The sequence below is a fragment of the Desulfonatronum sp. SC1 genome, from assembly GCF_003046795.1.
Taxonomy (GTDB): Bacteria; Desulfobacterota; Desulfovibrionia; order Desulfovibrionales; family Desulfonatronaceae; genus Desulfonatronum.
In genome coordinates, this window is record NZ_PZKN01000009.1 from 1 (window position 1) to 57,671 (window position 57,671).

The following is a 57,671-nucleotide window of genomic DNA, read 5'->3' on the forward strand; positions in this document are numbered from 1 at the left end:
TATAAAATTAAACGTTTTTTTGACAAAAAAGCAGAGATATCAGTAGGGTCTTACGCAAAGGGCCAGGTTAACATGCAGAAATTATTGCGGAAAAGGCTGGATTTGGCGCGATGCGGTTAAAGTCCTGCCTGAAGCTCGCGGCCGGGTGCGAAGGGACCGGGTCGGACTCATCCGCCACCATTGCCGCGTAAACGGACCCGGGCACCGTCATGAAGCCCGCGGTCCGGATGGACGACCACGGTTTCGCCTTCCTCGATTCCGGAGATGATCCGCGTCCAATAGCCTCCGCGTTGGCCCGGCTCCACGATCCGCATCCGGGCCCGGTCGTCCCGGACCGTAAACACGGCCCAACCGTCGCCATGGCGAAACAAGGCGCTGGTCGGCACCCGGAGCACATCTTCGGCCTCCCAGAGCAGGAACCGGGCGTTGACCCGGTACCCGTGGCCCAGTCTGATCCACTGCTCCGGTGGCGAAGTCAGGTCCACGACGACCAGCACCCGCTGCTCCTCCACGCCCAGAGCCGAAACCTTGGTGAAGCCCACCGGTTCCACCCGGCGCACCCGGCCTTCCAACGGTTCGGGACTGCCCCACCGCTCCAGCAGGACCCGCATCTCCGGCTCCAAGCGCACGGCATCCGAGGACAGCACGTCCACCTCCACTTCCAGCGCGGCCGGATCCCCGATCTCCAGGATCGATTCTCCCGGCTGAACCACCCGGGCGCTTTGAAAGAACCGGTGCAGCACCCGACCGGAAACCGGAGCCCGCAGCTCCACCAGCCCTTCCGCGTCTTCCCGGTCGCGACCGGAATACCGCAGTGCCGTTTCCGCCGCCTCCAGGTCGAACTCTGCCGTGCGCACCCTGAACAGGGCCGAGCGTTTCATGGCCTCGGCCCGGTCGGCCTCGGTCTCAGCCTGTTCCAGCTCGCTGTGGGAAATCACTTCCTGCCCGGCCAACCGTCGCAACCGCGCCAATTCGCTCGCGGTGCGATCAGCCAAGGAGGCGGCCGCGTCCAATTCCGCCTCGGCCATGGTCATCACGGCTTCGGCGGCCCGGATTCTGGCCCGGGCTTCGGCCTCGGCCCGAACGTCCAGGGTCGTCGCGGGCAGGGCCCCGAGCACGGCGACCACCTCGCCGGCTTGCGCCTCGTCCCCCACTTCCCAGGTGATCCGGCGAACCTGGGCCGCCAAAGGCGCGGAAATCACGTACCGGTCCCTGACCCTGGTCCGCCCTTCTTCTTCCACCACGATTTCCACCCGCCCCCGGGAAACCTGTTCCGTGTCCACCAGGATGGGTGAGGGACGAAAGCCCAGGGCCAGAAGCACGGCCCCGGCGACCACCGCCAGAAGAATCAGGATGCGCTTGCGCCAGTTCATGAGGGCGATTCCTTTTTTGGGTTGATGAAAAGACGTCAATCCCTGGTCTTGAGTACGCCGATCAGGTCCAGGTTATTCAATCGCCTGGCCACCACCAGCCAGGACAGGGCGCTGGCCGCCAGGATGGTCGTGGCCGCGAAGGCGAAAATACGCGGCTCAAGGATCATCGGGATGCGGTACAGTTCCGAGTCGATGCCGTGGACGATGTAGGCGATCAGCCCGATGCCGATCAGAAAACCCAGGGGGATGGCCATGACGGTCATCAAGGCCAGCTCGCCCAGCAGGATGGCGCCGACCTCGCCGCGGGTGAATCCCAGGACCCGCAGGCTGGCCATTTCCCGGGAACGTTCGGTCAACGCGATCCGCGCGCTGTTGTAGACCACCCCGAAGGCGATGCTACCGGCCAGCAGCGTGCTGAAAAAAGCGAAGGTAAGTACGATGTCGGCCATGGAATCGTAGAAGTTGCGGATGGCGGTTTGCCGGTCCGTGACGCTGGCCGCCCGGGGCGCGTCCTTGAGGGCGCGGACCGCCTCGCCGCGCAGCTCGGGATCCACCGCCAGATAGGCGCCGGATACGGCCGGGCCCTCCCGAAGCATGCGGTTCAGGGCGTCCAGGTCCATATAGGCCGCCGAACCGGTGAACTCGCGCACGATTCCGGCCACCGGGACCTCCAGGCGCTCCCGGCGGCCTTCCAGGAATTCCACCTCCACCATGTCTCCGGGTCCCACGACCAGAACATCGGCCAGATAATCGCTGAGCACCAGCCCGTGGTCCGGCAGGGCGACCACGTTCAGCCGGTCGTCCAGGATGCGGCGCAGGTCGCTGTCCGGCTCCAGTCCCTGAATGCTGGTGCGGTGGGTTACATGGCCGCGATGCAGCCGCACCCCGGCGATGCGCATGGGCTCCACCAGCGTCACCCCCGGCAGGGCCGCCAGCTCGAACAGGACCCGCCGGGACGTGGGTTCGACAAAGGTGACCATCAGGTCGTCGCGTTGGGCCAGGCCGTACTGCACCTTGATCAGGTAGTCCACGGACCCTTCCTGAAACCGACCGACCATCAGGATGGCGCACGCCAGGCCGATGCCGGCCACGGACAGCAGGGTCTTGACCGGTCGACGTTCCATGTTCCGCAGGACCATGCGCGAGGTCTGGCCCAGCAGACGCCGCGCGCCCAGGCGTTCCACCAGGGCGGTGCGAAAAATCGGCGGCGGTTCCGGACGCATGGCCTCGGCCGGCGGCAGGCGCACGGCTCCGCGCAGGGCGAACAGCGCTCCGAACAGACCGGCGGCCAGGGTGACCAGGGCCCCCAGGGCGGCTACTCTCGGGGAAAGGTGGTAGTCCAGGTAAGGAAAGCGGAAAAAGGTGCGGTAAATCTCGGCCAACTGCTGTCCCAGCCAGCCACCGGCGGCCATGCCCAGCACCAGTCCCAGCAGAGAGATCAGCAGGACCATCTGGGCGTAGTGCGTTCCGATCCGCGCATTGGAGTAGCCAAAGGCCTTGAGAATGGCGATCTGCTCGCGCTGGGTGCTGATCAGCCGGGTGAAGACCACGTTCAGCAAAAAGGCGGCCACTCCCAGAAAGATGGTCGGAAACAAAGTGGCCATGGTGGCCAGCTGGTCCAACTCCACGGAAAGATAGCGATGGGAAAGCTGGTCCTCGCGGCCCACGGCCCCCTGCCCGCCGTAGGGCGCCAGCAGGAGGTCCAGATGTTCCAGCACGTCGCCGGTCCGGGCGTCGCGGGTCAGGGACAGGACCACGTCGTTGAAGGCCCCGTCCATGTCGTAGGCTGCTGCCAGGGCGGCGCGGTTCATCCAGAAGATGCCGTGCCGCTCGAAGTCCGGGAACAGGTCTCCAGGCTTGAGGTGGTAGATGAATTCCGGGGACAGGGCGATGCCCACGATGGTCAGTTCCTGACGTCGGCCGTTGATGATCGCGGCCAGGGAGTCGCCGGGCCGAAAGCCGTGGGCTTCGGCAAAGGCCTCGCCGATCACGGCTTCCCGGTCCCGGCCGGGCCGGGGCAGCCGCCCCTCGCGCAGATGCAGCCGGTTCAGCTCGGCGTTGCGCCCGTCGGGCAGGGAGAGAAACAGCCCGGTGGCCGGGTCATGGTAGTCGGGAATGTCCAGGTTGGCCCCGGCCAGAATGCGCGTCTCCACGGTCTGCACGCCGGGTATGGCCCGGATCTGCTCCTCCAGGGAGATCGGAGCGCGTTTCAGGGACGCGAAAACATGGCTGAACCGGTAGTCCCGGTAAAAGGCGTCCCTGGTCATGGTCAGGGATTCCAGGCTGGTCAGGGACATGATCAGCGTGGCCACCCCGCCGGCAATGACCACGGCGATGGCCAGGGCTTGGCCGCGCATCCCCCAGAGTTCACGGAGCAGCTTGCGGGTCAGGGAGCTCATTTTGGGGCTCACTTGGGGGCTCATGAGCGACTCACCAGGACAGCTCCCGAGGTGCTTTCTTGTCCCGGTTCACCACCACCGAGGCGATTTGCCCGTTGCTCAGGGAAATCACCCGGTCGGCCATCCGGGCGATGTCCGCGTTATGGGTGATCACCGCGGTGGTCGTGCCCAGGTCCTGGTTGGCCCGGTTCAGTGCCTCCAGCACGGCGATGCCGGTGGAAGAATCCAGGGCCCCGGTGGGTTCGTCGCAGAGCAGCACCTCGGGGCGCTTGGCAATGGCCCGGGCGATGGCCACCCGCTGCTGCTCGCCGCCGGAAAGCTGGGCCGGAAAATGATCCAGCCGCTCGGACAGCCCCACCAGGCTCAGGGCGTCCTCCGGAGTCATGGGGTCCGTGCTGATTTCCGTGACAATGGCCACGTTTTCCCGGGCCGTCAGGCTGGGGATCAAATTGTAGAACTGGAAAACGAAGCCTACGACCCGACGGCGAAACAGGGTCAGCTCCCGCTCCGTGGCCTGAACCAGATCCAGCCCCTGGCAACGGACCGTGCCACTGGAGGGCCGGTCCAATCCGCCCAGGATGTTCAGCAGCGTGGACTTGCCGCTCCCCGAAGGCCCCAGCAGAACCACGAATTCACCGCGGTACAAGTCCAGATCCACCCCACGCAAGGCAAAGACCTCCACCTCGCCCATGCGGTAAATCTTGGTCAGTGCTTCGGCGTGGAACACGACCCCGGCAGCTTCGGCAGCTTCCGAGGCTCTCGACTTTTCCGGCGTGTCAGTATGTTTCAAGGAGGACATGATCGCTCTCATGGTTCGTGGATGCCAAGGGAGGGCAAACCGGCGATTTTTTCACAACGCCGGACAAACTTGTTCTTGAGCCCAACATGTCGAAATCGAAATCGGAAAATATTGCGTCCCGTCTTCGTTTTTCGGCCATCTTGTTTGAAATAACGTTCAACTTCAATCCCGACTTCGATTACGATTACGGTATAGCCCACGCATCAACCAAGACAAATCAGACGTAAGCACATATCTCCCCTGGGCCAGTGGCTGGGCTGGTTTATCTTTGGCCTTGGATGGTGTAGCAGCGGGCTTTTTCCTGAATCCCGCCCAGAAACTGCGCTAAGTCATTTAGCCTCACGGACAAGGCATGAAAAGCCATCCGTGTTTCAGCTTCGAAGCGCTTGCGGGCGAATCTTTGAGGCCTCTTCCCCATGACGACCAAACCCGCCATATCCACGACCCCGGTCACCCTCCTGGACTACCGCAAGCGCATTTGCGAAGCCATGAACTACATCAACCAACATTTGGACAGGGATCTTCCCCTGGAAGAGATCGCCCGTTCAGCAGCGTTCTCCTCTTTTCATTTCCACCGCATCTTCACCATCCTCACAGGCGAAAGCGTGGCCGCCTTCACTCGACGACTACGCCTGGAGCGGGCCGCGAACAAACTTGAACAAGCGCCTCACCGCGGCATCACGGACATTGCCCTGGAATGCGGTTTTTCCAGTTCCCAGAACTTTGCCAAAGCCTTTCGCCAGCGCTTTGGCCTCAGTCCCTCCTCCTACAGAAAAAGCAAGCAGGGAAACACTTTCGGCAAGCAGGGAAACGCCTCTTCGCCCGACTCCCCTTATGCTGCGGGCATGTTGTTCACCGGAAGCCTTTTATTTCATAACCCCGCAAACGAGAAGGAGTTGATCATGGAAGGAAGCATTCAGGAAATGCCCGCGTACCGCGTGGCCTACGTCCGCAAGCTGGGCGCGTACGGACACGAAACCTGCGAAAAAGCATTCGGGGAACTGATGGCCTGGGCAGGGCCTCGCGGCTATTTGGAATCCGGAACCGTGCTCGGAGTTTACTGGGACAACCCGGAAGTCACGCCGCCGGACAAATGCCGCACGGACGCCTGCATCAGCCTGCCCGAAGGAACGGTACCCGACGGCGGCCCCGGTCTCCAAACCCTGCGCGGCGGCCCCTATGCGGTGTGCCGTTTTGAAATCGCGGACACCGACTTTCAAATGGCCTGGCAGGAAGCCTTCAACTGGTTCATGGAAAAAGGATACGCCTGCGACGACGGCCCTTGCTACGAACGATACCACAACAATCCGGGAGATCACCCCGAAGGCAAATGGATCGTGGACATCTGCATTCCACTGAAACCCGCCTGATTTCTCGAGTACCGGGCACAGAATCCCTACATTCCAACATAATCAAAGCCGGGGATGTCGCGTGGCGGCCCCCGGCTTTCATTTTGCCGCAAACCCCGCGCCGGATGCCCGGCGGCCATGCCGCATACCGTTTTTTCCGCGGTTCTTGACATGCGTCCGAAAAGCGCTAGTTTTCCCCCATCCCATGTTTTTCGGGGAATTGCCGCCATGCGAATCACACGTTTTCTCCACGCCTTCCACCTACCGCGACGGAACGCCCCCACGCCGCGAAGTATCCTCATGGATGCATCATTATGGTGCATGGCCAGGGCCTGAGAGCACCCGTAGCGTTCAGGCCCCTCCTCCCGGTATGTGATCCTCCTTCGCTCGGACATTTTTCACGATCCGAGCGCTTTTGTACGCAAAATTGACGACACGGGCCGCGAGCCGAGGTTTCGAAGCGCTCATATCGCTCAACCATGGAGTCGAGTCTTGCCGGTGCGCCCCAAACCGGGAATCCGGCCGTGACCCCGGCCACGCGCCAAATTTTGGAGTCATCATGACGCAGATTGTCAAACGTCCGGAAACCCTTCCGGAAATTCGACCACCCGAGGTCCGGCGGCTGGAACCGGTTCGGACCCAAACGGTCACCTTCGAAGGCCCCGGAGAAACCCTGCACCTGGAGTCCGGCCAGACTTTGCACCCCGTTACCGTGGCGTATGAAACCTATGGCCAACTGAACGACGCACGGGACAACGCCGTGCTGGTCTGCCACGCCTTGTCCGGGGACGCCCACGCGGCTGGGTATTACGGTCTGGAAAAGGATGAGAAGCCGGGCTGGTGGGACGTCCTGATCGGGCCGGGCAAGCCGCTGGACACGGACAAGTACTTCGTGATCTCCAGCAATTTCCTGGGCGGGTGCAAAGGCACCACCGGGCCGTCCAGCATCAATCCGGCCACGGGCAAGCCGTACGGGCTGGACTTCCCCTTTTATACGGTCAAGGACATGGTCCAGGTTCAACGTCGACTGCTCAAGTACCTGGGCGTGCCCCGGCTGCTGGCCGTGATCGGCGGATCCCTGGGCGGGATGCAGGTCTTGCAGTGGGCCATCAGCTTCCCGGAAATGGTTCGCGGAGCCATTCCCATCGCTACCACGGCCCGCCTCTCGCCCCAGGCCATCGCCTTCAACGAGGTGGCCCGACAAGCGATCATGAGCGACCCGGACTGGAACGGAGGTGACTACTCCCTGGACGCCCAGCCGGAACGAGGGCTGGGACTGGCCCGGATGATCGGACACATCACCTATCTTTCGGAGCAGGCCATGCTCCGCAAATTCTCCCGCCGCTACATCAACGGCCAGGGGCGTACCTTCTGCCTGACCAAGGACTTTCAGGTGGAAAGCTACCTGCACCATCAGGGGTCGAGCTTCGTGCGCCGCTTCGACGCCAATACCTATCTCTACATCACCCGGGCCATGGACTACTTCGACCTGGAGGCTGCCTACGGTCGTCTGTCCACGGCTTTTTCCGGCTGCCGCTGCCCGTTTTTGGTCGCCTCCTTCACCAGCGACTGGCTCTTTCCCCCGGAGCAGTCCCGGGAGCTGGTCCAGGCCCTGCGCCGGGTCGGCCTGGACGTGTCCTACTGCAATATCGAAAGCGACCAGGGCCATGACGCCTTCCTGCTGCCCGGCCATCGCATGGGCGACGTGGTGGCCGGTTTTCTGGAGCGCCTGACCAGGATGGCCGCGTCATGAACGCCCATCGCGTCACCCCCCAACAGGTGGATTGGAGCCGCAGCCGTCCCCGGGACCGGGCCCTGGACCGGTCCATCATCAGCCTGACGCCCCAGGGGGCCAGGGTTCTGGATCTGGGCTGCGGCAACGGGGATCTGCTGCTGCGTCTGAAAGCGGATCGGGAAGTGGAAGAACGCGGAGTGGAGCTGGAGCCGGGGGCCGTGGCCGAGTGTCTGAGCCGCGGCCTGTCCGTGATCCAGGCCGATCTGGAGGAAAGCTTGACTGACTTGCGGGAAGGGGCCTTCGACGTGGTGGTGCTCAACCAGGTGCTTCTTGCCACGGCCCGGCCGCTGCACCTGTTGACCGAAGCCCTGCGGGTGGGGCGGCGGGTCCTGGTCAGCTTCCCGAACTTCACCTACTGGCGGATACGCTCCCAGATCGTGTTCAAAGGCCGCCTGCCCGTGAACCCGACCCTGCCCTACCAATGGTACGACACCCCGAACATCCGCCTGGCCACGGTCAAGGACTTCCGGGCCCTATGCCAGGATAAGCGCTGGAAGGTGCACAAGGAACTGTTCGTCAACCTGGACCGCCAAGACCACCCCCGAACGGTCCGCTTCTGGCCGAACATGCGCGCCGCGCTGGCGCTCTTCGCGCTGGAGCGCGGCTGATCATCTAAGGACGTCCCGACTCGCCCAGCAACCGCCCGTCCGCGAGGCGCAAAATGCGCCCCGCATGCCGGGCGTTTTCCTCGCTGTGGGTGACCATGACGATGGTCCGGCCCTTGGCGTTGAGGCGGACGAGCAGGTCCATGACTTCGCCCCCGGTCTTGCTGTCCAGATTGCCGGTGGGTTCGTCGGCCAGGAGGATCGGCGGGTCGTTGACCACGGCCCGGGCAATGGCCACCCGCTCCTGTTCGCCGCCGGAAATCTCGCTGGGCAGCCGTCGGGCTTTCTTGTCCAACCCCATTTCGGCCAGGGCCGACAGGGCCCGCTCCTCCTTGCGCTTGCGGGGCTCGGAGATCACGGCCAGGGGGATCATCACGTTTTCCAGGACATTCAGATAGGGCAGCAGGTGGAAGCTCTGGAACACGAAGCCCAGGTACTCCCTGCGGAAGTCCGCCCGCTGATCCTGGTTCAGATCGTAGATGTTCAGGTCGTCCACGGTGAGGGTTCCGGACGTGGGGGTGTTCAGCGCGCCCAGGATGGACAGCAACGTGGACTTGCCCGAGCCGGACTGGCCCATGACCGCCACGAATTCGCCGGTGGCGATGCGCAGACCGACCTTGTCCAGGGCGGTCACGGCGGCCTCGCCCTGGCCGTATTGTTTGCTTAAATTAGTGGCGATAATGTCGCTCACGAAGTTTTCCTCATGCATTTTATGTAAAATCGCTTGAAATCGTTCATTTTCAACAGAGCATATTCACAAGCAGTTCAAAAACCACGATGGCAAGGCGCAAAAAGCAATCAGGACCGAAGCGTATTGCTTCATACGTGAGGGGTTGATCGCTTTGGGCAACGCAGCCAGCGGGAATTTTTCAGCAGCTTGCTACATCGCCCTCAAGGCCTCGTTGGGATCCATGCGCGAGGCCATCAGGGCCGGGTAGACGCTGGCCGCCAGGCCCACCAGCACGGCCAGTCCGATGGCCAGAACGGGCAGCAGCGGATCGCCGTGGGTGGCGTGGTGCGCCAGGGATGCGTCCACCTCGCCGATGATGAACAGGGGCAACGTCAACCGCGTCACCACCAAACCCAAAAGGTAGCCAAGAGCCCCCCCCACCAGGGAGAGAATCCCGGCCTCCAAAAAAATGATCCGCATCACGTGCCCGCGACGGTAGCCGATGGCCCGGAACACGCCGATTTCTGACGCCCGCTCGCGGACGTTGCCCATCATGGAGACCAGGACCATCAAGCCGGAAACCACGATGACCACGCCGCAGACGCCGTAGGCGAACTTCTCAAAGTGATCCATGGCCTGCATCCGGCTTTCCACCACCTGCTGGATGGCCATGACCTGGGTGTTCGGCAGGGCCATGGAGATGTGCTCCACCATTTCCTCGATGGGACAGCCGTGACACAGGGCCGCCACTTCGGCCATGGACACCAGCCCCTCCTTGTCCAGAATGCGCTGGGCCGTGCGCAGCGGGGTGAACAGCAGGTGATCGTCCTGGGATCCGGACGGTTCAAGGACCCCGGAGACCGTCAGTTCGTCCGCCTCCACTCGCAGGACATCGCCGGGACCGAGGGACAGGAGGCGGGCCGCTTCCGCTCCCAGCAGGATCTGGTTTTCGAGATCGGGAACCGTTCCCATGACGCGCCACCACGGCTTGAGTACCGCCGCGGCGGTGAAGTCCAGACCGGCCAACAGCACGTTGTGCCCTTGGGCCTGAACCACGCCCAGGACCACCGGCCCCAGGGCGGCGATATTCTGGCTGTAGGGAATGGTATAAACCTGTTGCAGCTCGTCCTCGTGGATCTTGCGCACGTCAAAGGACACGCCGCCCAGGGATATCCCGCCGTAACTCAGGGCCAGACTGTCGCTTTGCGGCAGGATGACGATGTTCGCCCCGTATTGCTCCAGTTGAAGCAGCATGTTCGCCGAGACGGCCTGACGCAAACCGAGCAGGGCGACCACCGTAGCCACGGCGATGAGCAGTCCGGTGAGCACGAAGGCGGCCTTGGCCTTTCTGCGCTTGATATTAGCGAAGGCGATGGAGTTGAGGTTCATCCGCGTCCGCTCCCTGGTCCGAAGTCGAAATACCTCCGACCTTCCAGCACGTCCCCGGCCCGGATGACCAGATCGCCCTCACGCGCCTGGCTGGCCAGGGGCGTGGGATTGCAGCCCCCGCGGACCTCCCCGATAATCCGGGACGGGAAGCGCATGCCGCAGTTGCGGCAGATCATCACGTCGCCATCCTGGACATAGCCCATGTCGGCCTGCCAGCAGACGTCGCAGGCGTCAAAAGCCGTGCGGATCATGCCGTCCGGGGTTCGCAGGACGAAATACCTGATGCCCACCCCGTCCTCCGTGCGCAGCACGAAATGCCTAGCCTGGCCGTCGGCGAACAGAGCCACGGAATGGACCAGGTCTCCGTTGACCGGCGTGACGAAAGTTGCCTCGGCGTTTGTGTCCTTTGGTCCGGAATGGGTGAACAGCAAGAGCAGAATCACCCCCGCGATCAGGATGCAGGCACCGAGCAGAATTTTTCGCGATGCCGGACTTCTTGATCCGGCCGACGACGAGCCCAACACCGAGGCCTTTTTGGCGGAGAGGCTTTGTTTTGATGAGGATTGATTGGGGGTATCTGACGTCATGGGACCTCCGAAGATGCTCGCGGATAAAGTTCAACTCGAATTCGGATAAAGAAGGTAAGGATTAGGCTTTGCGTTGGCAAGTCGAACAGTCCTACTGGACCACATATATCTTGGTAGCAAACCATTGATTGACCAATTATCAACAGCTTCCGCCCTCCACTTCGTATTGCCCCGTGCTACTTGTTCACGAAATCACAATCTCACCATCAAAAGCTGATTTTCCAGCTGATATTCTTGACAGCAAGCCCGTTGATAACATAGGAAGCATCCACCTTGTTCCAAAATGTGCAAAGTTGTCCTTGCAACGCAACCGTTCCTCTTTTTCAACCGGGTGTTTCCATTTAGCACAATGAACAACACATCCTTCTGGCTACGCCACCGCGGCCTGATCCTCCAGATCCTGCTCCTGTCGGCCATCTGGCTGATTCTCAGCGGCAGAACCGACGTCATCTACCTGTTTTGGGGAGCCATCTCCGTCGCCTTCGTCATCTGGCTCAGCGGCAGGCTCAACTCCATCCCCCTGGCCAAGGACGAACCCTGCGGCTCGACCCGGATCATCATCCCCAGGCTGATCGTCTACCTGTTCTGGCTGGTCTGGCAGATCATCAAGTCCGGGGTCTACGTGGCCTACGTGGTCCTGCATCCCAAGATGCCCATCGAACCAATGATCGTCCGTTTCACCTCAAAGCAGCCCAACGTTCTGGCCCGGGTCATCCTTGGCAACTCCATCACCCTGACCCCGGGCACCTTGACCCTGGACATTGACGACAATCTGTTCACGGTCCACGCCTTGACCCGGGACACCGAGGAGGATCTGGTCAGTGGCGACATGGAAGCCAGGGTGGCCCGGCTGTATATGCGGGAGTGTGAGAGTGAGGACATGTGCTGTGATATTGAACTGATCACTTCCGGACGGGGGAGATAGATGCAGACCTTTTTCATCACCATCGCCTTGGTTCTGTGCATTGCCCTGCTGATCCCGTTTTATCGGGTCTACAAGGGGCCGACGGTCTTCGACCGCCTGCTGGGATCCGCCGCTGTCGGAGCGAAGATCCTGACCCTGATCCTGCTCTTCGGCCTGATGTTCGATCGCCTGGACATGTTCATCGACATCTCACTGGGCTACGCCATCCTGAACTTCGTCGGCGTGATTGCCATGGCCAAATATTTTCGTTCCAGCGCGAGGGCCACGAAATGACCTTTCTTCAAGATGCACTGGCCGTGATTCTCGTCCTGGGCGGAACGTTCTTCATGCTCGTGGGCAGCATAGGCATCAATCGTCTGCCGGACTTCTTCACCCGGGCCCATGCCTCCGGGAAAGTGGACACCCTGGGGATATTGATGTTTCTCACCGGCCTAGCAGTATTCGAGGGATTCACCCTGAACGCGGCCAAACTCCTGCTGATCATCGTCTTCGTGGCCTTTACCAGCCCCGTCGCCGCCCACGCCCTGGCCCGCCGCGCCCTGCTCTACGGCATGAAGCCTTGGTACGGAAACCCTAAGAACGAGGGTTGATCCATGCATTGGATGATAGAATTCCTTCTTTTCGTAATCCTGATTGTTTCCGCGGTCGTCGGCCTCTCGGTTCGCAACTTGCTGGCCGCGGCGGTCATCTTGACCATCTTCAGCTTTCTCACCGCGGCGATCATGGTTTCCCTGGGGGCCATCGATGTAGCCTTCACCGAGGCCGTGGTCGGCGCGGGTGCCGTGGGTGTGTTCAGCATTGTCGCCATCCTCATGACATCAAGGAAGAGTCGAGATTGAAAACACTTCAATATTTCCTCCTTCTGGCTTTTCTGGGCATTTTGGTCATCGCGGTCACAAGCCTGCCGCCACGGGGCGACGTCACCGCTCCGGTGCATCAGCACGTCAACCCCGCGGGCACTCTGGTTGCTGGAACCTACTTCATCCAGCATGCCTATGAAGACACCAAAACCCCGAACATGGTCACGGTCATCCTCGCCGACTACCGAGCATTTGATACCATGGGCGAGGTCATCGTCGTCTTTGCCGGCGGGATCGCCTGCTTCTTCATTCTGAACGTCCGACGGAGGAAGCCATGAGCAGCGGAAACGTGGAATTGTGCCGCAAGGAAGCGGCCATGATGGCACCCACCGAGAGCCCTATCATCCACTTGGCCAGCCGGGGCATCTCCCCCGTTATTCTGCTCATCGGCCTCTACGTTTTTTTTCACGGCCACTACAGTCCCGGAGGCGGCTTTCAAGGCGGCGTGCTTCTGGCCGCGGCGATCTTGCTGCTGCGTTTAAGCCTGGGAACCTCCCTGTCCCAGCCGATCATGCCCTCCTGGATTACCCTGCGGCTCAGCGCCCTGGGGGCGTTGATCTTCGCGGGGATCGGCCTGGTGGCCGTTCTTTTCGGAGGCAACTTTCTGGACTACCACTTTCTCCCAATGCCGTGGCTCGATCCCGCCTACCTGCGCTACTACGGCATTCTGATGATCGAGGTAGGAGTAACCATAACCGTCATGACAACGCTCGTCTCCATCTACGACGACCTGTTAGGATGTTGACCATGATCGAATTCATCCAAGGCTATTACGCGTACATCTTTCTGGCCGCTACGTTCACCATCGGACTTTACGGGATGATGATGAAGCAGAACCTGATGAAAAAAGTCCTGGGCATGTCCGTGGTTGCGGCCTGTACGATCTTGTTCTGGATTGTCAGCGCTTACAAAGATGGCGCTGGCGTGACCGTGCTGGACAAACGCTACGGCGTGGAGAACCCGGAACTCTACCTCAACCCGCTCCCCCACACCCTGATGCTCACCGCCATCGTCGTGGCCGTTGTCACCCTGGGCGTGGCCTTGGCCTTGCTCATCGGCATCTACCGGGAATTCAAAACCCTTGACGAACCAACCCTCCTGGAGCGGATGAAATGATCAGCTCCCAAGCTCCCGTCCTCATCCCGATCACGTTCCTCTTCGCGGCCATGCTCATCCCCCTGGTGGGGGCCGTGCATCGCGCCGCCGCGCACCTGACCGCGGTTCTGGGATCAGCCTTGGCCCTGTATTTCTCCGTGGTCGGCATGCAGGCCACCCTGGCCCAGGGCCGGATCAGCTACCACATAGCTGGCTGGATGCCCCCCATCGGGATCGAATTCGTCCTGGATCCGCTCTCCGCCTTTATTTGCGCCCTGCTTTGCGGAATCACCTTCATCGTGATGGTCTTCGGCAAACGCAGCGTGGAATACGAAATCCCCCAGAAAGAGATCGCCTTTTACAGCCTCTCCATGCTGCTTCTGGGAGGCCTGGCCGGAATGGTGATGACCGGCGATCTTTTCAACCTGTACGTCTTCCTGGAGATCGGGGCCCTGGCCGGATACGCCCTGGTCGCCATCGGCGACAAGCGGGCCGTGGTCTCGGCCTTCCGCTACCTGGTCATGGGCACCGTGGGCGCGACCTTCTATCTGTTGGGAGTGGCTCTGATTTTCATCAGCACCGGCACCCTGAACATGGCGGACATCGCCCAGTTGATGCCCCTTGTCCATGACTCTCCAGCGGTGATCGTCGGTCTGGTGCTCATCGTCCTGGGCACGGCCCTGAAGATGGCCCTGTTTCCGATGCACGCCTGGCTGCCCGACGCATACACCCATGCCTCCACCACGGCCACGGCCCTGATCGCGCCCATCGGCACCAAGGTTTCCGCCTATGTCCTGTTCCGGGTTCTGTTCTTCGTGGTGGACCCGGACCACCTGCGCACCGAGATGTTGAACCTCCTTCAAGTCATCGGATACCTGGGCGCGGCTGGCATCATCTGGGGCTCGATCATGGCCATCTGCCAGTCGGAACTGAAGCGGATGCTGGCCTACAGCAGTGTGGCCCAGGTCGGCTACATCGCCGTGGGTATCGCCCTGGCCTCGCCCCTGGGATTCATCGGCGCCATCCTCCACGCCCTGAACCACGCGGTGATGAAATGCTGCCTCTTTTTGGTCAGCGGCAACATGCGCATGCGTCTCGGCCACAGCTCAATCCCCCAGATGAACAACGGCCTGCGCAAGTCCATGCCCTGGACGTCCGCGGCCTTTACCCTGGCCGCCATCTCCATGATCGGCCTGCCGCCAACGGCCGGCTTCTTCGGAAAGTGGTATCTGGCCCTGGGCGCCATCGAGCAGTCTCATTGGATCTTCCTGACGGCCCTGTTGATCAGCACCATTCTTAACGTCGCCTACTTTTTCCGGGTGATGGAGCGAATGTACCTCAAACCGCAGGAACCCGGGGCCGTGGATTACAGCGAGCAGACCGTCGCCCGTAACGAAGCCCCGGCGTCCATGCTCATCCCGACCCTCTTTCTGGCCATCAGTCTCCTGGTGCTCGGCTTCGCCAACGCCTGGATCGTCTCCAACCTCATCGTGCCCATGATCCCCGGCTGGCTCTAAGGGACTAAAACCAATGCACGAAATCGTCACCTATACGTCCTCGGTTCCCTTCCTGGCGGTCCTGGTTTCCCTGGCGGCGGTCCCGCTGATCTACGCCAGCAGCAACCGCCCGAACATGCGCGAGTTCTGGACCTTGGCCGCGGCGTTCATCAAGTTCCCGTTGGTTCTGTCCCTGCTGCCCGGCGTCATGGCTGGGGAAGTGGCGGAATTCACCATAGTCCAGATCTCTGCTTCTCCGGACATCGCCCTGAAGCTGCGGGCCGACGGCGTGGGCATGCTCTTCGCCGTGGTCGCCTCGGGCTTGTGGATTCTGACCTCGTTCTACTCCATCGGCTATATGCGCGGGGCCAACGAGAAAAAGCAGACCCGCTACTTCGCCAGCTTCGCTGTCTGCCTCTCGGCCACCATCGGCATCGCCTTTTCGGCCAACCTGCTCACCTTTTTGATCTTCTACGAAATTCTGTCCCTGGCCACCTATCCCCTTGTTATCCACAAGGAGAACCAGGAGGCCATGCGTTCCGGCCGCCAGTACCTGCTCTACGCCATGTCCGCCGGCGTGTTGCTTATCGCTGCCATCGGAATCACCTACTCCATCGCTGGCACGCTGGACTTCAACCCCGGCGGAATCTTCGGCGGGATCGTGCTCGACCCCGTGCTGATCAAAGTTGTCTTCATTCTGTTCATCGCCGGTGTCGGCGTGAAGGCCGGCATCATGCCGCTCCAGAGTTGGCTGCCCGCGGCCATGGTCGCCCCGACTCCGGTCTCCGCCCTGCTCCATGCGGTGGCCGTGGTCAAGGCCGGGGTCTTCGGCGTGATCCGGGTCGTGGGGTTCATTTTCGGGCCGGAAGTCATGCAAGAATTCAGTCTGAACCTGATCCTGGCCACCTTTTCAGGGGCCACGGTGATCCTGGCCTCCCTGATCGCCCTGAACCAGGACGACTTGAAGCGCCGACTTGCCTACTCCACTGTGGGGCACCTCTCCTACATCGTCCTTGGCGTGGCTCTGCTCACTCCCGAAGGCTTCACCGGCGGACTGTTGCATCTCTCCAACCACGCCACGACCAAGATCTGCCTCTTTTTCTGCGCCGGGGCGATCTACGTCAATCTGCACAAAACCAAGATTTCTCAGTTGGACGGCATCGGCAGGGTAATGCCCTGGACCATGGGGGCCTTCACCATCGGTGCCCTGGGCCTCGCCGGGGTTCCGCCCATCAACGCCTTCGTCAGCAAATGGTTTCTCTGTCAGGGAGCCATGGCCGCGGACCAGACCATCATCCTGGGCATCTTCCTGCTCAGCGGTCTGCTCAACGCCGCCTACTTCTTCCCCATCGTCCAGCGGGCCTTTTTCCGCCCCGGCGGCAAGGACCTGGAAAAGCACGGTGAGGCTTCGCCTTTCATGGTCGTGCCCATCTGCATCGTGGCCACTTTGTCCGTCCTGCTGGGCCTACAACCCAATCTGTTCCTTAACCTGTATGACCTGGCGGCGGGCATCTCGCAAAGCGTCTTCCATCTGCCCGCTGTCTTCATCGCTTCGGGAGTCTGGCCATGAAACAATGGCACTGGATCGTTCTTATCGGCCTCACCTTGCTTTCGGTCATCGGCCAATTCATTGAGCACCATTACTGGTGGGAAGCCATCCCCGGCTTTTTTGCCGTGTTCGGATTTATCGGCAGCTTCGTGCTGATCTTCGTCGCCAAGTTCTGCGCGAACCTGTTCATCGCCCAGAAGCCGAACTACTACGACGCTCTTCAGCAAGACCAAGATACCGATCAGGAAGTAAACACCAATGCCCATTGAACTGCCTCCGGTTCTCGTCATGTGGCTGGGGCTGATCATCCTGCCCCTGTTGCCCAAGAATGCCCGTCCCGCGGCTTTTCTGGCCTTCCCCGTCGCCGCGCTGATCCTCATTCTGACCATCCCCCTGGGGACCGTGGTCACCATGCCCTTTGCCCATTACGAGCTGGTGGTCCTCCAGGTCACCCAGCTCAGTCGGGTCTTCGGAATCATCTTTGCCCTGATCGCTTTTTTCTGCGGGGTGTACGCCCTGCACATGCGCGAAACCGGGCAACAGGCCGCTGCCCTGCTGTATGCCGGCGGCGCCCTGGGCGTGACCTTTTGCGGCGACTTCTTCACCCTGCTGGTCTGCTGGGAGATCATGGCCGCCGGTTCCACCTATCTGATCTGGGCGCGACGCACCAAGTCCTCCCAACAGGCCGGCATGCGCTACCTGCTGTACCACCTGTTCGGCGGCAGTCTCCTGCTGGCGGGAATCATCGTTCACGCCCAGTCCACCGGCTCGCTCCTGCTGCCGGAGAACGGCTTCGCTCCCGGTGAATCCCTGGCCGCCTGGCTGATGTTCTTCGGCGTGATGATCAACGCGGCCATGGTTCCCCTGCATGCCTGGCTGCCGGACGCCTATCCCAAGGCGACCATCACCGGGGCCTGCGTTCTCAGCGCCTTTACCACCAAAGTCGCGGTCTACGTAGCCATCGTCCTCTTTCCCGGCTGGCCGATCCTGATGATCATGGGCGTGGCCATGGCCCTCTGGGGCGTGAGTTACGCGTTTCTGGCCAACGATATTCGGGAGATCCTCTCCTACCACATCATCAGTCAGGTCGGGTACATGATCGCCGCCGTGGGCATCGGCACGGAACTGGCCCTCAACGGGGCCGCGGCCTTCGCCTTCAGCAATATCCTCTACAAGACCCTGATGTTCATGGCCACGGGCGCGGTGCTCTACGCGGCTGGGACGAGCAAGCTCAGCGAACTGGGCGCCCTGGCGTCGCGAATGAAGTGGGTGCTGGTCCTGTACATGGTCGGAGCCTTGTCCATCTCCGGCTTTCCGTTGTTCATGGGCTTCATCAGCAAGACCATGATCATCACCGCGGCCGGGGAAAGCTCCGCCTACGCCGTGAAGTTCCTGCTCATCTTCGCTTCCGTGGGCACGTTTCTCTCGGTCGGCATCAAGCTGCCCTACTACACTTGGTTCCATGAAGAGAAAACGCACCACGCCCAGCTGCGGCCCATCCCCACGGGCATGTTCGCGGCCATGACCGGCGTGGCCGTGCTCTGCGTGGTCTACGGCGTCTTTCCCGGGCTGCTGTATGCCGAACTGCCTTATTTCATGGACTTCACCCCGTTCGCCATCCCCTTGCTGGTGGAGACCACCCAGATCCTGATCTTCACTTTCCTCGGATTCTGGCTGGTGCGGGCCAAGCTGACGCCCAAGGACAAGATTTCCTTGGACGTGGACTGGTTTTATCGCCGCCTGGCCCCGTACCTGCGTCGGATCTTCATCGGCTGGGTGAACGTCTTCTTTGACACCGCTGAACGGCTGAGCTTCCGCTTTGCCGACTTCGTATCCTTCCTTTCTTCGGACCCCATGCACGTCCTGCGCACCCTGCATCGGCCGCTGCGCGACTTCGACGCGGACGCCGACCGCCAGCCCTTGAGCACGCCCATCACCCTGACCCTGCTGGTCACCGTGGCCGTGGCGGCCTGGAGCCTCTGGCGCTGACGCCCTCCCCCCGCAAGCATTGACCTCAACAAACGGGCTTCGTAAAAGAAGCCCGTTTGTTTTTTCAACACGCCGCCCCGACTCAAAACAAACCACTCACCGCGTTCCTATGCGCCTCCATCTTTTTTCCGAAGCGCAAACGCGACACATCTTCATACTTCGACCTCAAATTGAAAAGGAGCACCATTTTGCCGTGCCGAGAATTACGTTATACGTCCAGGGACGACTGGCCTGCCTTGGATGACTGGCTCAAAGGTCGCTGGAGTCCCGAACTTTCCATGGAGCAAAGGGTTCGAGACATTTTAACCCAGGTCCGGAAGCAAGGGGATGAGGCCCTGGTCGACTACACCCGCCGCTTCGACTGCCCCGACTTTCAGGCGGACATGATCCGCGTTCCAGAGGCCGACCTGTCCGCGGCTCTGGCTTCCATTCCTTCGGAGGATGTCGCCATCCTGGAAGCCGCCATTGGCAACGTGCGCAGTTTCCATGAGCAGCAGGTCCAGCGCTCCTGGTTTCAGACCAAGCCGGACGGGACCATCCTCGGCCAGATGGTCCGTCCCGTGGAGCGGGTGGGGCTGTATGTTCCCGGCGGCCAGGGCGGGACCACGCCCCTGATTTCCAGCCTGATCATGAATGCCGTTCCGGCCCAGGTGGCCGGAGTGGACGCCGTTGCCGCGGTTTCCCCGCCTCGGGCCGACGGAACCCTGGACGCCTACATTCTGGCAACAGCGGCCCTGCTGGGCATCACCGAGGTCTACCGCCTGGGCAGCGCCTGGGCCGTGGCCGCTTTGGCCTTCGGCACCCGGACCGTACCGTCGGTTGACGTCATCGCCGGGCCGGGCAACATCTACGTGACCACGGCAAAACGTCTGCTGGTGGGCCAGGTGGGCATCGACATGATCGCCGGGCCCAGCGAGATCGCGATCCTGGCCGACGCTTCCGCCAATCCCGAATGGGTGGCCGCGGACATGCTCTCCCAGGCCGAACACGACCCCCTGGCCGCCTCCATCCTCGTCTCCGACAGCCAGTCGCTCCTGGAATACGTCAAGGTCGCGCTCTCCAGGCAATTGGCGGAACTCCCGCGTTCGGAAACCGCCGCGCAATCTCTGGCTGACTGGGGTGCCCTGATCCTTGTGCCCGACATTCGTGTCGGCACGGAGTTGATCAACCTTCTGGCACCGGAACACCTGGAGCTGTGCGTGGACGATCCCTGGCGACTTCTGGGGCTGATCCGCAATGCAGGAGCCGTTTTCATGGGCCATCACTGCCCGGAACCCATCGGTGACTACTTCGCCGGACCGAATCACGTCCTGCCCACCATGGGCACGGCTCGCTTCACTTCCGGACTTTCCGTGGACAACTTCATCAAGAAGTCGAACATCATCGCCACGTCCTGCGCATATGTCGCCGACCACGGCCCGGCCGTGGCCCGACTGGCAACACTGGAAGGGCTGGACGCCCACGCTCGCTCGGTGACGTGCCGCCGCGCTTAACAGCCCGTTGAAAAACTCCCAATTGCTGCGTCGCTGCAAAAAGTTCAAACTCTCACGTATCATTAAATACGCTTCGATCTTGAACTTTTTTTGCTCCTTGCACTTGGGGTTTTTGAACGGGCTGTTGAGTTAAGACTTTTTAAACACTCAATTAAGGCATCAGCTTTCCAACACGGCTCTTTCGCATTCCCCGCAAATCCGATATATACCACCCCAAGCAAGAGGCAGAGACCGCGGCGAAAGCCAATGGCGACAACCCGCCGCTGGCATTTTGCCCCCGCTGTTTCCAACTCACCATCTCACCAGCTATCGCGGAACCACCATGAAAATACTGACCCAATCCTCCCTGCCCGACGTCAAGCTGCTCTCCCGCGGCAAGGTTCGAGACATCTACGAAGTCTCGGAGGACACCCTGCTCATCGTGACCACGGACCGGATGTCCGCCTTCGATGTTGTCCTGCCCGACCCGATCCCCTACAAGGGCGTGGTCCTGAACAAGATCACCCTTTTCTGGATGGAACGGATGGGCGCCGTCGTCCCTAACCATCTCCTGGCCGCCGATGTCGCCGATTTTCCCAAGGCGCTGCAACCCCACGCGGACCAACTGGAAGGTAGGTCCGTACTGGTTCGCAAGGCGGCCCCGTTGCCGATGGAATGCATTGTACGCGGCTACATCACCGGCTCCGGCTGGAAAGACTACCAGGACACCGGCATGGTCTGCGGACACCGGCTTCCCTCGGGGCTCCAGGAATCCCAGGAACTGATCCCGCCGCTGTTCACCCCCTCCACCAAGGCCGAGGTGGGCGAGCACGATGAGAATATCTCCGTGGCCAAGGCCGCGGAAATTTTAGGGCAAGATCGGTTCGCTGCCGTGGAGCGCATTTCCCTGGAAATCTACTCCCAGGCTCGGGAATACGCCAAGGGCCTGGGCCTGATCATCGCGGACACCAAGTTCGAGTTCGGTCTTGTGGGCGACGAGCTGCTGCTCATCGACGAAGTCCTGACCCCGGACTCCTCCCGATTCTGGCCCCAGAAGGGCTACGCCATGGGCCATTCCCAGCCCAGCTTCGACAAACAATACCTGCGGGATTGGCTAACCAAAAGCGGGTGGATCAAAAAAGCGCCCGGCCCGAACCTGCCCCCGGACGTCGTGGAGCAGACCCGGGACCGCTACCTGGACGCTTACGCCATGCTCACCGGCCAACGGCTGGAACTTCCCTGACCCACCTCCCAAAACCTTTCCCTGAACACTCTTTCGGTCCCGCGAACACCATCAAAGGAGACTCGCATGCTCGTATCCGGAAAAAAGGCATTGATCTTTGGCGTGGCCAACGATCGCAGCATCGCCTACGCCATCGCCAAGATCTTCAAGAATCAGGGCGCGTCCATCGCCCTGAACTACGTCAACGACGCCATTTACAAACGGGTTGAGCCGATTAACGAGGAACTGGGCGGGGACTTCATTTTTCCCTGTGACGTAACCAATGACGCGGAAATCGCCTCCGCGGCCCAAGTGGTTGCCGAGAAATGGGGCGGCGTGGACATCCTGGTCCATTCCGTGGCCTTCGCAAATCGAGATGACCTGGCCGGACGCTACGTGGACACCTCCCGCGCCGGCTTCGCCCTGGCCCTGGACGTGTCCTGCTACTCCTTGGTGACCCTGTGCAAGGCCTTCGAGCCCCAAATGTCCGAAGGCGGGTCGGTCATGGCGCTCAGCTACTACGGCGCGGAAAAGGTCATCCCCAACTACAACGTCATGGGCGTGGCCAAGGCCGCCCTGGAGGCCAGCGTGCGCTATCTGTCCGTGGACATGGGCGCGCGGGGCGTCCGGGTCAACGCCATCAGTTCCGGCCCGCTGAAGACACTGGCCTCCTCGGGCATCTCCGGAATGAAGCAGATATTCAAGCACGTCGAGGAACGCGCTCCCCTGAAGCGTAACGTGACCCAGGAAGACGCCGCCGGCCTGGCCCTGTTCCTGGCCTCGGACTTTTCCACCTGCATCACCGGAGAAACCATCTACGTGGACGCCGGCTACAACATCATGGGCATGTAATCCCGGTCCACGATCTCAAATCGTGCTTGTGTTGACGCGGCGGTGCTCGTTATCGAAATCGATTCCAAGCACCGCCGCGAACGGCTGAGCACGATTTTTGGCCGAATTTTACGAAGCTGTTGCGAATGCGTCTCCTCTCCCCCCCGGCAGCGCTGTACAGCGCCTTGATGTCCCTGCGCGCCGCCGCCTATGCCCGAGGCGTTCTCCCCGCATGGCGGCCACCCAAACCCTGCGTCAGCGTGGGCAACATCCGCTGGGGCGGCACGGGCAAGACCCCGGTCTGTTCCTGGTTGCTGGATTGGGCCGCGGAAAGAAACAAGCAGTGCGTGCTGCTGACCCGCGGCTACCGCGCCCATCCCTCTCGCCTCCCTTTCCTCGTGGAGCCGGACGCCTCTCCACACGAGGCCGGAGACGAACCCTTGCTGCTGGCTCGTGCCAATCCAGCGGCCAAAATAGTGGTGGACCCCCAGCGCGCCCGTGCCGGAAAATGGGCCGTTGCCACATGGCAACCGGACCTATTCCTGCTGGATGACGGGTTCCAGCACATGGCCGTGGCCAGGGACGTGAATCTGGCCCTGCTGACCCTCCAGGACCTGGAAACCGACTGGAACAGAGTCGTCCCCAGCGGCCCCTGGCGCGAAGGTCCGTCCGCCCTGTCCCGGGCGGACGCCTTTCTGATCAAGCTTCCGGACCTGGACATGGCGAACGCCGATCTCCGGGAGCGAATCAATCAACGGCTGGGAACGTACGAAAAACCGATCTTTTTCTTCACCCCACAGCCCCTGCGCCTGACCAACATTCGCACCGGGGAAGCCCGAAGCTGCCTGCCCGACCAGGCCGGACAGCGCTACCTCCTGTTCAGCGGCGTGGCCGACCCGTTGTCCGTGGAGCACACGGCTTCAAGCTTCTTGGGCCGCAAGCCGGTCCGCTTCGACGCTTTCGCGGATCACCACTCCTTTTCCAGCGCAAACGTCGCCCGGCTGATCCAAAAGGCCAAGGCCGCGAACACGGACCACTTGGTCTGCACGGCCAAGGACGCCGTCAAGGTCCGGAACGTTCTGGCCCAAGACCAGGGACAAGACCAGAAACAGCACTGGTGGAGCCTGGATATGTCGGTCCGGTTCGCGCCGTTCTCAACCGGCGCTCCCCGATTCGAAGATTGGCTGGAACGCCGACTGAGCCCGGCATGATGGTCCGCCCATGCGTCTGAGCCCTTTGAATCAACGCCGCTGGGCCAATTTCCGGAAGAACCGGCGTGGGTATTGGTCGCTGTGGATCTTCCTGGCCCTGTTTCTGGCCACCCTGGGCGCGGAATTCATTGCCAACGAAAAACCGCTATTGATCCGCTACGACGACCAGTGGTTCTTCCCCATCTTCCAGGTCTATCCGGAAACCGCCTTTGGCGGGGACTTCCCCACAGAGGCCTACTACCGCGACCCCTTCGTGGCGGACCTGATCCGGGAAGAAGGCTGGATGCTCTGGCCGCCCATCGCCTACAGCCACCAGACCGTGAACTTCAACCTGGACGTTCCGGCACCCTCCCCGCCCACCTGGGAAAACTGGCTCGGCACCGACGACCAGGGCCGCGACGTGTTGGCCCGGGTCATCTACGGGTTCCGGATTTCCGTGCTTTTCGGCCTGACCCTGACCCTGTCCAGTACGATCATCGGCATTGCCGCCGGGGCGGTCCAGGGGTACTTCGGCGGCTGGACCGACCTGCTTTTCCAGCGCTTCATGGAAATCTGGTCCGGCCTGCCCCTGCTCTACCTGATCATCATTCTCTCGGCCCTGATCGAACCCAATTTCTGGTGGCTTTTGCTGATCATGCTGCTCTTTTCCTGGATGGCCCTGGTGGGCGTGGTCCGGGCGGAATTCTTGCGCACCCGCAATTTCGACTATGTCCGGGCGGCCCGGGCCCTGGGCGTGGGCAACCTGACCATCATGTTCCGGCACATCCTGCCCAACGCCATGGTCGCCACCCTGACCTTCCTACCCTTCATCCTCAACGGCTCCATCACCACGTTGACCTCCCTGGACTTTCTCGGCTTCGGTCTGCCGCCCGGCTCGCCATCCCTGGGAGAACTATTGGCCCAAGGCAAGGCCAACCTCCACGCCCCCTGGCTGGGCATCACCGCCTTCATGGTCCTGGCCGTGATGCTCAGCCTGCTGATCTTCATCGGCGAGGCGGCCAGGGACGCTTTTGATCCGAGGAAGAAGACGGTATAAATAATGTCTGCTCTTCCTTTTGTATTCCGTATCTCCTGGGCGGACACGTAGGTCCGCCCCTACACCGCCTTGCTCCCAACTTCTGACTCCTGACTTCTGACTTCTGACACCCCATGCCCACCTCCCCCCTGCTCCACGTCAGCGACCTGTCCGTCTCCTTTCACGGCTCCGGGACCATCATTCCCGCCGTGCATAAGGTCGGGTTCACGCTGCGCAAGGGGCGGACCATGGCCCTGGTGGGCGAGTCCGGTTCCGGGAAGTCGGTCACGGCCCTTTCCTTGGTCCAGCTCTTGCCCTATCCCCAGGCCTTTCATCCCGGCGGGTCGATTCTGCTAGACGGCCAGGAGTTGCTGGGGGCTTCGGAAGCAGTGCTGCGCGGAGTGCGCGGGGGGCGGATCGGAATGATTTTTCAGGAGCCCCACAGCTCGCTCAATCCCTTGCACACGGTGGAAAAGCAGATCGTGGAAACCCTGCGTCTGCATCAGAAGCTCGCGCCGGACCAGGCCGGAGCGCGGGCCGTGGAGCTGCTGGAGCTGGTGGGGCTGGACGATCCCGGCCAAAAGCTGTCCTCCTGGCCGCATCAACTTTCCGGGGGACAGTGTCAGAGGGTGATGATCGCCATGGCCCTGGCCAACAACCCGGACCTGCTCATCGCCGACGAGCCGACCACGGCCCTGGATGTGACCATCCAGGCCCAGGTACTGGCCCTGCTCAAGGATCTGCGCCGCCGCCTGGGCATGGCCATGCTCCTGATCACCCACGATCTGAACATCGTCCGCAAAAACGCCGACGACGTCTGCGTGATGCGCGAGGGCCGGATCGTTGAGTCCGGCCCCGTGGAGCGGATCTTCACCGCGCCGGAGCATCCCTACACCCAACGTCTCCTGGAAGCCGAGCCCCGGGGCGGCCCGGTGGCCGAACCCGCTTCCACGGAGCCGGTGCTCGCCGGGCGGGAGGTCAATGTCTGGTTCCCGATCAAGAAAGGGTTGCTCAAGCGCACCAAAGGGCACGTCAAGGCCGTCAACGGCGTGGACGTGCGGCTGCATCCCGGCCGGACCCTGGGCGTGGTCGGGGAGTCCGGCTCTGGCAAGACCACCCTGGGCCTGGCCCTGCTGCGCCTGACCGCCTCCACGGGTCGGATCGTCTTCCAGGGCCGGGAGATCCACCAACTGCCTCCCCGAGCCCTGCGCCCGCTCAGGCGAACCATGCAGATCGTTTTCCAGGACCCCTTCGGCAGCCTCAATCCGCGGATGTCCATCGCCCAGATCATCGGCGAGGGTCTGACCGTGCACCGTCTCGGGCACACCCCTCAAGAACAAGACGCCCTGATCGCCGCGGCCCTGAAGGAAGTCGGCCTGGACCCGGACAGCCGCCACCGCTATCCCCACGAATTCTCCGGGGGCCAGCGCCAGCGCATCGCCATTGCCCGGGCCATGATCCTCAAACCGGACGTGCTGGTTCTGGACGAGCCCACCTCGGCTCTGGACATGTCCGTCCAGGCCCAGATCGTGGACCTGCTGCGCACCCTGCAACGCGAACACCGCACCGCCTACCTGTTCATCAGCCACGACCTCCGGGTGGTCCGGGCCATGAGTCACGACATCCTGGTTATGCACCACGGCCACGTGGTCGAACAGGGTCCTGCAGAGGACGTCGTCTCCCGGCCCAAGCACCCCTACACCCGCACGCTGATGGCCGCGGCGTTCGACCTGGAGACCGCGCCGAAATGGCATGATGATGCATCACTACCGAACGGGCCTGATGCTCCAATCGACGCCACGCGACGTGAAAACACAATCAAGGAGTCTTGAGCATGGGCAAAAGCGGACTACGCGGCATCCCCAGGCTGATTCAGGCTTTTGTCTGTTCCGCGAAGGGCTTAAGCGGGGCGTGGCGCGACGAGGAGGCCTTTCGGTTGGAAGTTCTGGCCGCCCTTGTGCTGATCCCCGCCGCGCTGTGGCTGGGTGAGGGCGGCGTGGAGCAGGCCCTGTTGCTGGGCAGCGTGGTCCTGGTCATGATCGTCGAGCTGCTGAATTCCGCGGTGGAAGCCGTTGTGGACCGGGTTGGTCCGGAGCACCATGAACTGTCCGGCAAGGCCAAGGACATCGGCTCCGCCGCGGTTCTGCTCTCCCTGTTCCTCGTCCCGGTGATCTGGGCCCTGGTTCTTCTGGGCTGATCCAACCCCCATCCCATCACCACGCACCATTGGTCGTCGGCCCGCAGGCCAAACGCCCCACGTCGCCGCTCAAGACAACTCGGCCCTCAAGGCAAATCACCTCCCGGCCAAACACTTGAAATACTAAAATTAGTTTGCTTTGAATCGTCCCTGGGTCACCTTGACAAATTGACGGCCCGGCTCCATAGTTAAATATAGACTTTAGGCCCCTCCATTTTATTCAACTCATCAAACCCAGGAGGCCCGACATGTTTTCAACCTTGCTTCGAACACCCCTGCTGGCGGCAATCAGTCTGACGGCCATCCTGATGGTCAGCAACGGCGCATCCGCGCAGCACGACCATGGCGGCAACGAGCATCATGATGCCGAGGATGTCACACCATCATCAATGGCCTTTCAATCCGTCAATGAGCGGATGCATCACGAAATGAATATTATTTTCACCGGCGACGCGGACGTGGACTTCGTTCGCGGTATGATTCCCCACCATCTCGGCGCTGTGGGAATGGCCAAAGTCGTTCTGCAATACGGTAGCGATCCGGAAATCCGTGAACTGGCCGAGGAAATCATCGCTGCCCAGGAAGAGGAAATCTCCATGATGCGCCGTTGGCTGGAAAAACACGGACATAAAGAAACCGTGCACCACTGACCAGGCGAAGCGACATATATCCCCCAGCCTCCCGCGTGACCTTGACCGCCACCACCAATCTTCGTCAATTATAACTCAAAGGAGATACAACCATGGGCGATACGAAAGGAAAGAAAGAGAAAGCCAAGGACAAAAAGCAGAAAGAAGCAAAGAAGGAGAAGCAGAAAAAGGGCAAGTAACAGTGACGATATCGTAACTATTCAGTACATCCTGGGTTGCGCCTTATACCGACGCTGGTTTCGGCCCCGACACTTCCAGCACCTCCCGAACCTTGGCGTCCAGTTCCCTCAACTGGAACGGCTTGCCCAGGAACCCCTTGGCTCCAGATGTCAGGGCGTTTTTACCGTGGCCCTGCCGTGCGTAGCCGCTGGCGATGATCACGTTGGCCTCAGGGTCGAGGCGTAGCAGTTCCTGGAGGCATTTGTGCCCGCCCATGCCGGGCATGTTCAGGTCCAGCAGGACCAGGTCAATGTCCCGAACGCGACCCTTGTACACCATCAACGCTTCTTCCCCGGTGGCCGCACTGAGCACGGTATAACCGAAGTCCTCCAAGGCTTCGCGGGTCAATTCCCGAAGCTCCGGCTCATCGTCCACCACCAGAATGGTTTCACCGCCGCCTCTGCGCCCGGCTACCTGCGCCGGTTCCTCCCTCGGCACCGCGCTGGTTTCCGCGGCGGGCCAGTAGATGTCAAATGTTGTACCCTGGCCCCGGACGCTGCGGCATTCTATGAACCCACCATGAGCGGCAACGATCCCGTACACCGAGGCCAAGCCCAGGCCGGTGCCCTTGCCCACCTCCTTGGTGGTGAAGAAGGGATCGAAGGCATGATCCAGAACGTCCTGATCCATGCCGCACCCCGTGTCCGTCACCGAGAGCAGGACGTGGCACCCTTTGGCCGCGCCGGGGTGCGCGGCCACGAAATTCTCGTCCAGGCAGGCGTTGACGGTCCTGAATTCCAGCCGTCCGCCGTCGGGCATGGCATCCACGGCATTGTTGGCCAAGTTGAGCAAAACCTGCTGCACCTGCGCCGGGTCCGCGGCCAGGGTCCAGATCAGCGGGTCGAGGCGCGGTTCCAGGGCGATCATTCTGGGGATGGTCCGCTCCAACATTTGGAGGACATCCCGTACCTCCTGGTTCAGGTCCACATGGATCTTTCGGGATTCGACCTTGCGACTGAACAACAGCAATTGCTCCACGAGCTTGGCGGCCCGGTCCATGGAGCGGGCCACGGTCCGCAGCCGCTCCGTGTCCCGGAACGCGAAGGATTCTGACTGCAGCAGCATCTCAATGTTACCGCTCATGGCCTGCAGCAGATTGTTGAAATCATGGGCCACGCCACCGGCCAGGATACCCACGGATTCCACCTTCTGCACCTGAAAAAGCTGGGCTTGCAGCTTTTCCCGATCTTTCTCGGCCTGCTTGCGGGCCGTGATGTCGGTCATAAAGCCGTTGTAGACCGGATTGCCCTGGGCATCCCGAGTCAACCTGGAATCCAGCGAGGCCCAGAAAGAACGGCCGTCACGGCGTTTCAGCTCCACCTCGAAGCCGGTAGCCTGTCCGTGTCGGCTCAGGAGTTCCTTGTAACGTTCCCGTTCCGCGGGATTGACGTAAAGCTGCGCGGCGATATCCGTGACCTGGGCGACCATTTCCTCCGGACCGGCGTACCCGGCCATCCGGGCGTATTCCGGATTGACAAACAGATAGCGGCCCTCCGGCGTGGCCTGAAAAATTCCCAAGGGCGCTTCAGAAACGATTTGCAAGTACCGCCTGTCGGCGTCCTCGGCCTTGTGGGCCAGTTCACGCTGGTGTTCCCACAACCGTTGATAGGTTTCCACCCCTTCCAGGGCCGCGGCCCCGGCCAAAAGCACAATGGACAGCAGGGCCAGATAGGTGTCTGGAATCGTGCTCACCTCCTGCCCCAACACGCCGACGAACATACCCCACATCCGAATCGGCGTGGCCAAGGCGTGCAGAACCAGGCGCTCGTCCCTGTTGATTCCGAGCAGGATTTCCGACCGGCCATGGCGCAATATCCTGGAAAAGGAATGGTCGTTGATGAGCGCGTCGATCTCCCGGTCCAAAGTGGCGGCATGGTCCGGGGGGTCGCAAAACTCTCGGGCAAAGGAATGATCCGGCTGGACCAGAAAAAAGGAGACCGCCTTCAGGTCCATCAGGTAACGCGCCTTTCCGGCGATTTCCCTGAGCACAACATGACCATCCCCAGCCTGGACCAATGGCGTGGCAAAATGTCCCAGCCCAGCGGCCATTTCCAAAGCCTCCACGGACTGTCGGCGCTGTTCGCGCAGGAAACGAACCTCGGCTTCCAGGCGCTGGATCAGTTCTTGGTCCAATTGCATGGAGTCACCTATTCACTCTGGAGAAACACGTGCAGAATATCCCTGATCTGGCGGTCGGCTTGACGGACCAGGGGGCCGATGTCGCTGAGAGACATGCCGATCAGATCCCAGACAGAAACATGAAGTGGGGGAAGAACGCCTGCACCAGCAGCCCCGACTCCGGCGGCCATGGCCAGGAGGTTGGCCAGGTGCAGAATACCGGCTTCGACCGGGAGAGGAGCTCGCTCCGGGGCATGATGCCAACGGATCATATCCGCCAAGTTTTCCGGCAACCGCCATTGCCGACAGAGCATCCCGCCGACCTGGGCGTGATCAAAACCCAGTAGCTCTTGTTCCACTAGATACAGAGGGACACCCGGGCCCCGGGAGAGGAACATGGCCTGAGCACAAGCATCGGGCATCTTGCTGAGCATGACCAGCCAGCCCAGGTCGTGCAGGAGTCCGCCGGTAAAGCAGCGTTCCCGTGACACGCCCCGGACATGGATGGCGATCAGGCTGGCATACACCGCCGTGCTGACGCTGTGCTTCCAGAACTGCTCCATGTTCAGGGTCGCCGGGGGAATGCCCTTGAAAGCGCTGACCACGGAAATGCCCAGTGCCAGGGAGGACAGTTCCCTGGTGCCCAGCAGGGCCACGGCCCGGGGGATGGAATCGATTCGGGACGGAAACGTGTACAGCGGGCTATTGACCAGTTTGAGCAACTTCGCGGATAGACTGCTGTCCTTGCCCACCACTTCGGCGACATGAAAGGCGGAACTGTTGGGAGACTCCAAAACCTCCATGATCTTCCCATACACCACCGGCAAGGAAACCAAGCCCTCATGGGCCTGGACCAGCTTTCCCGCCGCCTGCTCTCCGTCCTCGGACCGCGCGACGCGCAGTTCCGGTACGGGTTGCTGCTCGTCGGCAAAGCACTCAGGCTGCTTGCCCGCGGCCAGATCCAAGGCCGTGCGCTCCACCGCGATGCGAACGATTTCCCGCATCGCCGGGTGATCGTCCGTGGCGCACCGCAGGAACGGCGCCAGCCGCGACAGGCTTTGCTCCAGAAGCTCCTCTCCGATGTCCGCCGCCCTGTCCGCGTCCACCCGGTCCTGGTCCAGGCCGACAATCTCCGCCCGCCGAACTCCCCAAGCCTTGCCCACCGTGATATACCGGTCCCGCAACGCCGTGCCCCGGGGCAACAAAAAACGGCCATCCGGCGCTACAAGATCAGCCCCCAAAACCATGCCCGGCTCAAGACAGTCAATATTGATCCACCCCATGAAAAGAATCCTTCGTCGAATTACCCGACAGGTTGCATGCCCATGGCTTGCACCAAGCCCTCTATATTTCCGGCTTCAGCGAATGATTCGTGCCCCTTGGACTTCCAAGGCTTGAATACGCGTCGCCTCCATCCCGTCCATTTCCGGCATCTGGGTGTCCAGGAGGATAGCGACAAAGTTGATGGAGCCCTGACCCGGCTCGGCCTCCACGGACACCACCCCGCCCATCCTCTCCACCAAACATTTTGAACTGGACAAGTCCAGGCCTGCGCCCTGATAAGGGCGGGGGTAGGAATCGTCAACCTGGGTGAAGGGCTCGTCCCCGTTCAGAGCTTCTTTCAGGCTCGCAAAACTCACAACCGCGACGACTCCACCAGCAGGCCGAAGGGCAGCATCACGTGCATGGTTGTTCCTTGGCCGAACGCGGTTTCCACGGTCAGGGAACCACCATGCAGCTCCACGAGCCGACTGACCACGGCCAGTCCGAGGCCCGCGCCTTCGTGTCTGCGGGTATAGGAACCGTCGGCCTGCGTAAAGGCCTGAAAAATATGCGGCAAGCGTCCATCCGGGATACCGATGCCCGTATCCGAGACGCTGAACAGCAACCTGATTTTGCCGCTCATGTCTGAAGTCAACGGGAAAACCTCCAGGCAGACCCGGCCCGAGTCGGTGTATTTGAGGGCATTGCCCACTAGGTTGAAAAGAATCTGTCGAACGCCGATCTCATCGCCGATGAGTGTTTGCGGCACGGAAGGCGCAATGGAGAAGTCCAGTTCGATTCCCTTGTACTTGGCCGTGACGGCAAACAGTTCCTGAACCAACCGAGACGTTTTGCGCGGTTCGAAAGCGTGTTCGCGAACCTGAACCGTCTTGGACTCCAGACGGGAAAGGTTGAGGATGCCGGACAGCAGGGCGTTCAGACGCTCGGCACCCCCCAGCGCCAGCTCCAAAAATTCCCGCTGCTCCTCGTTCAGGCCGGTGCTTTTGAGGATTTGCAACATGCCGATGACCCCGTTAAGCGGCGTGCGGATTTCGTGGCTCATATTGGCCAGGAATTCCTTTTTCCCTTCATTGGCTGCCTCGGCCGCCTCCTTGGCCCGGATCAGGGACTGCTCGGCCTGCTTGCGCTCGGAGATATCCACGACGAGCCCGTGAGAGCAGGCGATATTCCCGTCGTGATCACGGATCGCCTTGATCGTGAAGGACACCCAGCACGGCGTTCCGTCCCTCCGTTTCAAGACGCACTCCCGGTTCACGACCTTGCCCTGCTTTGCCAACAGGTCCAGGATCATCGCCCTGTCCTCCGGGTTCGCGTAAATCTGCCGGGCTATGTCCGTCACGGATTGCAGCAGTTCGTCGGGTGTGCTGTATCCAAGCATGCGAGCCATAGTTGGATTGGCGGACAGGAATCGACCTTCCGGGGTAGAATGGAAAATGCCGATGGGCGCTTTATCGATCAGATGCAGGAAATCCTCCTGGGTCGATAGTCGGCATGCGTGGAGGGCTTCCCGGCTTTCGCCTGGAACTGTTGTCGGGGCTGTTGCCGGGCGGTCCGGATTGGTCGCCGGATGATTCTTGGATTCGGGTTTCACGATTGTCCCTCCGTTAGCGATCCTGCCGAGAACGGCACATCATCCACGGGTTGTATCCAGCGGGCCTGGTCCATGAGGGTGCGCCGCACCTCATGCAGAAGATCGGAGACATGATCCTCAATTCCTGGCTTGCCCGACGTCCGGCCAGCCTCTTCGATCCGCCGGGCCGACTCGGCCAGGGCCGGAAACCCGGCGTTCAAGGCCGAGCCTTTCAAAGCGTGGGCCTCAATGACCGCGGACCGAAGCTGATCAGCGGCGACAAGGCGTTCCAACTCCGCGACTCTCTCCGGTAATTGTTCCAGAAAGGTGCGCTGTACCCAAAGGGCGGTCTCTTCGTCTCCAGCGAGTCTTCCCAGCAATTCGCCAAAATTCCTCATCGGATACGACACCAGAGGTACACGAGGGGCCACCTTCAGCCCGTTTCCGTATGCATTGGAAGTCCGCCCCAAGGGTGTCGCATCAGGGCTTTCAAGGCCGGCCCGCTTTGCCTCTTGATGCACCTCGAGGCAAAGCTCTTTTGCCTCGTCATCCCGTCCGCGCCGCGGCAACCATTTGCCCAGAACCCTGGCCAGGTCCGTTAAAATCATCGGCTTGGTCAGGTAATCATCCATCCCCGCCGCGAAGCACACCACCCGATCCTCCCTCGACACTCCGGCGGTCATGGCGATAATCGGTAGGCGAGGAGAGGGATGAGGGATGAGACCTGAAACCTGAAGATCGGAAATCCGATCTCCGACGTCCGACGTCCGACGTCCGTCTTCCGCCTTCCGAATTTCCCGCGTTGTGGCAAGCCCGTCCATCTCCGGCATTTCCACGTCCATGAGCACCAGGTCGTAGTTTTTGCGTTTCAGGGATTCGAGGGCCTGCAGGCCGGTGGAGGCCAGGTCCGCGGTGACGCTCAGTCGATGAAGCATGCGGAGGATGACCTGCTGATTGACGGCGTTGTCTTCAGCCACCAGCACATGGCCATGAAACGTCGGCAGATCAACGCTCCGGTTGCTGATCGTGTTGCCGCGCCACGGGTCGGCCTGGACGGCCGCCCCGTGAAACACAGCCGTAAACCAGAATTCCGAACCCTGGCCAAGGATGCTCCGCACGCCGATCTCCCCGCCCATCATCTCGGCCAACTGCCTGGAAATAGCCAACCCCAGCCCGGTACCACCGAAACGCCGAAAAATTGAGGATTCCGCCTGGGAGTATCTGTCGAAAATGGCACCCAACTTGTCCTCGGCGATGCCGATGCCGGTGTCCGAAACCGTGAAGAGGAGCAAGACTTCATTTTCGGAAGGGCTGAGGGCTGAAACCTGAGACCTGAAACCTGAAGAATCTTCATCATTCATCACTCTACCAACATCAATCCTCACCTCGCCCTTTTCCGTGAACTTGACCGCATTGCCGGCCAGGTTGAGCAGGATTTGACGCAGGCGGCCGGGGTCGCCCTGGAGCAGGAGGGGGACGTTTGGGGCGATATAGTGGGAGAAGCGTAAGTTTTTGCGTTGGGCCTGCACACTGATGATCGTTGCGCAGTCATCAAGTATCTGGCTCAGATCGAAATCCTGGATGTCCAGCGAAAAATGACCGGCCTCAATCTTGGAGAAGTCCAAGATGTCGTTGATCAGGTTCAGGAGAGCCTTGCCGCTGGTCTCAATGGTTTCCACCATCCGCCGCTGGTCTCCGGTCAGGTTTGAGTCCAGAAGCATCTCGGCCATGCCGACCACCCCGTTCATCGGGGTGCGGATCTCGTGGCTCATGCCGGCCAGGAAGTCGCTCTTGGCCTGGGAAGCGGCCATGGCCATCCGGCGCTGCGTCTCGTCGTCGATCATGGTCAGCACAACCTGTCGTCCGGCCAGGGACAACTTGACCGCGGATACAAAGGTGGAAAGGCGTCGGCCGGATTTTGCCGAGAACACAACGGGGGAGTCGCGAAAGGCGTCCTCATGCTGGAGAAGGCGCAACAGGCGGCCGGGGTCGTCCGGGTCGGTCCAGATTCCCAGATTCGTCAACCGCCGTCCGATAACTTCCGCGCGGGAGAAGCCGAAAATGTTGACGCAACGATCGTTGACGTCAATGAGCCGCCCGGAGCGCAGATTGGAGATGATCAAGGCCGCGGGGCTGTAAAGGAAGGCCTTGGTAAAGCGGTCCTCGCTTTCGCGCAGGGAGTTTTCCAGTTGCCGCTGTTGCCGCTTGTTCTGGCGAAGCAGGCTGGCCCGCTCCAATGCCTTGTTCAAGGCATGCTCAAGAATGGCCGAATTCATCAACGGCTTGGTGATAAAGTCCCAGGCCCCTAGTCGAATGGCCCGTAGCGCGTCTTCAATCGTGCCGACTCCGGACAGGACGATAATCGGCAGATCTGGAAATTCCAGCACCGCATGCTCGATGAACGCGTACCCGTCCATGACCGGCATGCGCAAATCCACGATCACCGCAACGAAAAATCCAGGAGTTTCACGAAGAATTTTAAGTCCTTGCAGCCCGTTCCCCGCCTCCACGGACGGATGATCCATGTCCTCCAGAAAAGAACACAGGCCATGCCGCAGCCTCGGTTCATCGTCGATGACCAGGATGGTACAGGCGGCTTTTTTCCATGCATCGATATCGCGCATACCCCTCCGACTCATTGAAAACGCCGGTCAATCCCTCCACATGGTCTGAACAGCCCGGATCTCGTCCAGAACGAGAAAAAAGGCCTCCACGACCTTGGGATCGAATTGCGTCCCAGCCCCTTGATGGATGATTTCCAGACATTGCTCTTCCGGAAGCGCGGTCTTGTAGGGGCGTTCACTGGACAGGGCGTCGAAAACATCCACCACGGAAACGATACGGGCAACAAGGGGAATCGCCTCACCCTGGAGGCCGAAAGGATAGCCATTTCCGTCCCAGCGTTCGTGATGAAACATGGCCAGAACCCGCGCCATGCCCAACAGTTCGTTGTCCCCAGACGGGATCGCTTTCGGATCTGAACAGCTTCGAAGGGCCTCTTCCTGGCTGATCAATGGCCCGAGAATCTCGCAGCCGTACAGACAATGAAGCTGCATAACCTTCCATTCCGCATTGTCCAGTTTGCCGGGTTTGAGCAGAATTTCGTCAGGGATCCCGATCTTGCCCACATCGTGCAAAGGGGCGCATTCCCGCAACATTTCGCGCTCGGCCTCCGGCAGCCTCATGGCACGGGCCACCAGAGCACTGATTTCCCCGACCCTGACGACATGGTTGCCGGTCTCGTTGTCCTTGAACTCCGCGGCCCGGCTCAACCGCTGCATGATCTGCCGGCGGGTGGTCTCCAGTTCAGCGGTGCGCTCTCGGACGAGTTTTTCCAGATTTTCCTTGTAGGCCCGGTTTTCCTTGATCAATCGCGCCCGATCCAGAACCTTACGTAGCGTATGCTCCAGGATGTCCATCGAATACACCGGCTTGGTGATGAAATCCCAAGCCCCCAGACGCATGGCCCGCAGGGCGTCGTCCACCACGCCTACTCCGGAAAGCACGATGATCGGCGTCTCCGGAGCCTCTTGAACGGAATGCTGGATAAACCCGTACCCGTCCATGACCGGCATGTTCAGATCCACGATCACGGCCTCGACCCGATCCAGATGCTCACGCAACAGCTCCAGCCCGCGCAAACCGTTCTCCGCATCCAGAACATCGAAATCCATGTCCTCCAGAATCGCGCACAAAGCGCGCCGCAATCCGCCTTCATCGTCAACTATCAAAATGGACATATGCCTATCCTTATCTTACCCTGAAAATGAGGGCATCCGAGACCAAACCCGTGCATCGAACTGAACAACAGACAACCCGGAATGAAACCGACTCATGACCTCGCCTCATTTGCTGGAGATGAGGGCAATTCGACAACGAACCGCGCGCCCTCCCCTGGACTGGATTCAACCCACATTCGGCCTTTATGGCCCTTGGTGACGATGAAATAGGACACGGACAGTCCCAGCCCCGTGCCTTGTCCGGGCGGCTTGGTGGTAAAGAAGGGCTCGAATATCCGGGCCTGGATTCCCGGGGGTATGCCCGGTCCGTTGTCTTCCACCTCAATGCGTACCCCGTCGGAAAGACCGGACACCCGGATAGCGATGCGCGGAGTTTCCACCGGAGGCACGGACTCCGCCATGGCCTGAGCCGCGTTGCGCAACAGGTTCAGGACCACCTGCTCGATCTCGGTGGCGGTGCAGATTATTCTCGGCAGATCAGTGCTGATGTCCTGATTGACCTGAATTCGCTTGAAGTCGTAGCTCTTCTTGAGATCGTAATCGCTTTGGGCCAGGGTCAGGGCCTTTTGAACAGTATCCGCCAGGTCGCAGACATCGCGACGGGATTCACTCCTGCGGGTGAAGTCCAGCATATGCCGAATAATGGCCGCGGCCCGCAAGGTCGCGGACTGGATGTCCGCCATGAAAACATCCAGCTTTCTGACACGCATGTATTCGGCCAAGAGTCCCAAATCCAGCCCGATGGTCGCGGCGGCCTCCTGATTTTTGCGAAAATCCGCCCTGGAACGTTGCTCCAGGTTCTGAACGGCTTGGAGCACGATGCCCAGAGGATTGTTGATCTCATGGGCAATGCCCGCGGCGATCCCGCCCACGGACATCATCTTCTCGGTTTCGACCATCATCTCCTGCATCTTCTTGGACTCGGTAATGTCGTCATAGGTTCCGAGCATCCCGTAAATCCGCCCGGCATCGTCCAGCAAGGGAACCTTGGACATCCGCAGCCAGACCTCCCTGTCCCCGAAAACATGGCGTCTCTCAATGTTCAACACCGTTTCGCCGTGCTCCAAGACTCGGCGATCACCCTTGCGGTGTGCTTCGCCATGCCCAACCCATCTCAGAGCGAAATCATCCTTGCCGACTAGGCTTTCCGGCTCCGCATGGCCCGCATCCCCGGCAAACAGACGGTTACAGCCCAGATAGCAATGATCCAGCCCCTTCCAGTAGACACGCACCGGAATGGTGTTGATAACCTCATGGAGCATCCGGCGCGAGGCGACAAGCTCCACTTCCATCCTTTTGCGCTCCGTCACGTCCAGCACGATGCCCTGGTATTCGACCACCTGCCCGCCTTCATCCTGGATCATGAACGTGCGATCCTCAACCCAGCGGACCCCGCCGTCCCTGGCCACGATCCGGTATTCCTGCTGGAACCGATCGACCTTCCTGAACGCGTAATCCTCGAGTTCCCGACTCAACCGTTCCTGGTCCTCGGGATGGACCAGGGCGGCATAACGCACCTTGCCGGACATCAACTCATCACGGGAGTAACCGAACTGGCTTACGTTCCGCGAGACCATGATCACCGGCCAATCAGGAGCTTCCTTCCACCGGAAAAGAATGGCCGGACTGTTTTCCACCACAATGTTCGCCTGCTTCAATTCTTCCTCTGCACGTTTACGCTCGCTGATGTCGCGGTCAAAGGCGATGGCAAGAAAGCGTCCTTTGTGTTCCAGGTAGTTTGTGGTCACCTCCACGGGGAAAATGCGTCCATCCTTGGCCCTATGGCGGGATTCGAAACGCATTGCTCCGACCCGACGCATCGTCTCCTTGTGCTCCTCCCAGTTTTCGACCGGAAAGTCCGGATCAATCTCAAAAACAGACATTCTCAACAGTTCATCACGGGAATAGCCCATGGACGAACAGGCCGCATCGTTCACGTAAATCAGAGCGCCCCGGTCATCCACCCAAACAATGCTGTCCTGGGCCCGATCCATGGCGAACTGGGTCAGTTGTAAGGCTTCCTCGGCCTGTTTTTGAGAGGACACATCCCTCTGAACGGCCAGGAGGCGTTCTTGCCCGGCCAGGACAACGCGTTTGAGACTGGTTTCCATCCAGAAAAGATGCCCATCCCTATGTCTGCAATGCCATTCAAAGAGCTGTGGCTCTCCGGCAATAGCCTTCCGCACCAACTCATCAGCCTGTTCCTGGATATATGGAGGTATGCCGGAACTTATGTCCCCCACCCGGACTCTCTGCATTTCCTCTCTGGAATAACCGAATTTTTCGAGCACGACGCTGTTTACATCGAGAATCTCTCCCGTATCAAGATCATGAATATAAAGAGCATCATTCACCGCGTTAAATACCGCGCGGTAGGTGGCCTCGGAATGTTTCAACGCCTCCTCGGCCTGCCTGCGTTCCGTTATGTCCCTGGCCGTGGTGACCACCCCTTGCACCTGGCCGTTCGCATTGAGTTCAGGAACGCAGAGCCAGTCGATCCATACCCCGTTGGGCAACATGAATTCGATCCGCTGGACCTCGCCGGTTTCAAATACCCGGGCTAGCGTTTCTTCCCATAGCCGGTTCAACTCCTTCGGAAACCCGAGTTCCTGATGGGTTTTGCCGATCCAATCCTCCACCGGGATGCCCGTTTGCACAGCGGCCATTTTATTGACGTACGTAAGTCGAAAATCCCGGTCAAAACGCATGATTGTATCCAGGAAGTTTTCCGTCAAGGCGCGATACTGTTCCTCGCTTTTGCGCAGGGCGTCCGCTGCCTGAAGCCTGTACCGCTCGGCCAGATGACCCCGCCAGGAAAAATACAGAGCAACAGCGGTCACCAGGAGAAGAATCCCCACTCCGGCATAAGTGGCGTCCCTGGTGATCCGGCCAATCTCTTGCCGCACGTCGATCATGTACACGCCGGTTCCGAGCACCCAGCCCCAGGGCTGAAAATCCTTGGCATAGGCGTACTTCAAGTCAATGTTGTGGGATTCGTCCATTACCTCCCAGTAGTAGGTGACCAGTCCCTCGCCATGTTCACGGGCAGCCTGGACCATTTCCGCGACAAAGCGCCTGCCCCTGATATCCTTGAGATTGGAGATATCCCTGCCCACGTGTCCCGGCTGGTAGGGGTGGACCAGGGTCACATGGCCGTAGTCCAGAATCCAAAAATAATTACGACCCTCGTCATCGTAGCGCATGGAATGGACTATGCGTTTGGCCGTGTCCTGAGCCTCCTCCAGCGTCAGTTCGCCTTTGTCCACCCGTGCATGCAAAGCGTCCAGGATCGACCAGGCGCTCTGAGCCATGGAGCGGACCATGGAAATTTTCTGATCCATCAGTGCTGTCTGCAACTTGGGCAAAAGCAAGGCGAACAGGACGACGCCGATGAGCAGGACGCTTAAAAGCGCCGGGAAGGTGGTCTTGATAATGGCTCGAAGCATGGCTGATTCCCCGATGGGTCGCTTGTCTTCACTTGATACTCGGGCTTGTCCGCCACCCGTTCACATCAATCCCGCTCGTCCATGGATTGTTGGTCATCCCCGCCCGCCGGTCCATGGACGGGCAAGGCCACGAAGAACGTGGTTCCCTGGCCCGGAGTGCTTTCGGCCCAGAGCATTCCCTCGTGCAGGGCGACGAATTCCTTGCATAGAACCAGCCCGAGTCCGGTACCCGGCTCCCCGGCCGTGCCGGGGAAGGACTTGTTTTGCCCCAGGGCGAACAAACCGCCGAGGGTTTTCCTGTCCATGCCGATCCCGGTGTCCCGGACGGACAGGATGATGTCGTCTTCCCTTTGCTCGGCGCAGACGGTCACCACGCCTCCGGGTTTGGTATATTTGACGGCATTGAAAAGCAGATTGCGGATGATGGTGTCCAGCATGGAGTCGTCCGCGGTGAGCAGCAGACCGGATGGAACCTGGGAACGCAGGGCGACGTTCTTTTGCTGGGCAACGTGACGCGCCAATTCCAGGTTCGCGTCCACCACCTTTTCCAGGTCGCAGGCTCCCGCTTCGCACTGCTTCAACCCTTGCAGGGTCCGGGACCAATGCAGGAGGTTTTCCAGCAACTGCAAAACATTCTGAACCGATTGGCCCATGGCCCGGAGCACGGGACGGATAGCATTCCAGTCTTCGGCCTGATCCTCTTCGACGAGCAGCTTCGTGAATCCGTGAATCCCGGTCAGCGGCGACATCAGGTCGTGGGCGATGATCGAGAAAATCAGATCCTTTTCCGCCAAAAGAATCTGGAGTTGTTCATTTTTCTCCCGGATTTCCTCTTCCGCATGCTTCTTGGCGCTGATGTCGATCACGAAACCTTGAAAGCACTGGAGAACGCCGCCTGGTCCCCGGAGCGCACGCACGCTCAGGGACACCCAGATTTTTGTTCCGTCCCGACGCCACATCTGACATTCATGGTTATGGATTTCCCCATGCGCGGCCATCTGGCGCAAAACAAGCTCGCGTTCGGACGGCTCGCAATAGACCTGTGTGGCGATGTCCGTGATGGATTCCAGCAGATTTTCGGCGGAATCATAACCCATAGCGCGGACCAGGGCCGGATTGACGGCAAGAAAACGCCCATCGGGCGTGGATGCATAAACCCCGATGGGCGCGTTGAGAAACATATCCTCCAGAGAGTCCATGGCCCCCTGGCATACGTGCGTGGCACCGCCGTCGTCACGATCCGATCCGGACACGGACGCCTCCTTTCTGATTGATTCTCTCCCAAGGAGATCTATTTGGAAGCCGAAGCGCGGCTCAACCGTTCACAGCCTCCGTGGAGGGAAACACAAGCCCATGGCGTTCTCCAGGAGTTTACGGACCCGGCCGGTTAGGCTTTTGTTTGCGGCATAAGTCGTTGACCTTCTAATATCATTACAATTTCCTGTCCAACACGAACTCCTGCTTCTTACCGGGCCTGAGCAGCTCCCGCACTCGACCCAGAAGGCGGGTCAGATCGCAGGGTTTGAGAAAGATGCTCCGGTCGGCCACGCCCAGTTCGACCAGGGTCGCGTGCAGTTCGGCATCCACTGAGCCGGTGTGTACCAGGAAATGTCGGCACAGCTTCTCCTGGACGGACGCCCGGATAAAGGCCGTGCCGTCCATACCCGGCAGGCGGATGTCCACGATGCAGAGATCCGCCGGTTCGGAACGAAGCATTACCAGGGCTTCCTCGCCCGTTTCGGCCTCGACCACGTGGAAAACTTCCATGTCTTCGAAGTACGTAGACAACTGACACCGGAGCTGCTGCTCGTCCTCCAGAATGAGTACTTTGGGCGGAGTCGTGCTCATGATGCCTCCTTCGGGGTCGTGGCCAGGGGGAGATCGATGATGAACCGGGTGCCCGTGCCGGGAGTGGACTCAACGCGCATCCGCCCTCCATGGTTTTTGGTGATGATGAAATACGACACGGAGAGTCCCAGGCCCGTACCTTGCCCCGGTGCCTTGGTGGTGAAGAACGGTTCAAAAATCCGCGGCAGCACGTCCCCGGGGATGCCCGGCCCGTTGTCCTCCACCACGATCCGCACCGCGTCGGTCTCGGTTGCGGCCCGAACCGTGATCCAAGGATTCTCCAGAGGCGGCTGCACCTCGTTCATGGCCTGGGCAGCGTTGCGCAGGAGGTTCAGGAGAACCTGCTCGATTTCCGTCTCCGTGCAGCCGACCCGGGGCAGACTGGGGTCGATCTCCAGGCGGACGTCGATCCGCTTGAAATCGTATTTCTTTTTCAGGTCATAGTCGCTTTGGGCCAGAGTCAGGGCGCGCTGGATGATCACGCCTAGGTCGCAAACCGTGAGCACGGATTCGCTGCGCCGAGTAAAGTCGAGCATGTGCCGGACGATGGATGCGGCGCGCAGGGCCGCGGATTGGATGTCGGCAATGAACACGTCCAGTTTGCGCCGTTGCATGTAGGCCTCCAGCAGGCCCAGATCCAGCCCCACGGCCTCGGCGGCCTCCACGTTCTTCCAGAAATCCGTTCGGGTCCGCGTCTCCAGGTTCTGGGCCGCCTGAAGGACGATCCCCAGGGGGTTGTTGATCTCATGGGCGATTCCCGCCGCGATTCCACCCACGGAGACCATTTTTTCGGACTGGATCATCATCTCCTGCATTTTCTTGGCTTCGGTGATGTCGCGGATCACGGCCAGGATGTGCGGCTCCCCGTCGATGGGCAGTACCAGAGATGCGATGGAGCAATGAATGATCTCCCCGTCCTTGCGGCGGGCCTTGAGTTCAAAATTGATGAGCGGCTCGCCGGCCCGCAGCCGTTGATAAATGACCTCCCGGTCTTCAGGGATCGGATAAAACTGCAATTCCGTGGTCATGCGTCCCAGACACTCTTCACGGGTGTAGCCGCACAACCGGAAAAAGGCCTCATTGGCGTCGCGAATGACTTCGGTGTGCAGATGAACCACGATGATGGCGTCCGGCGAAAGCTGAAACAGCCTGGAGAACTTCTCTTCCGAAGCCCGCAAAGAGGCCTCGGCCCGCTTGCGCACGCTGATGTCCTTGATGGTCCCATCGATGAATCTCGGATTGCCCCGAACGTCTTTTTCCAGGGAGGCGTTGATGATGGTCTGGAAGCTTGTCCCGTCCTTGCGCTTGAAATCGATTTCCATGGAAACGCCGTCCGGGGAGGCCTCCAGAGCGTCCAGGAGCTTGCGACGATCTCCTGGAGCGGGGTAGATATCCGTGGCCAGATCGCGAACCTGCTCCATAAACTCATCCCGGTCAGCATAGCCGAACATCCGGGCCATCGCCGGATTCACCTCCACGGGCTTGCCGGGAATCGTGGTTCGGAAGATGCCCACCGGCGCATTGTTGAATATGGCCCGATAGCGTTCCTCGCTGGCCCGCAGCTTACGGCGCATAAAAATAGTGATCAGGCCCAGGCAAATGATCAGTGACCCCAGGAAAACGCCCGCAACCTTGATGCGCTGGATCTGCTCCCGGTTCAGCCCCCCAGGACCGTCCAGGGCGATCCAGCGTTTTTCGACTGCGCGGATTTCTTCGTCCGAGACGGTCTGCATGGCCTTGTTCATGGCGCTGTAAAGCAAGGGATACTCACGGCTGACCCCGAAACTGAGGTGGTAAATCATGTCCGTGGGCCCGGCCACCCGCAGGTTGGGCAACTTTTGCTCCTCGATGTAGTAAACGCCCACGGCCATGTTTTCGATCATGGCGTCCACCAGGCCGAACGCCACGTCCCGCAAACCGGCCCGGGAGTTTTCCACGGGGACGATCTCCAGAATATCCGCGTAGTTCTCGCGCAGGAACGTCTCTGTCACGTAGCCCTGGACCGCGGCCACCCGCAGCCCCTTGAAATCCTCCAGCGTCCGCGCCCTGGTCCGATTCTTGGTGGTGATCACCACGACGGGAATATTGATATAAGGTTCGCTGAACAAGGCGAAACGCTCCCGTTCAGGCGTGTTGGCAATGACCGGAGCCACGGCCGCCTCCCCGCTTTCCAGAACCTCCAGCAACCGGGGCCAGGAGGTAGCCGGGACCACTTGAAAAGAAATGCCGAGCCGCGACGCGATCAAGGCCATGACCTCTGCGGCCATGCCCCTGAATTCCCCTCTTTCGGACGCATACTCGATGGGCGGGAATGTTCTGTCGTACCAGAGAACCAGTTTGTCCTGGTTGTCCGAAAGCCAAGCCCGTTCCTCTCCGGTCAGACCGACGTCCGCGCCGCGGACGGCTCCCCCCAGGGGCGAAACCACGATCAAAGCCGTCACGAGGACGATCAACCCGACGCGCTGGAGTATTGTTTTTTCACCCATCCAGCACCTCCCGCACTTTGGCCGCCAGTTCCTTCAACTGATACGGCTTGCCGAGAAAGCCTTTGGCCCCTGTCCGCTGGAGCTCCTCTGCCAGCTTGTGGTCGGCGTATCCGCTGGCAATGAGTACCCGGACTGTGGAGTCCACGGTCAGCAGCTCCCGCAGGCACTGGCGACCGCCCATGCCGGGCATGCCCAGATCCATGACGACCATGCCGATGTCGTGGCCCTGGTCCGCATAGATGGCCAAAGCCTTCTCGCCGCTGGAGGCGGTTAGCACCGTGTAGCCGAACTCCTCCAGGGCCTCCCGTGTCAGGTCGAGTATCTGCTCGTCGTCATCCACCAGCAGGATGGTTTCCCCGCCGTCCAGGTTGATCGGAACAGCCGGAACGTCTGGAATCTCGTCCGCCTCCGCGGCGGCCTCCACGGCTTTTGCCGCTGGCCAGTAAATCCTGAACGTCGCGCCCCGGCCCGGCTCACTGTAGCAGAGAACCAATCCGCCATGGCTGGTGACAATGCCGTAGGCCGAGGCCAAACCCAGACCTGTACCCTTGCCCATTTCTTTTGTGGTGAAAAACGGGTCGAAAATCTGGGCCAGGGTCGTCTCGTCCATGCCCCGACCCGTATCCGTCACGCACAACAACACATGCGGTCCTGGCTCCAGGTTGAAATGCGAGCGGACAAACTCCTCGCCCAGAGTCACATTGCCGGTTTCCAGAATCAACCGTCCTCCGTCGGGCATGGCATCCGCGGCATTGGTTCCCAGGTTCAGCAGCACCTGCTCCACCTGCACTGGATCGGCCAGGACCGGCCAAAGATCGTCCTGGAGGCGCAATTCCAAGGAGACCATTTTGGGAATGGTCCGTTCCAGCATCCTGGCCGCGTCTTCCACCGCATGGTTCAGGTTCAATCGCTGCCGCTCCACCACGGCCTTGCGGCTGAACTGCAAGAGCTGCCTGACCAACCGAGCACCCCGGTCAATGGACTGGGCGATGTTGCGCAGCCTCGTCGATGTCGCCTCGTCGTTGTCGCGCAGCAACATAATCTGGATATTCCCAGACATGGCCTGCAAAAGGTTGTTGAAGTCATGGGCGATGCCCCCGGCCAGGGTGCCCACGGATTCCATTTTATGGGCCTGTCGCAACTGGATATTCAGCTTTTCACGCTCTTCCTCGGCCCGCTTGCGGTCGGTGATGTCGGCGATGAACCCCTCCAGACACACCACCTCGCCGTCTTCCGAGAACAGGCCCCGCCCCTGCTCCCAAACCCACTTTTCCGCCCCGTCCTTGCCGACGATGACGTATTCGAGGGTCAATGTTTGCTTCAGCCGCAACGCTTCCTGCCACGCCTCCCAGCGCCACTCCCTGAATTCCGGATGGATGAGGTCGTTGTAGGAAACGGCGGCATTCTCTACCAGTTCCTCGGGCTTATAGCCGCACAAGGGCAAACTCCCCTCGCTGACGAACTCCATGGTCCAGTTCCGGTCGTTCTTGCAGCGATAGGCCATGCCGGGCAGGTTAGACAGGAGCACTCGCAGCCGGCGTTGACTGTCCTGCAATTCCAGGAAAAATGTCTGGAGACGCTCGCGAGAAACCTCCAGTTCGCTGGTGCGCTGGGCCACGGTCCGTCTGAGGGTCCAGGACCAGACGAATCCGGCCAGAGCCAACACGGTCAGGGCGAGCAAGGCCGGCCAAAGGTACGGCCAGGTCTTTTCCCACGGACGAGGAACCTCGTACACCCCGAACCATTTATCGGTGATTTCCCGGTAGCGATTGGTCGCCTTGAGCAAGGCCAGCCCCTCGTTCAGGCGGTGCACGAGCGGATCGTTGCCTTTGGCAACGGCAAAGCAGTACTCCCGACCCGGCAGGCCGGTCTCCAGGGCCCGAAGATTATCCAGGCCAAAGCGCCTTGCAAAATACATGCCTTGAACCTTGGAGGACAGCAGGGCCGCGTCGTAGCCACCCTCGGACAGCAAAACCAAGGCTCGCTCGGGATCCTGGACCGGGACTACTTGGGAGGCAATGGGGTTGGCCAACAGATACTCGTGCATAATGTCCCCCTCCTGAACCAGAACGCGGCGACCGCGCAAGTCGGCCAAGGAATTGATCGCGGAACCGCCGCGGACGAACAGACCGGAGGAGACAATGGTGTGGGGAACGGAAAACCCGAAGGTCTTCGCTCGTTCCTCGGAATAATACATCCCTGCCAGAACGTCGGCGCGCCCCGTTTCCAGATCATCCCTCACCATCTGCCATGGCCCGAGACGCACCTCGACGGCCAGGCCCATGGCCTCAGCCACGGCTTGAATCAGTTCGACATTGAAGCCTGCGGGCCGACCGTCATCCAGGTATTCATAGGGGGGATAGGCATGGTCCGCGCTGACGATGAGCACGGTCCTGTCTGCGGGCCAGGGCGACCCGGAGTCATGCTCCCGGGCAATCCCCGACCACGGCAGCAACGCCGCGACCAGGACAACGACCAGGATATTGATCAGACAAAACCGATTCGGCACGATCAGACTCCTGTTGCTGGTTGAGTCGGCAAGATCATGAAAAAACTAGCACCTTGACAGCATCCAAGCAAGAAAAAAGACGACGCTCGCTACACACCCCGCATTCCGCCGCCATGCCCGATATGTCCGTTCTCTTCAGGGGCAGTATTCATCAAGCCCGAAAGGTCCGCGTCCGCACGGCCAATCCATACTAAAGGCAAGAACCCACCTGTAACTACTTCGCCGCACTGGGAAAAAAACATGGATTCCGTTGACCGATCATCTCAAAAAGTGCCGCGCATCAAACACAAAACCCGGCTTGGTGCGCACCAAGCCGGGTCTCGTTAAACAGCGGCACGCATCGCCCTTGGCTGCTTCCAGATTATCCCGGATCAATCCTTCTTGAGCTGGTGAACCAGTTCCTGCAGTTCCACGGCCTGCCTGGCCAATTCGGAGATGGCCTGGGCGGACTGGTTCATGACCTCGCTGGTTTCAGATGAGATGCGGTTGATGTCCTCCACCCCGCGGTTGATCTCCTCGCTGGTGGCGGACTGCTGTTCCGCGGCCGTGGCGATGGACCGGACCTGATCCGCGGCCTGTTCGGCCAAGGCCAGGATTTCCCGCAGCGCCTCCCCGGACTGATTGGCCAGTCTGGTGGCGTCCTCGATGGCACCCACGGACTGGTCCATACCCCGGATATTGGCCTGGGTGCCTTGCTGAATGGCGGAGATGGCCTCGCCCACTTCCTTGGTGGCGTTCATGGTCTTCTCGGCCAGCTTGCGGACCTCATCGGCGACCACGGCGAATCCGCGCCCCGCATCCCCGGCCCGGGCCGCCTCAATGGCCGCGTTCAGGGCCAGTAAATTGGTCTGGTCCGCGATGTCCTCGATCACGTTCATGATCCGCCCGATCTGGTCAGCCTGACGTCCGAGCTGGTCCAGGTTGTTCTTCATATCCTGGGCCTGAGCCTGCACCGTGTTGATGGCTTCCACCGAATCGCTGACCACCTTGGCCCCGTCCACGGCCTTGGTCCGGGCCATATCCGAGGCCTCGGCGGCATCGGAGGCGTTTTTGGCCACTTCCAACACAGTGGCGTTCATCTCTTCCATGGCCGTGGCTGTTTCCCCGGTGCGGTTGGTCTGCTCCTCCGCGCCCCGGCTGGCCTCTTCCACCTGGGCCGACAATTCCTCGGACGTGGAGGAGAGCCGGTTGGCCACGGACAAGGCGTCCTCAGCCGCCTTGAGCATCGTTTTCTCGGCGTTCTTGATTTCCGTCAGATCCGCCTGCACTTCAAGAGCGCCGACAACAGCGCCGCTCCTGTTTATGATCGGGCTGCTGGTATAGGCGAGATAGGCGGGCTGGCCGTCAATCTCGAGTTCCGCTTCCGCATGCTCCACCTTCCCCGTGCTCATGCACTTTTTGGTGGCGCAATTCTCTGATCCGCACCCCTCCATTTCAAAGACCGACTTGCAATTTCTGCCTACCGGCTTTTCCTTGCACGCGGAGGTTCCCTTTTTGTTCATCCACAGGATATTGCAGTCGTTGTCGATGGTCATCGCCGCCATGGGGTGCTCGTCCAGGTACGCGGCAAGAACGTGCGTCGCTTGATTGATGTCTTCCGCGAGGATCTTGTAGCTGCCCTGAAACTTTTTACTGTCGATCAGATAGCTGAGATGACCATGGCTGATCTTGTCCGATGAGGTTTTCACCTCGGTGATCAGGTCCAGGATGCTGGTCCTGACGCTGCCCAGCGAATCCGCCAGGGCGCCGATTTCGTCTTTTTGGGAGATATCCGGTTGATGATCCAGGTTGCCGATTGCCATGGCCTCGGCGAACTTCTTCAACCGCGAGACGGGGCCCGTAATGGCCCGGCTGATCAACAGAGCGATGACAATGCCCAGGCCGAAGATGCCCAATGACGCGATACCGATGGTCTGGCGCATCTGATACACCGGTGCCAAAACGTCATCCTGCATGGCCCCCACGGCAATGGACCAGCCCGTTCCGGGAATGGGCGCGAACCCGAAGTAGCGGTCCGTCCCGAAAAATGGGTATGCGTCAAAACCGTGTTCTCCTCGGACCATGCGCTGAAACATGGCGGAGACCATGGCGAAGTCGGGATTGGTCCGGCCTTCCTCGAGATAATTGCGCTGATCCAGCACGAACTGCCTGTCGCCATGGGCTATCAGAGCGCCTTTGTCGTCGATGATATAAGAATATCCCCGCTCGCCGTACCTGATGTCATCCGTAATCTCGCTGAGCAGCGTCGCGTCCAGAACGGCGAACACAATGCCGCGAACCTGCCCCCGGTCGCCCCGGATCGGCGCGGCCGCGACCATGATCGGCTTGTTCAGGATGCGGTGAATGATCACGCTGGACATGACCGTATTGCCCGCCATGGCCTGCTTGAAATACTCCCTGTCGGCAATATTAGCCCTGCTCCCGTCATGCAGCGGCGCATTGCCGTCCGGGGTAGCCACGCCCATCTGCTGAAACCCCATGCGTTCCACCTCGGCAATCAGAGCCGGTTGCTGCTGGTTCCAGTCCATGGAACGGATGACATGCCGGTTGGCAATGCCCTCCATGGCCACAAGGTAATAATCCAGCCGACTTCTGACCAGTTTCGCCCCGTCCTCGGCCATCAGGGGAATGTTTTCCTGCACTTGAGCTATAACAGCACGAGAAGACCGGTCGTAGGCGATGTATCCCAGCCCGCCACAGACCAGGATCAGCAAAGCTAAAAAACCGCCGATCAGCTTGATCCCAATGGGAATGTTCCTCATGTTTTCTCTCCTTCGTTTTCGTTCTTGCTCCCCACTCCTAAATACTCGACAGCATGCCTTGCTCGCTCTTGCTCAACAGGTTGTCCAGATCCAACAGGATCAACAGCCGGTTCGCCAACTTCCCCACCCCTCGGATGTATTCCGACTCGATTCCGGAGATGATCGGCGGTGGCGGCTCCACGGTGTTCGCCGGAATGCGCAGCACCTCGGAGACCGAATCCACCACGAAGCCGATGATCACGGCGTTGATTTCGATGACGATGATCCGGGTGTGCTTGTCGTGCTCCTGCCCGGCCATGCCGAAACGCTTGCGCAGATCAATGATCGGGATGACCTTCCCCCGCAGGTTGATCACCCCTTCCACGAAATCCGGAGCCTTGGGCACCCTGGTGATGCTCATCATCCGGATAATCTCCTGGACCTTGAGAATCTCCACCCCGAACTCCTCGTCGCCGATGTTGAACGTGACCAGTTGCAGGAGATTGCTGTCTTTTTTTTGATCCGATTCGTGGATTTGCATGCCACCCCTTAAATGCCGAGTTATTTGTTTTTTCGAGCATAAACCAGGCTACACCCTGCGTCGATGCGGTTCGCGGCTCCAACCATTCAACGTTCCTCCAGGACGAAACGAATCGCGGCTATCAACTGTTCGCCGTTGAGAATGTGAAGAACCTGGATACTTCACCTCCCGGTCCCAGTGGTCGTAAAAAACTACTGCTGAGGGGGTGCGCCCGAATTTCGTCACGGATTCAGGTTCCGGGATAGGGGCGGGTTTCAACCCCGCCCCTGCGGCAGGCCGCATATCCGATGCAGAATCAAACACGAAACCCGCCCTGGTGTGCGCCAGGGCGAGTTTCGTCGTACAGTGGCACGTAGTGCCCCTGTTCGTCTCTTGTCTCCCCCCGGCTCAGCCCTGCTTCATTCGCTGCACCACCTCCTGCAATTCAACGGCCTGCCTGGACAGTTCGGACACGGCCTGGGCCGACTGATCCATAACTACGCTTGTTTCCGAGGAGATCCGGCTGATATCCTCCACCCCGCGGTTGATCTCCTCGCTGGTGGCGGACTGCTGTTCCGCGGCCGTGGCGATGGACCGGACCTGATCCGCGGCCTGTTCGGCCAGAGACAGGATTTCCCGTAGTGCGTCCCCGGACTGGTTGGCCAGCCTGGTGGCATCCTCAATGGCGCTCACGGACTGGTCCATGCCCCGAATATTGGCCTGGGTGCCTTGCTGAATAGCGGAGATGGCCTCGCCCACTTCCTTGGTGGCGTTCATGGTCTTCTCGGCCAGCTTGCGGACCTCGTCGGCCACCACGGCAAACCCGCGGCCCGCATCCCCGGCCCGGGCCGCCTCGATGGCCGCGTTCAGGGCCAGGAGGTTGGTCTGGTCCGCGATATCCTCGATCACGGTCATGATCCGACCGATCTGCTCGGCTTGGCGACCGAGCTGGTCTAGATTGCCTTTCATCTCCTGGGCCTTGGCCTGCACCGTGTTGATGGCCTCCACCGAGGCACTGACCACTTTCGCGCCGTCTTTGGCTTTGGTCCGGGCCTGATCCGAGGCTTCGGCGGCCTGGGAGGCGTTCCTGGCAACTTCCAGCACCGTGGCGTTCATTTCCTCCATGGCCGTGGCCGTCTCGGCGGTACGGTTCTTTTGCTCCTCAGCGCCCCGGCTGGCCTCTTCCACCTGGGCCGAGAGTTCCTCCGAAGCGGAGGTCATCCGCTCCACCACGGCCTCGATATTGGTTGCGGCCTGGAGCATGCCGTCGCGCTTGGCCGTCTCGGCCCGCAGTTTCGCTTGGTTGGCTTCTTCCGTGGCCAGGTTGGCCTCGTGAGCCTTTTGTTCGGCTTCGCGTGTCTTGGCTTCAGCTTGGCCGATAACCTCCTTCAACTCATGGACCATTTTCGTGATGGCCGTCTTCAAACGTCCGGTTTCCGCGGCAAAACGGCCCTGTAAATCAGCGCCAAGGTCGCCCTGGGACACTGCCTCCGCATAACGGACCAAGGCGTTCACGGGACGGGTGATGGAGGAAACGATGAATACGGCGAGCACCATCACCACGGCCATAATCCCGCCCGTCACGGCCAGCATGGCCCAACGCAACCTCGCAACCTGGGCCTGAATATCGTCGATATACACCCCCGTGCCGATCACCCATCCCCAGGGTTGATACAACGCGACGTAAGACTCCTTGGAAAATAGTTCCGTGCTCGCGCCGTCCCTGGTGGGCCTGGGCCAATCATAGGTCACGAAGCCCTCGCCGGATTGCTTGATCACTTCGACAAAGGCCTGAAACAGGTTCTTGTCCCTTCCGGGAATGGTTTGGACCCGCCCCCCGACGCCGAATTCCAAGCGCGTGGCACAGGCAAAGCGCTGCTCATCTAGAATTTTTCCATCCAAGGCCGGGACAGTCGGATGCATGATCATCCGCGGGTAAGGCAAGGTATCGTCGTTGATCCAAAGATAGTCATTATTTCCATAGCGCATTTGCCTGATCCGCGTCATGGCACGTTCCTGGGCCTCCTGCCTGGAGAACTCCCCGTCCTTGGCGCGTTGCTCATACTCCTCCAGCAAGGAGTAGGACACTTCCACGATTGACTTGAGCCCCGCCTTACGATCTATGAGCAGCTCGCGTTCCACGGTGGGTATAAAGTACAGCAACACGACTCCCAAAAACAACAGGATGACCAGGACCAGAAGACAAATCATCTTTGCCGCGATGTTCATGTTCAAAAGTTTTTTCAACATGGCTTTCTCCTTTTTTTACACTGCAACGAAGCTTTCACGGAATCAGCGGCCGAGACGTCCCTGCCCTTAGCAGTCCGTAGAAAAACTCCCAATTGCTGCGTCGCTGCAAAAAGTTCAAACTCTCACGTATGAAAAATTACGTTTCGACATTGAATTTTTTACTCCTTGCACTTGTTCTTTGAATGGATTGCCGGACAAAGACTTTTTAAACACTCAGTCAGGCATTTCCGTGCTTTTTCGCGTGCTTCATGGGTCATATACTGGGCGCCTTGCTAATGAAACCATGACGTTTCGCTGTAGTGGCAAGGATTATAGTCATAGTCCCGACAACATGCCTTGTTCGCCCTTGCTCAGCAGGTTGTCCAGATCCAGAAGGATCAGCAGTCGATCCGCCAGCTTTCCCACTCCCCGGATATACTCGGACTCGATCCCGGAGATGATCGGCGGCGGCGGTTCCACGGTATTGACTGGAATACGCAGCACCTCGGACACCGAATCCACCACGAAGCCGATGATGACGGCGTTGATTTCGATGACGATGATCCGGGTGTGCTTGTCGTGCTCCTGCCCGGGCATGCCGAAACGCTTGCGCAGATCGATGATCGGAATGACCTTGCCCCGCAGGTTGATCACGCCCTCCACGAAATCCGGGGCCTTGGGCACCCGGGTGATGCCCAACATGCGGATGATCTCCTGGACCTTGAGGATCTCCACACCGAATTCCTCATTTCCGATATTGAACGTGACCAGTTGGAGAAGATTACTGTCCTTTTCACGGGCAGATTCGTGTTGTCGCATGGCTCCCCCATTTGGTTGTATTTATCCTTGCTTCCGAAAAAAGACCTTGACCGTCTCTATTCAAAGTAAGGCAAATCCGATGCAGCACGATCCGTCTCCTATCCTGGTTGAGTCGTCATGTCGTTTTCGGAAAAGGCAATGCCCATTCGCTACATGGCTATAAAAACCGACGCCAATACGGAGAGACGATCTCACATCACGCAGCGAGTGATAAACCGCGAACCCCGGCTTGGCTCAGCCCTGCTTCATCCGCTGCACCACCTCTTGCAGCTCCACGGCCTGCCTGGCCAGTTCGGAGATGGCCTGGGCCGACTGATTCATGACCTCGCTGGTTTCCGAGGAGATGCGGTTGATGTCCTCCACGCCCCGGTTGATCTCCTCGCTGGTGGCGGACTGTTGTTCCGCGGCCGTGGCGATGGAGCGGACCTGGTCCGCGGCCTGTTCGGCCAGGGCCAGGATTTCCCGCAGCGCGTCCCCGGACTGGTTGGCCAGCTTAGTGGCGTCTTCGATAGCTCCCACGGACTGGTCCATGCCCCGGATATTGGCCTGAGTACCTTGCTGAATGGCGGAGATAGCCTCGCCCACTTCCTTGGTGGCGTTCATGGTCTTCTCAGCCAGCTTGCGTACCTCGTCGGCCACCACGGCGAACCCGCGTCCCGCATCCCCGGCCCGGGCCGCCTCGATGGCCGCATTCAGAGCCAGCAAGTTGGTCTGGTCCGCGATGTCCTCGATCACGTTCATGATCCGCCCGATCTGCTCGGCCTGGCGTCCGAGCTGGTCCAGGTTGCTCTTCATTTCCTGAGCCTTTGCCTGCACCGTGTTAATGGCCGCCACCGAGGCGCTGACCACCTTGGCGCCGTCCACGGCCTTGGTCCGGGCCTGATCCGAGGCCTCGGCGGCCTGGGAGGCGTTCTTGGCCACTTCCAGCACCGTGGCGTTCATCTCTTCCATGGCCGTAGCCGTTTCCCCGGTGCGGCTGGTCTGCTCCTCCGCGCCACGACTGGCCTCTTCTACCTGAGCCGACAATTCCTCGGAGGCCGAGGTCATCCGCTCCACCACACCCTCTATATTGGCCGCGGCCTCAAGCATCCCATCGCGCTTGGCCGTCTCGGCCTGGGCTCGGGCTTCCTCGGCCTCCCGCGTGGCGACCTGAGCCTTTTCCGTCTCTTGCCGGGCCAACTCGGATTGATGCTCGGCCTCCTTCATCTTCTCGATCAAGGACTGAACCATGCTCTGAATGCTCAGATTCAAACGCCCAATCTCATCTTTTTGATCAATGCCGGACCGGGCCTGCAAGTCACCCTTGGCCACGGCGTCGGCATAGCTCATCAGACGGCTTACCGGGCCGGTGATGGTGCGGCTGACCAGCAGCGCGATGATGATGCCCAAACCAAAGAACACCAGGGAAGCGATGGCCACGGCCCAGCGCAATTGATACACCGGAGCCAGCACGTCGTCCTGCATGGCCCCCACGGCAATGGACCAGCCCGTTCCGGAAATAGGTGCGAACCCAAAAAAACGGTCCGTCCCCATGAACGGATATGCGTCAAACCCGGACTCGCCCCGGACCATGCGTTGGAACATGGCCGCCAACCGGGCGAACTGGGCATCCGTCCTGGCTTCTTCGATGAAGTTGCGCTGGTCCAGCACGAACTGCCTGTTGCCGTGGGCGACCAAGGCCCCTCTTTCGTCGATGATATAGGCATATCCCGCTGCACCGTATCCGATCTCGTCCGTGATCTCACTGAGTAGCGTGGCGTCCAGACGGGCCATGAGCACGGCCTGAACCTGCCCCCGGTCTCCCCTGATTGGGGTGGCCAGGATCAGCACCGGTTGATTGGTCACTCGGCTGATGATCACGTTGGAAAAGACCGTCCGGCCTGCCATGGCATCTTGAAAATACGCCCTGTCCCCCAGCTCCGCCGTGGTCCCGTCCGGATAGCGGGCCAAGCCGTTCGGGGAGATGATCCCCATGCCCAAATAGTTCAACCTGGCGGTCTCATTCTCCAGGGCAGGCCGCTGCTGCATCCATTCCATGGAGCGGATCACATGGCGGTTGGCAATTCCTTCAATAGCCAAAATGTGATAATCTAGTTGACTCCTGACAAGCTTGGCTCCATCCTCTGCCATCAGCGGAATGTTTTCCTCCACCTGGCCGACCACAGCGCGGGAAGCCCGGTCGTAGGCAATGTATCCCAGCCCGCCGCAGACCAGGAGCAGCAAAGTCAAAAAGCCACCGAGCAGTTTGATTCCAATAGGTATGTTCTTCATGTTTCATCTCCTTCGTTTTTATGATGGGTCCGTGTACTAAATACTTGTCAGCATGCCTTGTTCGCCCTTGCTCAACAGGTTATCCAGGTCCAACAGGATCAACAGCCGATCCGCCAGTTTCCCCACCCCTCGAATGTATTCCGACTCGATCCCGGAAATGATCGGCGGCGGCGGTTCCACGGTGTTGGCCGGAATGCGCAGCACCTCGGACACCGAATCCACCACGAAGCCGACAATCACGGCGTTGATTTCGATGACGATGATCCGGGTGTGCTTGTCGTGCTCCTGGCCGGCCATGCCGAAACGTTTGCGCAGATCGATGATCGGGATGACCTTGCCCCGCAGGTTGATCACCCCTTCCACGAAATCCGGAGCCTTGGGCACCCTGGTGATGCCCATCATCCGGATAATCTCCTGAACTTTGAGGATTTCCACCCCGAATTCCTCATCACCGATGTGGAACGTGACCAGTTGCAGGAGATCACTGTCTTTTTCTTGACCCGATTCGCGTAGCTGCATGGCTTCCCCCTTTTGCTATGGAATAATTAGAGCTTCCCGGTCCAAAACGGATTATTCACCGCGCCAAACCTGTTCGCGATCCCAACCAAACCATATCAACATTCCGCCAGGACGGAACGAATCGCGGCTATCAACTGTTCGCCGTCAAACGGTTTATGGATCACGCCGCGCACCCCCATCGCCATGAGCCGGGATACGGTCTCCCTGTCGCCATATCCGGTCATGACCAGCAGTTTTACCGGGTTGCCAGACTGTTTGAGGATTCTGACGAGTTCCAGACCGTCCATGCCGAGCATCATGATGTCGGTTAGAACCAGGTCCACGCTTTGAGCGTGCTCCGCCCCTTCCGCCAAGACCCGCAAAGCTTCTACGCCGCTCTCCGCTTCCAGCACCTGGAATCCGTGATGCTTGAGAATCAAAGCCAGGGTGAAGCGAACCCTGAGTTCATCATCAACGAGGAGAATGGTCTTGTCGTCCATGCTCTACCTTCAGCACAAAAGGTGCCATGGACACGAAGCGATATAATACACTGGAATAAAAGAGAATGCCAAAAGGCAAAGAGAAGGGGGCCAACCAGGACTGTCAGCCTTGGTTGTCAAAGGAGAGTGCTTGGACCAGAAAGGCCAAGGCAGGGGGCAACGCAACTAGGGTTGACGTTCTAGAAAAACGTCAACCCTGATTGACATGCTTAGTGCGAAAAGTGAAAGAGCTGAAATGCCTTTCGCATCGTCCGCGTCAATACACCTTGCGCCGGGAAAAACCCTGACCGAGCACGTTCAAGGTGTTCTCTTCAATGGTGAAGGCTTTTGGGTCGATGGTGAAGATGATTTCTTCCAGGCGTTTGAGCTGCAGGCTGGTGACCACGGTCAACAGAATTTTCTTGCGTTTGCCGGTGTAGGCGCCGCGACCGTAAAGAAAGGTCGAACCCCGGTTGATGGTGGTCAGGATGGCCTTGGCCAGTTCATCGGGCTTTTCCGAGATCACCAGCACCATCTTGCGCTGGTTGAACATGCCCAGGAAGTAGTCCATGACCATGGCGTGGACGAAAACCAGAAACACCGAGTACAGCACGTGCTCCAGGCCGATGAAGAACAGGCTGCCTGAGAACAGGACCAGGTTGAAGCCGAAGGAAAACTTCCCGATCCCGAGATTGAAGCGTTGACTCATGAAGACCGAGATGACGTCTAGCCCGCCTAGGGAACCCAGGGACCGCAGGGCGATGCCCGCGCCAGCCCCCATGATCGCCCCGGCCGTCAACGCGGCCAGCAGAGTGTCCTTGATGACCAGGGTCCATGGAATGGTGTCGAGTCCCAGGCTGAGAAGCAACATGCCGTACAGGCTGTAGAAGAAAAACCTTTTGCTGACGTAGATCCAGCCGAGAATGAAAATGGGGATGTTCAGGATCAGCAGCCATACGCCAGGGGGAAACACGCCGACCACGTAACTCAGAATCAAACCGACCCCGGTCACTCCACCGCTGATGAATTCCTGGGGAACGACGATGGCCTTGGCCCCGAAAGCGACGATCAAGGCCCCCATGGTGATCAGGAGCAGGTTCCAGGAGATGGAGTAGGTCGCGACGCGGAATTGCTCCGCCCACTTTCCGGCCATATGGGTTCACTCTTCTAAAAAGGCGTCTTTGTTCCGCTCCTCTATACAAGGTCGGAAAAATACTTCTGATAGCGCTGAAACAACCGGTAGGAGATGATCAACAGCGGTATGGGCAGGGCCAGCCCGACGACCATGGGCCAAGACCAGGGAAAGGTGCTCTCCGGAATCTGCAGAGCGCGGTAGGCGGTGACGATTCCGGCCATGGGGTTGAGCAGATACAGATTCCAGGCCCAGGGAGCGCGCTCCATGAAGCGGTCAATGAA

At 60.2% G+C, this 57,671-nt stretch carries 48 protein-coding genes (1 of these 48 running past the window's edge); 22 read left to right on the plus strand and 26 right to left on the minus strand.

From position 1 onward, the window contains the following. Positions 1-167 precede the first annotated feature (167 nt). The 3 genes from C6366_RS06470 to C6366_RS06480 are packed head-to-tail and all read right to left on the minus strand — an operon-like array spanning position 168 to position 4,463. Entirely contained in the window at positions 168-1,373 is a 1,206-nt protein-coding gene (locus C6366_RS06470) for an efflux RND transporter periplasmic adaptor subunit (RefSeq protein ID WP_107736527.1), read from the minus strand. Positions 1,374-1,408: 35 nt separating this feature from the next. After that, positions 1,409-3,772: an ABC transporter permease gene (locus C6366_RS06475; RefSeq protein ID WP_107736528.1), complete on the minus strand. Its 2,364-nt coding sequence runs from the start codon at positions 3,770-3,772 to the stop codon at positions 1,409-1,411. Positions 3,773-3,803: 31 nt separating this feature from the next. Continuing rightward, entirely contained in the window at positions 3,804-4,463 is a 660-nt protein-coding gene (locus C6366_RS06480; RefSeq protein WP_368731478.1) for an ABC transporter ATP-binding protein, read from the minus strand. 524 nt (positions 4,464-4,987) lie between these two features. Between C6366_RS06480 and C6366_RS06490 the strand changes: the two genes are divergently transcribed. The 3 genes from C6366_RS06490 (at position 4,988) to metW (ending at position 8,323) form a co-directional block, all read left to right on the plus strand. Beyond that, positions 4,988-5,941: a GyrI-like domain-containing protein gene (locus tag C6366_RS06490; RefSeq protein ID WP_107736531.1), complete on the plus strand. Its 954-nt coding sequence runs from the start codon at positions 4,988-4,990 to the stop codon at positions 5,939-5,941. Between the two features lie 538 nt (positions 5,942-6,479). Then, on the plus strand, positions 6,480-7,673 hold the full coding sequence (locus tag C6366_RS06495; RefSeq protein ID WP_107736532.1) for a homoserine O-acetyltransferase: 1,194 nt from the start codon (positions 6,480-6,482) through the stop codon (positions 7,671-7,673). Then, entirely contained in the window at positions 7,670-8,323 is a 654-nt protein-coding gene (gene metW, locus C6366_RS06500) for a methionine biosynthesis protein MetW (protein WP_107736533.1), read from the plus strand. Before C6366_RS06495 ends, metW begins: the two co-directional genes overlap by 4 nt. Positions 8,324-8,327: 4 nt before the next feature. On the opposite strand, the gene C6366_RS06505 is transcribed toward metW, so the two are convergent. From C6366_RS06505 to C6366_RS06515, 3 genes are all read right to left on the minus strand, one after another. Further along, entirely contained in the window at positions 8,328-9,011 is a 684-nt protein-coding gene (locus C6366_RS06505) for an ABC transporter ATP-binding protein (RefSeq protein ID WP_233248415.1), read from the minus strand. Between the two features lie 189 nt (positions 9,012-9,200). Further along, the gene (locus C6366_RS06510) at positions 9,201-10,379 is read right to left on the minus strand and encodes an ABC transporter permease (RefSeq protein WP_107736535.1); all 1,179 of its coding nucleotides are present in this window, start codon (positions 10,377-10,379) and stop codon (positions 9,201-9,203) included. Continuing rightward, positions 10,376-10,966 (minus strand): DUF2318 domain-containing protein, encoded by a 591-nt coding sequence (locus C6366_RS06515; protein ID WP_107736536.1) that lies wholly within the window; start codon positions 10,964-10,966, stop codon positions 10,376-10,378. Before C6366_RS06515 ends, C6366_RS06510 begins: the two co-directional genes overlap by 4 nt. Before the next feature lie 349 nt (positions 10,967-11,315). On the opposite strand from C6366_RS06515, the gene C6366_RS06520 reads away from it, so the two are divergent. The 19 genes from C6366_RS06520 to C6366_RS06610 all read left to right on the plus strand — a co-directional run bounded on the left by C6366_RS06520 (position 11,316) and on the right by C6366_RS06610 (position 27,478). Further along, a complete protein-coding gene (locus C6366_RS06520; RefSeq protein ID WP_158269677.1) occupies positions 11,316-11,891 on the plus strand; it encodes a Na+/H+ antiporter subunit E in 576 nt (191 codons plus the stop codon). Further along, positions 11,892-12,164: a monovalent cation/H+ antiporter complex subunit F gene (locus tag C6366_RS06525; protein ID WP_107736538.1), complete on the plus strand. Its 273-nt coding sequence runs from the start codon at positions 11,892-11,894 to the stop codon at positions 12,162-12,164. Further along, positions 12,161-12,481 carry a monovalent cation/H(+) antiporter subunit G gene (gene mnhG, locus C6366_RS06530; RefSeq protein WP_107736539.1) on the plus strand — a complete coding sequence of 107 codons (321 nt, stop codon included), beginning with the start codon at positions 12,161-12,163 and terminating at the stop codon, positions 12,479-12,481. Before C6366_RS06525 ends, mnhG begins: the two co-directional genes overlap by 4 nt. Positions 12,482-12,484: 3 nt before the next feature. After that, positions 12,485-12,730, plus strand: coding sequence for a hydrogenase subunit MbhD domain-containing protein (locus C6366_RS06535; RefSeq protein ID WP_028571201.1), 246 nt, complete (start codon positions 12,485-12,487; stop codon positions 12,728-12,730). Beyond that, complete coding sequence (gene mbhE / locus C6366_RS06540; protein ID WP_107736540.1) at positions 12,727-13,029, plus strand: hydrogen gas-evolving membrane-bound hydrogenase subunit E; 303 nt, start codon at positions 12,727-12,729, stop codon at positions 13,027-13,029. The genes C6366_RS06535 and mbhE overlap by 4 nt, the downstream gene beginning before the upstream one ends. Then, positions 13,026-13,496 carry an MnhB domain-containing protein gene (locus C6366_RS06545; protein WP_233248416.1) on the plus strand — a complete coding sequence of 157 codons (471 nt, stop codon included), beginning with the start codon at positions 13,026-13,028 and terminating at the stop codon, positions 13,494-13,496. The genes mbhE and C6366_RS06545 overlap by 4 nt, the downstream gene beginning before the upstream one ends. Before the next feature lie 2 nt (positions 13,497-13,498). Next, positions 13,499-13,867, plus strand: coding sequence for a cation:proton antiporter subunit C (locus C6366_RS06550; protein WP_233248417.1), 369 nt, complete (start codon positions 13,499-13,501; stop codon positions 13,865-13,867). Next, the gene (locus C6366_RS06555) at positions 13,864-15,363 is read left to right on the plus strand and encodes a complex I subunit 5 family protein (RefSeq protein WP_107736541.1); all 1,500 of its coding nucleotides are present in this window, start codon (positions 13,864-13,866) and stop codon (positions 15,361-15,363) included. Before C6366_RS06550 ends, C6366_RS06555 begins: the two co-directional genes overlap by 4 nt. Positions 15,364-15,376: 13 nt before the next feature. Further along, positions 15,377-16,912 carry a monovalent cation/H+ antiporter subunit D family protein gene (locus C6366_RS06560; protein ID WP_107736542.1) on the plus strand — a complete coding sequence of 512 codons (1,536 nt, stop codon included), beginning with the start codon at positions 15,377-15,379 and terminating at the stop codon, positions 16,910-16,912. Further along, on the plus strand, positions 16,909-17,160 hold the full coding sequence (locus tag C6366_RS06565; protein ID WP_107736543.1) for a hypothetical protein: 252 nt from the start codon (positions 16,909-16,911) through the stop codon (positions 17,158-17,160). The genes C6366_RS06560 and C6366_RS06565 overlap by 4 nt, the downstream gene beginning before the upstream one ends. Continuing rightward, complete coding sequence (locus C6366_RS06570) at positions 17,150-18,880, plus strand: Na(+)/H(+) antiporter subunit D (protein ID WP_233248418.1); 1,731 nt, start codon at positions 17,150-17,152, stop codon at positions 18,878-18,880. The genes C6366_RS06565 and C6366_RS06570 overlap by 11 nt, the downstream gene beginning before the upstream one ends. A gap of 188 nt (positions 18,881-19,068) precedes the next feature. After that, complete coding sequence (hisD, locus tag C6366_RS06575) at positions 19,069-20,373, plus strand: histidinol dehydrogenase (protein ID WP_199221447.1); 1,305 nt, start codon at positions 19,069-19,071, stop codon at positions 20,371-20,373. Between the two features lie 322 nt (positions 20,374-20,695). Then, positions 20,696-21,595: a phosphoribosylaminoimidazolesuccinocarboxamide synthase gene (locus tag C6366_RS06580; protein WP_107736544.1), complete on the plus strand. Its 900-nt coding sequence runs from the start codon at positions 20,696-20,698 to the stop codon at positions 21,593-21,595. A 66-nt stretch (positions 21,596-21,661) separates the two neighbouring features. After that, a complete protein-coding gene (locus tag C6366_RS06585; protein ID WP_107736545.1) occupies positions 21,662-22,426 on the plus strand; it encodes an enoyl-ACP reductase in 765 nt (254 codons plus the stop codon). A gap of 125 nt (positions 22,427-22,551) precedes the next feature. Then, the gene (gene lpxK / locus C6366_RS06590) at positions 22,552-23,616 is read left to right on the plus strand and encodes a tetraacyldisaccharide 4'-kinase (RefSeq protein ID WP_107736546.1); all 1,065 of its coding nucleotides are present in this window, start codon (positions 22,552-22,554) and stop codon (positions 23,614-23,616) included. Positions 23,617-23,626: 10 nt separating this feature from the next. Next, the gene (locus tag C6366_RS06595; RefSeq protein ID WP_107736547.1) at positions 23,627-24,652 is read left to right on the plus strand and encodes an ABC transporter permease; all 1,026 of its coding nucleotides are present in this window, start codon (positions 23,627-23,629) and stop codon (positions 24,650-24,652) included. Between the two features lie 113 nt (positions 24,653-24,765). Then, positions 24,766-26,463 carry an ABC transporter ATP-binding protein gene (locus tag C6366_RS06600; RefSeq protein ID WP_107736548.1) on the plus strand — a complete coding sequence of 566 codons (1,698 nt, stop codon included), beginning with the start codon at positions 24,766-24,768 and terminating at the stop codon, positions 26,461-26,463. A 2-nt stretch (positions 26,464-26,465) separates the two neighbouring features. Next, on the plus strand, positions 26,466-26,828 hold the full coding sequence (locus C6366_RS06605; protein WP_107736549.1) for a diacylglycerol kinase: 363 nt from the start codon (positions 26,466-26,468) through the stop codon (positions 26,826-26,828). 248 nt (positions 26,829-27,076) lie between these two features. Continuing rightward, on the plus strand, positions 27,077-27,478 hold the full coding sequence (locus C6366_RS06610) for a DUF305 domain-containing protein (protein WP_107736550.1): 402 nt from the start codon (positions 27,077-27,079) through the stop codon (positions 27,476-27,478). 222 nt (positions 27,479-27,700) lie between these two features. Here C6366_RS06610 and C6366_RS06615 read toward each other — a convergent pair whose 3' ends face one another. From C6366_RS06615 to C6366_RS06710, 20 genes are all read right to left on the minus strand, one after another. Next, entirely contained in the window at positions 27,701-29,836 is a 2,136-nt protein-coding gene (locus C6366_RS06615) for a PAS domain-containing sensor histidine kinase (protein ID WP_107736551.1), read from the minus strand. Positions 29,837-29,844: 8 nt separating this feature from the next. Then, the gene (locus C6366_RS06620) at positions 29,845-31,098 is read right to left on the minus strand and encodes an HDOD domain-containing protein (protein WP_107736552.1); all 1,254 of its coding nucleotides are present in this window, start codon (positions 31,096-31,098) and stop codon (positions 29,845-29,847) included. Between the two features lie 75 nt (positions 31,099-31,173). Beyond that, positions 31,174-31,455 (minus strand): ATP-binding protein, encoded by a 282-nt coding sequence (locus tag C6366_RS06625; RefSeq protein WP_107736553.1) that lies wholly within the window; start codon positions 31,453-31,455, stop codon positions 31,174-31,176. Continuing rightward, positions 31,452-32,690: a PAS domain-containing protein gene (locus tag C6366_RS06630; protein ID WP_107736554.1), complete on the minus strand. Its 1,239-nt coding sequence runs from the start codon at positions 32,688-32,690 to the stop codon at positions 31,452-31,454. The genes C6366_RS06625 and C6366_RS06630 overlap by 4 nt, the downstream gene beginning before the upstream one ends. Next, positions 32,687-35,293, minus strand: coding sequence for a response regulator (locus C6366_RS06635; RefSeq protein ID WP_158269678.1), 2,607 nt, complete (start codon positions 35,291-35,293; stop codon positions 32,687-32,689). The genes C6366_RS06630 and C6366_RS06635 overlap by 4 nt, the downstream gene beginning before the upstream one ends. A gap of 27 nt (positions 35,294-35,320) precedes the next feature. Continuing rightward, entirely contained in the window at positions 35,321-36,409 is a 1,089-nt protein-coding gene (locus C6366_RS06640; RefSeq protein WP_107736556.1) for an HD-GYP domain-containing protein, read from the minus strand. A gap of 92 nt (positions 36,410-36,501) precedes the next feature. Then, on the minus strand, positions 36,502-39,855 hold the full coding sequence (locus tag C6366_RS06645) for a PAS domain S-box protein (protein ID WP_107736557.1): 3,354 nt from the start codon (positions 39,853-39,855) through the stop codon (positions 36,502-36,504). 65 nt (positions 39,856-39,920) lie between these two features. Beyond that, on the minus strand, positions 39,921-41,108 hold the full coding sequence (locus C6366_RS06650; protein WP_107736558.1) for a HAMP domain-containing sensor histidine kinase: 1,188 nt from the start codon (positions 41,106-41,108) through the stop codon (positions 39,921-39,923). 178 nt (positions 41,109-41,286) lie between these two features. Next, a complete protein-coding gene (locus tag C6366_RS06655) occupies positions 41,287-41,703 on the minus strand; it encodes a response regulator (protein ID WP_107736559.1) in 417 nt (138 codons plus the stop codon). Then, positions 41,700-44,189, minus strand: a complete 2,490-nt coding sequence (locus C6366_RS06660) for a PAS domain S-box protein (protein WP_107736560.1) — start codon at positions 44,187-44,189, stop codon at positions 41,700-41,702. The genes C6366_RS06655 and C6366_RS06660 overlap by 4 nt, the downstream gene beginning before the upstream one ends. Then, the gene (locus tag C6366_RS06665; RefSeq protein WP_107736561.1) at positions 44,182-46,698 is read right to left on the minus strand and encodes a transporter substrate-binding domain-containing protein; all 2,517 of its coding nucleotides are present in this window, start codon (positions 46,696-46,698) and stop codon (positions 44,182-44,184) included. The genes C6366_RS06660 and C6366_RS06665 overlap by 8 nt, the downstream gene beginning before the upstream one ends. A 371-nt stretch (positions 46,699-47,069) precedes the next feature. Next, the gene (locus tag C6366_RS06670; RefSeq protein ID WP_107736562.1) at positions 47,070-49,460 is read right to left on the minus strand and encodes a methyl-accepting chemotaxis protein; all 2,391 of its coding nucleotides are present in this window, start codon (positions 49,458-49,460) and stop codon (positions 47,070-47,072) included. A gap of 37 nt (positions 49,461-49,497) precedes the next feature. After that, complete coding sequence (locus C6366_RS06675) at positions 49,498-49,974, minus strand: chemotaxis protein CheW (protein WP_107736623.1); 477 nt, start codon at positions 49,972-49,974, stop codon at positions 49,498-49,500. A gap of 393 nt (positions 49,975-50,367) precedes the next feature. After that, positions 50,368-52,209 carry a methyl-accepting chemotaxis protein gene (locus C6366_RS06680; protein ID WP_107736563.1) on the minus strand — a complete coding sequence of 614 codons (1,842 nt, stop codon included), beginning with the start codon at positions 52,207-52,209 and terminating at the stop codon, positions 50,368-50,370. Positions 52,210-52,524: 315 nt separating this feature from the next. Next, entirely contained in the window at positions 52,525-53,007 is a 483-nt protein-coding gene (locus C6366_RS06685; RefSeq protein WP_107736564.1) for a chemotaxis protein CheW, read from the minus strand. Between the two features lie 234 nt (positions 53,008-53,241). After that, positions 53,242-55,278: a methyl-accepting chemotaxis protein gene (locus tag C6366_RS06690; RefSeq protein WP_107736565.1), complete on the minus strand. Its 2,037-nt coding sequence runs from the start codon at positions 55,276-55,278 to the stop codon at positions 53,242-53,244. A gap of 36 nt (positions 55,279-55,314) precedes the next feature. Beyond that, entirely contained in the window at positions 55,315-55,797 is a 483-nt protein-coding gene (locus tag C6366_RS06695; RefSeq protein ID WP_107736566.1) for a chemotaxis protein CheW, read from the minus strand. Between the two features lie 95 nt (positions 55,798-55,892). Further along, a complete protein-coding gene (locus C6366_RS06700) occupies positions 55,893-56,276 on the minus strand; it encodes a response regulator (RefSeq protein ID WP_107736567.1) in 384 nt (127 codons plus the stop codon). A 256-nt stretch (positions 56,277-56,532) separates the two neighbouring features. After that, positions 56,533-57,408, minus strand: coding sequence for a YitT family protein (locus C6366_RS06705; RefSeq protein ID WP_107736568.1), 876 nt, complete (start codon positions 57,406-57,408; stop codon positions 56,533-56,535). A gap of 41 nt (positions 57,409-57,449) precedes the next feature. After that, positions 57,450-57,671, minus strand: partial view of an ABC transporter permease gene (locus C6366_RS06710; RefSeq protein WP_107736569.1) — the 3' portion only. The gene runs 585 nt beyond the window's last position; only the last 222 of its 807 coding nucleotides appear in the window; its start codon lies beyond the right edge, outside the window; the stop codon is at positions 57,450-57,452.

What these genes read in the sequence shown, in the direction of transcription:
- C6366_RS06470 (WP_107736527.1), bottom strand. Translation starts at nt 1,373, where the DNA reads ATGAACTGGCGCAAGCGCATCCTGATTCTTCTGGCGGTGGTCGCCGGG.
- C6366_RS06475 (WP_107736528.1), bottom strand. Translation starts at nt 3,772, where the DNA reads ATGAGCTCCCTGACCCGCAAGCTGCTCCGTGAACTCTGGGGGATGCGC.
- C6366_RS06480 (WP_368731478.1), bottom strand. Translation starts at nt 4,463, where the DNA reads ATGGGCGAGGTGGAGGTCTTTGCCTTGCGTGGGGTGGATCTGGACTTG.
- C6366_RS06490 (WP_107736531.1), top strand. Translation starts at nt 4,988, where the DNA reads ATGACGACCAAACCCGCCATATCCACGACCCCGGTCACCCTCCTGGAC.
- C6366_RS06495 (WP_107736532.1), top strand. Translation starts at nt 6,480, where the DNA reads ATGACGCAGATTGTCAAACGTCCGGAAACCCTTCCGGAAATTCGACCA.
- metW (WP_107736533.1), top strand. Translation starts at nt 7,670, where the DNA reads ATGAACGCCCATCGCGTCACCCCCCAACAGGTGGATTGGAGCCGCAGC.
- C6366_RS06510 (WP_107736535.1), bottom strand. Translation starts at nt 10,379, where the DNA reads ATGAACCTCAACTCCATCGCCTTCGCTAATATCAAGCGCAGAAAGGCC.
- C6366_RS06515 (WP_107736536.1), bottom strand. Translation starts at nt 10,966, where the DNA reads ATGACGTCAGATACCCCCAATCAATCCTCATCAAAACAAAGCCTCTCC.
- C6366_RS06520 (WP_158269677.1), top strand. Translation starts at nt 11,316, where the DNA reads ATGAACAACACATCCTTCTGGCTACGCCACCGCGGCCTGATCCTCCAG.
- C6366_RS06525 (WP_107736538.1), top strand. Translation starts at nt 11,892, where the DNA reads ATGCAGACCTTTTTCATCACCATCGCCTTGGTTCTGTGCATTGCCCTG.
- mnhG (WP_107736539.1), top strand. Translation starts at nt 12,161, where the DNA reads ATGACCTTTCTTCAAGATGCACTGGCCGTGATTCTCGTCCTGGGCGGA.
- C6366_RS06535 (WP_028571201.1), top strand. Translation starts at nt 12,485, where the DNA reads ATGCATTGGATGATAGAATTCCTTCTTTTCGTAATCCTGATTGTTTCC.
- C6366_RS06545 (WP_233248416.1), top strand. Translation starts at nt 13,026, where the DNA reads ATGAGCAGCGGAAACGTGGAATTGTGCCGCAAGGAAGCGGCCATGATG.
- C6366_RS06550 (WP_233248417.1), top strand. Translation starts at nt 13,499, where the DNA reads ATGATCGAATTCATCCAAGGCTATTACGCGTACATCTTTCTGGCCGCT.
- C6366_RS06555 (WP_107736541.1), top strand. Translation starts at nt 13,864, where the DNA reads ATGATCAGCTCCCAAGCTCCCGTCCTCATCCCGATCACGTTCCTCTTC.
- C6366_RS06560 (WP_107736542.1), top strand. Translation starts at nt 15,377, where the DNA reads ATGCACGAAATCGTCACCTATACGTCCTCGGTTCCCTTCCTGGCGGTC.
- C6366_RS06565 (WP_107736543.1), top strand. Translation starts at nt 16,909, where the DNA reads ATGAAACAATGGCACTGGATCGTTCTTATCGGCCTCACCTTGCTTTCG.
- C6366_RS06570 (WP_233248418.1), top strand. Translation starts at nt 17,150, where the DNA reads ATGCCCATTGAACTGCCTCCGGTTCTCGTCATGTGGCTGGGGCTGATC.
- C6366_RS06580 (WP_107736544.1), top strand. Translation starts at nt 20,696, where the DNA reads ATGAAAATACTGACCCAATCCTCCCTGCCCGACGTCAAGCTGCTCTCC.
- C6366_RS06585 (WP_107736545.1), top strand. Translation starts at nt 21,662, where the DNA reads ATGCTCGTATCCGGAAAAAAGGCATTGATCTTTGGCGTGGCCAACGAT.
- lpxK (WP_107736546.1), top strand. Translation starts at nt 22,552, where the DNA reads ATGCGTCTCCTCTCCCCCCCGGCAGCGCTGTACAGCGCCTTGATGTCC.
- C6366_RS06595 (WP_107736547.1), top strand. Translation starts at nt 23,627, where the DNA reads ATGCGTCTGAGCCCTTTGAATCAACGCCGCTGGGCCAATTTCCGGAAG.
- C6366_RS06600 (WP_107736548.1), top strand. Translation starts at nt 24,766, where the DNA reads ATGCCCACCTCCCCCCTGCTCCACGTCAGCGACCTGTCCGTCTCCTTT.
- C6366_RS06605 (WP_107736549.1), top strand. Translation starts at nt 26,466, where the DNA reads ATGGGCAAAAGCGGACTACGCGGCATCCCCAGGCTGATTCAGGCTTTT.
- C6366_RS06610 (WP_107736550.1), top strand. Translation starts at nt 27,077, where the DNA reads ATGTTTTCAACCTTGCTTCGAACACCCCTGCTGGCGGCAATCAGTCTG.
- C6366_RS06615 (WP_107736551.1), bottom strand. Translation starts at nt 29,836, where the DNA reads ATGCAATTGGACCAAGAACTGATCCAGCGCCTGGAAGCCGAGGTTCGT.
- C6366_RS06620 (WP_107736552.1), bottom strand. Translation starts at nt 31,098, where the DNA reads ATGGGGTGGATCAATATTGACTGTCTTGAGCCGGGCATGGTTTTGGGG.
- C6366_RS06635 (WP_158269678.1), bottom strand. Translation starts at nt 35,293, where the DNA reads ATGCGCGATATCGATGCATGGAAAAAAGCCGCCTGTACCATCCTGGTC.
- C6366_RS06640 (WP_107736556.1), bottom strand. Translation starts at nt 36,409, where the DNA reads ATGTCCATTTTGATAGTTGACGATGAAGGCGGATTGCGGCGCGCTTTG.
- C6366_RS06645 (WP_107736557.1), bottom strand. Translation starts at nt 39,855, where the DNA reads ATGCTTCGAGCCATTATCAAGACCACCTTCCCGGCGCTTTTAAGCGTC.
- C6366_RS06655 (WP_107736559.1), bottom strand. Translation starts at nt 41,703, where the DNA reads ATGAGCACGACTCCGCCCAAAGTACTCATTCTGGAGGACGAGCAGCAG.
- C6366_RS06660 (WP_107736560.1), bottom strand. Translation starts at nt 44,189, where the DNA reads ATGGGTGAAAAAACAATACTCCAGCGCGTCGGGTTGATCGTCCTCGTG.
- C6366_RS06670 (WP_107736562.1), bottom strand. Translation starts at nt 49,460, where the DNA reads ATGAGGAACATTCCCATTGGGATCAAGCTGATCGGCGGTTTTTTAGCT.
- C6366_RS06680 (WP_107736563.1), bottom strand. Translation starts at nt 52,209, where the DNA reads ATGTTGAAAAAACTTTTGAACATGAACATCGCGGCAAAGATGATTTGT.
- C6366_RS06685 (WP_107736564.1), bottom strand. Translation starts at nt 53,007, where the DNA reads ATGCGACAACACGAATCTGCCCGTGAAAAGGACAGTAATCTTCTCCAA.
- C6366_RS06690 (WP_107736565.1), bottom strand. Translation starts at nt 55,278, where the DNA reads ATGAAGAACATACCTATTGGAATCAAACTGCTCGGTGGCTTTTTGACT.
- C6366_RS06695 (WP_107736566.1), bottom strand. Translation starts at nt 55,797, where the DNA reads ATGCAGCTACGCGAATCGGGTCAAGAAAAAGACAGTGATCTCCTGCAA.
- C6366_RS06700 (WP_107736567.1), bottom strand. Translation starts at nt 56,276, where the DNA reads ATGGACGACAAGACCATTCTCCTCGTTGATGATGAACTCAGGGTTCGC.
- C6366_RS06705 (WP_107736568.1), bottom strand. Translation starts at nt 57,408, where the DNA reads ATGGCCGGAAAGTGGGCGGAGCAATTCCGCGTCGCGACCTACTCCATC.